At 64.2% G+C, this 57,671-nt stretch carries 50 protein-coding genes (1 of these 50 running past the window's edge); 30 read left to right on the top strand and 20 right to left on the bottom strand.

All coding sequences use genetic code 11. The annotated features are described in order from the left end of the window. Positions 1-3,840, bottom strand: the 5' portion of a protein-coding gene (rpoC, locus tag GRI47_RS13740; RefSeq protein WP_160661946.1) for a DNA-directed RNA polymerase subunit beta'. Its footprint begins 489 nt before the window's first position; 3,840 of the gene's 4,329 nt are visible here — the first part of the coding sequence; its start codon is at positions 3,838-3,840; its stop codon lies off the left edge, out of view. A gap of 77 nt (positions 3,841-3,917) precedes the next feature. After that, positions 3,918-8,102, bottom strand: coding sequence for a DNA-directed RNA polymerase subunit beta (rpoB, locus tag GRI47_RS13735; protein ID WP_160661945.1), 4,185 nt, complete (start codon positions 8,100-8,102; stop codon positions 3,918-3,920). A gap of 426 nt (positions 8,103-8,528) precedes the next feature. Here rpoB and GRI47_RS13730 point away from each other — a divergent pair, with 426 nt between their 5' ends. The 7 genes from GRI47_RS13730 (at position 8,529) to rplL (ending at position 12,155) form a co-directional block, all read left to right on the top strand. Then, the gene (locus GRI47_RS13730; RefSeq protein ID WP_160661944.1) at positions 8,529-9,035 is read left to right on the top strand and encodes a DUF2975 domain-containing protein; all 507 of its coding nucleotides are present in this window, start codon (positions 8,529-8,531) and stop codon (positions 9,033-9,035) included. Then, positions 9,035-9,247 (top strand): helix-turn-helix domain-containing protein, encoded by a 213-nt coding sequence (locus GRI47_RS13725; RefSeq protein WP_160661943.1) that lies wholly within the window; start codon positions 9,035-9,037, stop codon positions 9,245-9,247. The genes GRI47_RS13730 and GRI47_RS13725 overlap by 1 nt, the downstream gene beginning before the upstream one ends. Then, on the top strand, positions 9,222-10,046 hold the full coding sequence (locus GRI47_RS13720; RefSeq protein WP_160661942.1) for a hypothetical protein: 825 nt from the start codon (positions 9,222-9,224) through the stop codon (positions 10,044-10,046). The genes GRI47_RS13725 and GRI47_RS13720 overlap by 26 nt, the downstream gene beginning before the upstream one ends. Positions 10,047-10,117: 71 nt before the next feature. After that, positions 10,118-10,351 (top strand): hypothetical protein, encoded by a 234-nt coding sequence (locus GRI47_RS13715; RefSeq protein ID WP_160661941.1) that lies wholly within the window; start codon positions 10,118-10,120, stop codon positions 10,349-10,351. A 175-nt stretch (positions 10,352-10,526) separates the two neighbouring features. Next, positions 10,527-10,802 carry a hypothetical protein gene (locus tag GRI47_RS13710; protein WP_160661940.1) on the top strand — a complete coding sequence of 92 codons (276 nt, stop codon included), beginning with the start codon at positions 10,527-10,529 and terminating at the stop codon, positions 10,800-10,802. A 394-nt stretch (positions 10,803-11,196) separates the two neighbouring features. Beyond that, entirely contained in the window at positions 11,197-11,712 is a 516-nt protein-coding gene (gene rplJ / locus GRI47_RS13705) for a 50S ribosomal protein L10 (protein ID WP_160661939.1), read from the top strand. A 68-nt stretch (positions 11,713-11,780) separates the two neighbouring features. Continuing rightward, positions 11,781-12,155, top strand: coding sequence for a 50S ribosomal protein L7/L12 (rplL, locus tag GRI47_RS13700; RefSeq protein ID WP_067680291.1), 375 nt, complete (start codon positions 11,781-11,783; stop codon positions 12,153-12,155). A gap of 167 nt (positions 12,156-12,322) precedes the next feature. On the opposite strand, the gene GRI47_RS15215 is transcribed toward rplL, so the two are convergent. Together GRI47_RS15215 and GRI47_RS13695 are read right to left on the bottom strand one after the other, a co-directional pair. Beyond that, positions 12,323-12,457, bottom strand: a complete 135-nt coding sequence (locus GRI47_RS15215; RefSeq protein ID WP_272916530.1) for a hypothetical protein — start codon at positions 12,455-12,457, stop codon at positions 12,323-12,325. A gap of 122 nt (positions 12,458-12,579) precedes the next feature. Then, positions 12,580-13,116 (bottom strand): acyloxyacyl hydrolase, encoded by a 537-nt coding sequence (locus tag GRI47_RS13695; protein WP_160661938.1) that lies wholly within the window; start codon positions 13,114-13,116, stop codon positions 12,580-12,582. Between the two features lie 148 nt (positions 13,117-13,264). Between GRI47_RS13695 and GRI47_RS13690 the strand changes: the two genes are divergently transcribed. Beyond that, on the top strand, positions 13,265-14,677 hold the full coding sequence (locus tag GRI47_RS13690) for an MATE family efflux transporter (RefSeq protein ID WP_160661937.1): 1,413 nt from the start codon (positions 13,265-13,267) through the stop codon (positions 14,675-14,677). Positions 14,678-14,685: 8 nt separating this feature from the next. Here the strand turns inward: GRI47_RS13690 and GRI47_RS13685 are convergent, their stop codons facing one another. Then, positions 14,686-15,519, bottom strand: coding sequence for a mechanosensitive ion channel family protein (locus GRI47_RS13685; RefSeq protein WP_337190707.1), 834 nt, complete (start codon positions 15,517-15,519; stop codon positions 14,686-14,688). Between the two features lie 273 nt (positions 15,520-15,792). Between GRI47_RS13685 and groES the strand changes: the two genes are divergently transcribed. The 3 genes from groES to GRI47_RS15295 all read left to right on the top strand — a co-directional run bounded on the left by groES (position 15,793) and on the right by GRI47_RS15295 (position 19,266). Then, positions 15,793-16,080, top strand: coding sequence for a co-chaperone GroES (gene groES / locus GRI47_RS13680; protein ID WP_160661936.1), 288 nt, complete (start codon positions 15,793-15,795; stop codon positions 16,078-16,080). Between the two features lie 53 nt (positions 16,081-16,133). Continuing rightward, positions 16,134-17,786, top strand: coding sequence for a chaperonin GroEL (groL, locus tag GRI47_RS13675; protein ID WP_160661935.1), 1,653 nt, complete (start codon positions 16,134-16,136; stop codon positions 17,784-17,786). Between the two features lie 220 nt (positions 17,787-18,006). Then, complete coding sequence (locus tag GRI47_RS15295) at positions 18,007-19,266, top strand: diguanylate cyclase domain-containing protein (RefSeq protein ID WP_160661934.1); 1,260 nt, start codon at positions 18,007-18,009, stop codon at positions 19,264-19,266. 22 nt (positions 19,267-19,288) lie between these two features. Here the strand turns inward: GRI47_RS15295 and GRI47_RS13665 are convergent, their stop codons facing one another. After that, positions 19,289-21,529: a DUF305 domain-containing protein gene (locus tag GRI47_RS13665; RefSeq protein WP_337190706.1), complete on the bottom strand. Its 2,241-nt coding sequence runs from the start codon at positions 21,527-21,529 to the stop codon at positions 19,289-19,291. Between the two features lie 154 nt (positions 21,530-21,683). On the opposite strand from GRI47_RS13665, the gene GRI47_RS13660 reads away from it, so the two are divergent. Further along, entirely contained in the window at positions 21,684-22,094 is a 411-nt protein-coding gene (locus tag GRI47_RS13660; protein ID WP_160661933.1) for a baeRF12 domain-containing protein, read from the top strand. Positions 22,095-22,247: 153 nt separating this feature from the next. After that, on the top strand, positions 22,248-23,318 hold the full coding sequence (locus GRI47_RS13655) for a serine hydrolase (RefSeq protein WP_160661932.1): 1,071 nt from the start codon (positions 22,248-22,250) through the stop codon (positions 23,316-23,318). A 108-nt stretch (positions 23,319-23,426) separates the two neighbouring features. Here GRI47_RS13655 and GRI47_RS13650 read toward each other — a convergent pair whose 3' ends face one another. Next, positions 23,427-23,699, bottom strand: a complete 273-nt coding sequence (locus GRI47_RS13650) for a hypothetical protein (RefSeq protein WP_160661931.1) — start codon at positions 23,697-23,699, stop codon at positions 23,427-23,429. Between the two features lie 211 nt (positions 23,700-23,910). On the opposite strand from GRI47_RS13650, the gene polA reads away from it, so the two are divergent. The 3 genes from polA to GRI47_RS13635 are packed head-to-tail and all read left to right on the top strand — an operon-like array spanning position 23,911 to position 29,211. Continuing rightward, entirely contained in the window at positions 23,911-26,790 is a 2,880-nt protein-coding gene (polA, locus tag GRI47_RS13645; protein ID WP_160661930.1) for a DNA polymerase I, read from the top strand. Further along, complete coding sequence (locus GRI47_RS13640; protein ID WP_237452835.1) at positions 26,787-28,073, top strand: sensor histidine kinase; 1,287 nt, start codon at positions 26,787-26,789, stop codon at positions 28,071-28,073. The genes polA and GRI47_RS13640 overlap by 4 nt, the downstream gene beginning before the upstream one ends. 58 nt (positions 28,074-28,131) lie before the next feature. Further along, positions 28,132-29,211 (top strand): mechanosensitive ion channel family protein, encoded by a 1,080-nt coding sequence (locus tag GRI47_RS13635; RefSeq protein ID WP_160661929.1) that lies wholly within the window; start codon positions 28,132-28,134, stop codon positions 29,209-29,211. Positions 29,212-29,355: 144 nt separating this feature from the next. On the opposite strand, the gene GRI47_RS13630 is transcribed toward GRI47_RS13635, so the two are convergent. Beyond that, on the bottom strand, positions 29,356-31,665 hold the full coding sequence (locus GRI47_RS13630) for a CDC48 family AAA ATPase (protein ID WP_160661928.1): 2,310 nt from the start codon (positions 31,663-31,665) through the stop codon (positions 29,356-29,358). 366 nt (positions 31,666-32,031) lie between these two features. Here GRI47_RS13630 and GRI47_RS13625 point away from each other — a divergent pair, with 366 nt between their 5' ends. The 6 genes from GRI47_RS13625 (at position 32,032) to GRI47_RS13600 (ending at position 36,602) form a co-directional block, all read left to right on the top strand. Beyond that, positions 32,032-32,754: a CoA transferase subunit A gene (locus GRI47_RS13625; RefSeq protein ID WP_160661927.1), complete on the top strand. Its 723-nt coding sequence runs from the start codon at positions 32,032-32,034 to the stop codon at positions 32,752-32,754. After that, positions 32,751-33,635, top strand: a complete 885-nt coding sequence (locus GRI47_RS13620; protein ID WP_160661926.1) for a hypothetical protein — start codon at positions 32,751-32,753, stop codon at positions 33,633-33,635. Before GRI47_RS13625 ends, GRI47_RS13620 begins: the two co-directional genes overlap by 4 nt. A 68-nt stretch (positions 33,636-33,703) precedes the next feature. After that, positions 33,704-34,585, top strand: coding sequence for a 5'-nucleotidase, lipoprotein e(P4) family (locus tag GRI47_RS13615; protein ID WP_337190705.1), 882 nt, complete (start codon positions 33,704-33,706; stop codon positions 34,583-34,585). Position 34,586: 1 nt separating this feature from the next. Continuing rightward, positions 34,587-35,246: a CoA transferase subunit B gene (locus GRI47_RS13610; protein ID WP_160661924.1), complete on the top strand. Its 660-nt coding sequence runs from the start codon at positions 34,587-34,589 to the stop codon at positions 35,244-35,246. 13 nt (positions 35,247-35,259) lie between these two features. Beyond that, positions 35,260-36,408, top strand: a complete 1,149-nt coding sequence (locus GRI47_RS13605) for a CoA transferase (protein ID WP_160661923.1) — start codon at positions 35,260-35,262, stop codon at positions 36,406-36,408. Positions 36,409-36,416: 8 nt separating this feature from the next. Then, complete coding sequence (locus GRI47_RS13600; RefSeq protein ID WP_160661922.1) at positions 36,417-36,602, top strand: hypothetical protein; 186 nt, start codon at positions 36,417-36,419, stop codon at positions 36,600-36,602. Positions 36,603-36,671: 69 nt separating this feature from the next. Here the strand turns inward: GRI47_RS13600 and metK are convergent, their stop codons facing one another. The 6 genes from metK to hisS form a co-directional block, all read right to left on the bottom strand. Then, a complete protein-coding gene (metK, locus tag GRI47_RS13595) occupies positions 36,672-37,895 on the bottom strand; it encodes a methionine adenosyltransferase (RefSeq protein WP_160661921.1) in 1,224 nt (407 codons plus the stop codon). 57 nt (positions 37,896-37,952) lie between these two features. Next, the gene (lnt, locus tag GRI47_RS13590) at positions 37,953-39,542 is read right to left on the bottom strand and encodes an apolipoprotein N-acyltransferase (protein WP_160661920.1); all 1,590 of its coding nucleotides are present in this window, start codon (positions 39,540-39,542) and stop codon (positions 37,953-37,955) included. Between the two features lie 44 nt (positions 39,543-39,586). After that, the gene (locus GRI47_RS13585) at positions 39,587-40,393 is read right to left on the bottom strand and encodes a DUF4167 domain-containing protein (RefSeq protein ID WP_160661919.1); all 807 of its coding nucleotides are present in this window, start codon (positions 40,391-40,393) and stop codon (positions 39,587-39,589) included. A gap of 283 nt (positions 40,394-40,676) precedes the next feature. Next, positions 40,677-41,522, bottom strand: a complete 846-nt coding sequence (prmC, locus tag GRI47_RS13580; RefSeq protein WP_337190704.1) for a peptide chain release factor N(5)-glutamine methyltransferase — start codon at positions 41,520-41,522, stop codon at positions 40,677-40,679. Between the two features lie 5 nt (positions 41,523-41,527). Beyond that, positions 41,528-42,595, bottom strand: a complete 1,068-nt coding sequence (gene prfA / locus GRI47_RS13575) for a peptide chain release factor 1 (RefSeq protein WP_160661973.1) — start codon at positions 42,593-42,595, stop codon at positions 41,528-41,530. 84 nt (positions 42,596-42,679) lie between these two features. Continuing rightward, positions 42,680-43,969 (bottom strand): histidine--tRNA ligase, encoded by a 1,290-nt coding sequence (gene hisS, locus GRI47_RS13570; RefSeq protein ID WP_160661918.1) that lies wholly within the window; start codon positions 43,967-43,969, stop codon positions 42,680-42,682. A gap of 190 nt (positions 43,970-44,159) precedes the next feature. On the opposite strand from hisS, the gene ppa reads away from it, so the two are divergent. After that, entirely contained in the window at positions 44,160-44,696 is a 537-nt protein-coding gene (gene ppa, locus GRI47_RS13565) for an inorganic diphosphatase (protein ID WP_160661917.1), read from the top strand. Positions 44,697-44,706: 10 nt separating this feature from the next. Here the strand turns inward: ppa and GRI47_RS13560 are convergent, their stop codons facing one another. The 3 genes from GRI47_RS13560 to GRI47_RS13550 form a co-directional block, all read right to left on the bottom strand. Next, the gene (locus GRI47_RS13560; protein WP_160661916.1) at positions 44,707-46,113 is read right to left on the bottom strand and encodes a mechanosensitive ion channel domain-containing protein; all 1,407 of its coding nucleotides are present in this window, start codon (positions 46,111-46,113) and stop codon (positions 44,707-44,709) included. 11 nt (positions 46,114-46,124) lie between these two features. After that, positions 46,125-47,471: a TldD/PmbA family protein gene (locus tag GRI47_RS13555; RefSeq protein ID WP_160661915.1), complete on the bottom strand. Its 1,347-nt coding sequence runs from the start codon at positions 47,469-47,471 to the stop codon at positions 46,125-46,127. Between the two features lie 76 nt (positions 47,472-47,547). After that, positions 47,548-47,928, bottom strand: coding sequence for a hypothetical protein (locus GRI47_RS13550; RefSeq protein WP_160661914.1), 381 nt, complete (start codon positions 47,926-47,928; stop codon positions 47,548-47,550). A 207-nt stretch (positions 47,929-48,135) separates the two neighbouring features. Between GRI47_RS13550 and lptB the strand changes: the two genes are divergently transcribed. From lptB to GRI47_RS13520, 6 genes are all read left to right on the top strand, one after another. Further along, on the top strand, positions 48,136-48,939 hold the full coding sequence (lptB, locus tag GRI47_RS13545; protein ID WP_160661913.1) for an LPS export ABC transporter ATP-binding protein: 804 nt from the start codon (positions 48,136-48,138) through the stop codon (positions 48,937-48,939). Positions 48,940-48,960: 21 nt separating this feature from the next. Further along, positions 48,961-50,433 (top strand): RNA polymerase factor sigma-54, encoded by a 1,473-nt coding sequence (gene rpoN, locus GRI47_RS13540; RefSeq protein WP_160661912.1) that lies wholly within the window; start codon positions 48,961-48,963, stop codon positions 50,431-50,433. A 463-nt stretch (positions 50,434-50,896) separates the two neighbouring features. Further along, on the top strand, positions 50,897-51,592 hold the full coding sequence (gene ctrA / locus GRI47_RS13535) for a response regulator transcription factor CtrA (protein WP_067682610.1): 696 nt from the start codon (positions 50,897-50,899) through the stop codon (positions 51,590-51,592). A 185-nt stretch (positions 51,593-51,777) separates the two neighbouring features. Then, the gene (locus GRI47_RS13530) at positions 51,778-52,557 is read left to right on the top strand and encodes a sulfite exporter TauE/SafE family protein (RefSeq protein WP_160661911.1); all 780 of its coding nucleotides are present in this window, start codon (positions 51,778-51,780) and stop codon (positions 52,555-52,557) included. A 20-nt stretch (positions 52,558-52,577) separates the two neighbouring features. Further along, on the top strand, positions 52,578-53,279 hold the full coding sequence (trmB, locus tag GRI47_RS13525; protein ID WP_160661910.1) for a tRNA (guanine(46)-N(7))-methyltransferase TrmB: 702 nt from the start codon (positions 52,578-52,580) through the stop codon (positions 53,277-53,279). Positions 53,280-53,405: 126 nt separating this feature from the next. After that, complete coding sequence (locus GRI47_RS13520; RefSeq protein ID WP_160661909.1) at positions 53,406-54,620, top strand: tyrosine-type recombinase/integrase; 1,215 nt, start codon at positions 53,406-53,408, stop codon at positions 54,618-54,620. Between the two features lie 14 nt (positions 54,621-54,634). Here GRI47_RS13520 and GRI47_RS13515 read toward each other — a convergent pair whose 3' ends face one another. From GRI47_RS13515 to GRI47_RS13505, 3 genes are read right to left on the bottom strand one after another with little or no spacing between them, the layout of a single operon-like run. Further along, positions 54,635-55,201: a GntR family transcriptional regulator gene (locus tag GRI47_RS13515; protein WP_230279203.1), complete on the bottom strand. Its 567-nt coding sequence runs from the start codon at positions 55,199-55,201 to the stop codon at positions 54,635-54,637. A gap of 35 nt (positions 55,202-55,236) precedes the next feature. Next, positions 55,237-56,103, bottom strand: a complete 867-nt coding sequence (locus GRI47_RS13510) for a phytanoyl-CoA dioxygenase family protein (RefSeq protein WP_160661908.1) — start codon at positions 56,101-56,103, stop codon at positions 55,237-55,239. After that, complete coding sequence (locus GRI47_RS13505; protein WP_050775909.1) at positions 56,100-56,726, bottom strand: acyl-homoserine-lactone synthase; 627 nt, start codon at positions 56,724-56,726, stop codon at positions 56,100-56,102. Before GRI47_RS13505 ends, GRI47_RS13510 begins: the two co-directional genes overlap by 4 nt. Before the next feature lie 285 nt (positions 56,727-57,011). Here GRI47_RS13505 and GRI47_RS13500 point away from each other — a divergent pair. Next, the coding region (locus GRI47_RS13500; protein ID WP_237452834.1) for a PAS domain-containing protein at positions 57,012-57,671 on the top strand (660 nt) is incomplete at its 3' end.

The raw sequence follows: 57,671 nt of genomic DNA, 5'->3' as shown, positions 1-57,671 counted from the left end.
GACCTGTTCGCCCGGCAGCAGCGTGGTGTCGCCGCCATCGGTGATCTCGACCTTCTGCAGCATCTGACGAACGATCGTCTCGATGTGCTTGTCGTTGATCTTCACGCCCTGGAGTCGATAGACTTCCTGGATCTCGTTCACGAGATACTCGGCCAGCGCCTCGACGCCCATGACTTCGAGGATGTCGTGCGGGTTGGGCGAACCGGAAATCAGGGTGTCACCCTTCTTCACGAAGTCGCCTTCCTGAACGTCGATCACCTTGGTCTTGGGGATCAGGTATTCCACCGGATCACCCTCTTCCGGGATGATCGCGATCTTGCGCTTGGCCTTGTATTCGCGGACGAATTCGATCTTGCCCGAAATCTTGGCGATGACCGACATGTCCTTGGGCAGGCGTGCCTCGAACAGTTCGGCCACGCGCGGCAGACCGCCGGTGATGTCGCGGGTCTTGGCGGCTTCGCGGCTGGCACGGGCGAGGATGTCGCCCGCTTCGACCTGCTGGCCGTCCTCGACCGACATCGTGGTGCCCGGCGCCAGCATATAGCGCGCGGCTTCCGCTTCGTCCCCGGCTTCGTTGAAGAGAGTGATGCGCGGGCGCAGCTCTTCCTTCTTCTTGCGGCCGGTGGCGCGGTTTTCGGTGACGACGCGCTGGGCGATGCCGGTGGCATCGTCGACGCGTTCTTCCAGGGTCGAGCCTTCGACCAGATCCTGGAACTTCACCACACCCGACTGTTCGGTGATGATCGGGAGCGAGAACGGATCCCACTCGGCCAGACGGCCACCCTCTTCGACCTGCTCGCCATCCTTGTGCATCAGCATAGTGCCGTAGGGCACCTTGTGGATTTCACGCTCGCGGCCTTCGCTGTCGATCACCGCCAGCTCGCCATTGCGGGCGAGCGAGAGGATACGACCGCGCTTGTCGGTGATGGTCGGCATATCGCGATAGACGACCTTACCGGCCGACACCGCTTCGAGGTGGCTCGTTTCGTTGAGCTGCGCCGCACCGCCGATGTGGAAGGTCCGCATGGTCAGCTGCGTGCCCGGCTCGCCGATCGACTGCGCCGCGATGACGCCCACGGCCTCGCCGATATTGACCGGCGTACCGCGTGCAAGATCGCGTCCGTAGCAGGTCGCGCAAACGCCCTGTTCGGCTTCGCAGACCAGCGGCGAGCGGATCTTGGCGACCTGGACTTCGGCTTCCTCGATGGCCTTGACCATCGGTTCGTCGAGCAGCGTGCCGGCCTTGGCGATGACTTCGCCGGTGGCGGCGTTCACCGCATCCTCGGCCAGGGTACGGCCCAGAATACGCTCGCCGAGCGAAGCGATCACCGAACCGCCCTGGACGATGGCGCGCATGTCGAGCGCGTTCTCGGTCTTGCAGTCCTCCATCACGATCGTGCAGTCCTGCGACACGTCGACGAGGCGGCGGGTCAGATAGCCCGAGTTCGCGGTCTTCAACGCCGTGTCCGCGAGACCCTTGCGGGCGCCGTGGGTGGAGTTGAAGTATTCGAGGACGTTCAGGCCTTCCTTGAAGTTCGAGATGATCGGGTTCTCGATGATCTCGCCCGACGGCTTGGCCATGAGGCCGCGCATACCCGCCAGCTGCTTCATCTGCGCCGGGCTGCCACGCGCGCCGGAGTGCGACATCATGTAGATCGAGTTGATCTGGGCCTGCTTGCCGTCATCGTCGATCGGCTGCGACTTGATCTCGTCCATCATGGCGTCCGCCACCTGGTCGCCGCAACGGCTCCAGGCGTCGATCACCTTGTTGTACTTCTCCTGCTGCGTGATCAGGCCGTCCTGATACTGCTGCTCGTAATCGGCGACGAGCGACTTGGTCTCCTCGACCATCCCGACCTTGCTTTCGGGGATGATCATGTCGTCCTTGCCGAACGAGATGCCGGCCTTGAACGCGTGGCGGAAGCCCAGCGTCATGATCGCATCGGCGAACAGCACCGTGTCCTTCTGGCCGGTGTGACGATAGACCTCGTCGATCACGTCGGCGATGTCCTTCTTCGTCAGCAGTCGGTTGACGATGTCGAACGGAACCTTGTGGTTCTTGGGCAGGCATTCGCCGATCAGCATACGCCCGGCGGTCGTCTCGAAGCGCTGCATCGAAATGGCACCGCTCTCGTCGGCCTGCGGAACGCGGGCGAGGATCTTGGTGTGGAGCGAAACCTGCTTCGTCTCCAGCGCCTGGTGCACTTCGGCCATGTCCGAGAACATGGGCAGCTTCTCGACCTTCTCGCCCTTGTCGTTCTCGACGAATTCGGGCGTCTTTTCCTGCCGTTCCATCGACAGGTAATAAAGGCCGAGGACCATGTCCTGCGAGGGCACGATGATCGGCTTGCCGTTGGCGGGCGAGAGGATGTTGTTGGTCGACATCATCAGCACGCGCGCTTCCAGCTGCGCCTCGAGGCTCAGCGGGACGTGGACGGCCATCTGGTCGCCGTCGAAGTCGGCGTTGAAGGCGGCGCAGACCAGCGGGTGAAGCTGGATCGCCTTACCCTCGATCAGGACGGGCTCGAAGGCCTGGATGCCGAGGCGGTGGAGCGTCGGTGCGCGGTTCAGCAGCACCGGGTGTTCGCGGATCACCTCGTCAAGGATGTCCCAGACTTCCTTGCGCTCCTTCTCGACCCACTTCTTGGCCTGCTTCAGGGTCATCGAGAGACCCTTGGCGTCGAGGCGGGCGTAGATGAACGGCTTGAACAGTTCGAGCGCCATCTTCTTGGGCAGGCCGCACTGGTGCAGCTTGAGTTCCGGCCCGGTCACGATGACCGAACGGCCCGAATAGTCGACACGCTTACCCAGAAGGTTCTGGCGGAAGCGGCCCTGCTTGCCCTTGAGCATGTCGGAGAGCGACTTCAGCGGACGCTTGTTGGCGCCCGTGATGACGCGGCCGCGACGGCCATTGTCAAACAGCGCGTCGACGGCTTCCTGAAGCATACGCTTTTCGTTGCGGACGATGATGTCCGGCGCGCGCAGTTCGATCAGGCGCTTCAACCGATTGTTGCGGTTGATGACGCGGCGATAGAGATCGTTCAGATCCGAGGTCGCGAAGCGGCCACCATCCAGCGGAACCAGCGGGCGCAGTTCCGGCGGGATGACCGGGATCACTTCGAGGATCATCCATTCGGGGCGGTTGCCCGAATCGATGAAGCTTTCGACGACCTTCAGACGCTTGATGATCTTGGCGGGCTTCAGCTTCGACTTGGTGGTCGCGAGTTCCTCCATGAGGTCGTCGCGCTCCTGCTCCAGGTCGAGGTCCATGAGCATCAGCTTGACCGCTTCCGCGCCGATCCCGGCGGTGAAGGCGTCTTCGCCATATTCGTCCTGCGCTTCGAGGAGGTCGTCCTCGCTCAGCAGCTGGAACTTCTCGAGCGGGGTCAGGCCCGGCTCGGTGACGATGTAGCTTTCGAAATACAGCACGCGCTCGAGCTGCTTGAGCTGCATGTCGAGCAGCAGGCCGATGCGGCTGGGGAGCGATTTCAGGAACCAGATATGCGCGACCGGCGCGGCCAGTTCGATATGGCCCATGCGCTCGCGGCGCACCTTGGTAACGGTGACTTCGACGCCGCATTTCTCGCAGACGACGCCCTTGTACTTCATGCGCTTGTACTTGCCGCACAGGCACTCGTAATCCTTCACCGGACCGAAGATGCGCGCGCAGAACAGCCCGTCACGCTCGGGCTTGAACGTGCGGTAGTTGATCGTCTCGGGCTTCTTGATCTCGCCGAAGCTCCACGAGCGGATACGCTCGGGGCTGGCGATGCCGATCTGGATCTCGTCGAAGGTTTCGGGCTTCGCGAGCTGGTTGGTGAATTTGGTCAGTTCGTTCATGTCTCAATTCCCTTTGAGGGATAAATCAGGGGCGGTGGAGGCGGGCGATCGGCCATCAGGCGACCGCCCCACCCCGATCATTCGGCAGCGATCGCGAGGCCGTCATCGTCCTCGTCGTCGGCCAAGTTCTTCAGCTCGACATTGAGGCCCAGGCTGCGCATTTCCTTGACGAGAACGTTGAAGCTCTCCGGAATGCCTGCCTCGAAGGTGTCGTCGCCCTTGACGATCGCTTCGTAGACCTTGGTCCGCCCGATCACGTCGTCCGACTTGACCGTGAGGATTTCCTGCAAGGTATACGCCGCGCCGTAGGCCTGAAGCGCCCATACCTCCATCTCACCGAAGCGCTGGCCGCCGAACTGCGCCTTACCGCCCAGCGGCTGCTGGGTGACGAGCGAGTACGGACCAATCGAACGCGCGTGGATCTTGTCGTCCACGAGGTGGTGGAGCTTGAGCATGTAGATGATGCCCACAGTCACCTTGCGGTCGAACGCCTCGCCGGTGCGGCCGTCATAGAGGACCGACTGGCCCGAGCTGTGAAGCCCGGCCTTCTCCAGCTGCACGGTGACGTCTCCTTCGCGCGCGCCGTCGAACACCGGCGTACCCATCGGAACGCCCGCGCGCAGATTGCCCGCGAGTTCGACCACTTCTTCCACCGACCGGCTGTCGATGTCCTCGTGATACTGCTCGCCATAGACGTCCTTGAGGCGATCCACGACCGCTTCGGGCGGCTTGGCCTTGGCGTAATCCTCGGCCGCGTTCGGATTGGCGGCCTTCCAGTCTTCGAGCGCCGTCCCGATCTGCATCCCCAGATTGCGGGCCGCCATGCCGAGATGGGTTTCGAAGATCTGTCCGACATTCATGCGCGACGGCACGCCCAGCGGGTTGAGCACGATGTCGACCGGGGTCCCGTCCTCGAGGAACGGCATGTCCTCGATGGGCAGGATGCGACTGATGACACCCTTGTTCCCGTGGCGGCCGGCCATCTTGTCGCCCGGCTGCAGCTTGCGCTTCACCGCCACGAAGACCTTGACCATCTTCAGCACGCCCGGTGCCAGTTCGTCGCCGCGTTCGAGCTTTTCCTTACGGTCCTCGAACTTGTCGTCGATCAGCTTGACCGCGGAATCGTATTGCGACTTCACCGCTTCGATCTGGGCCTGGCGATTGTCGTCGGCCACCGCGAACTTGAACCATTCGTGGCGATCGATCCCTTCGAGCAGCTCCTCGTCGATCTCCGAGCCCTTCTTCACGCCCTTGGGCGCGGCCGAGGCCGTCTGGCCGAGCAGCATGTCCTTGAGGCGGTTATAGGTCGCGCGGTTGAGGATCGAGCGTTCGTCCGCCGCGTCCTTGCGGAGGCGTTCGATTTCCTCGTTCTGGATCGCGCGCGTACGGTCGTCGATCTCGATACCGTGGCGGTTGAAGACGCGCACCTCGACCACGGTCCCGGCCACGCCCGGCGGCAGGCGGAGCGAGGTGTCGCGCACGTCGCTGGCCTTTTCGCCGAAGATGGCGCGCAGGAGCTTTTCTTCCGGCGTCATCGGGCTTTCGCCCTTGGGCGTGATCTTGCCCGCCAGGATGTCGCCCGGATGCACTTCCGCGCCGATATAGACGATGCCCGCCTCGTCGAGGTTGCGCAAAGCTTCCTCGCCGACATTCGGGATGTCGCGGGTGATGTCTTCCGGGCCCAGCTTGGTGTCGCGGGCCATGACCTCGAATTCCTCGATATGGATCGAGGTGAACACGTCGTCCTTAACGATGCGTTCGCTGATCAGGATCGAGTCTTCGTAATTGTACCCGTTCCACGGCATGAAGGCGACGAGGCTGTTGCGGCCCAGCGCCAGCTCGCCGAGATCGGTCGAGGGACCGTCGGCGATGATGTCGCCGGGTTCGACCGCGTCGCCCACCTTCACCAGCGGACGCTGGTTGATGCAGGTGTCCTGGTTCGAGCGCTGGAACTTCTGCAGCGTGTAGATGTCGACGCCCGACTGGCCGGCCTCGACCTCGCCGATGGCGCGGATCACGATGCGGGTCGCGTCGACCTGGTCGACCACGCCGCCGCGCGTCGCGGTGATCGCGGCACCCGAATCGCGCGCCACGGTCTCTTCCATACCTGTGCCGACCCAGGGCGCTTCCGCCCGGACCAGCGGAACGGCCTGACGCTGCATGTTGGCGCCCATCAGCGCGCGGTTGGCGTCATCGTTTTCCAGGAACGGAATGAGCGAGGCACCGACCGAGACGAGCTGCTTGGGGCTGACATCCATCAGCGTGATCGTTTCGCGCGGAGCCATCAGGTTGTCGCCGCTCTGACGCGCCGAGACCAGCTCTTCCACGAAGCCGCCATTCTCGTCGAGCTCGGCGGAGGCCTGCGCGACGGTGTGCTTCTGCTCTTCCATCGCGGACAGGTAGATCACCTCGTCGGTGACCTTGTTGTCCTTCACCTTGCGATACGGCGTCTCGATGAAGCCGTACTTGTTGACGCGCGCAAAGGTCGAGAGCGAGTTGATCAGGCCGATATTCGGGCCTTCCGGCGTCTCGATCGGGCAGATGCGGCCGTAATGGGTCGGGTGAACGTCGCGGACTTCGAAGCCCGCGCGCTCACGCGTCAGACCGCCCGGCCCGAGCGCGGAGACGCGGCGCTTATGCGTCACTTCCGAGAGCGGATTGGTCTGGTCCATGAACTGCGAAAGCTGGCTGGAGCCGAAGAATTCGCGCACGGCCGCCACGGCGGGCTTTGCGTTGATGAGGTCGTTCGGCATCACCGTCGACACGTCGACGCTGCTCATGCGCTCCTTCACGGCGCGTTCCATGCGCAGCAGGCCGACGCGGTACTGGTTTTCCAGCAGCTCGCCCACCGAACGCACGCGGCGATTGCCGAGATTGTCGATATCGTCGACCTCGCCCTTGCCGTCCTTGAGGTTCACCAGCTCCTTGACCACCGCGAGGATGTCTTCCTTGCGCAGCGTGGTGACGGTGTCCTCGGCATCGAGGTCGAGGCGCATGTTGAGCTTCACGCGGCCGACCGCGCTCAGATCGTAGCGGTCGGCGTCGAAGAACAGGCCTTCGAACAGCGCTTCTGCGGTTTCCTTGGTCGGCGGTTCGCCCGGACGCATGACCTTGTAGATCGCTTCCAGACCTTCGTCGCGGTTCTCGGCCTTGTCGGCTTCGAGCGTGTTGCGCATCCAGGGGCCGGTGTTGACGTCGTCGATGTCTAGCAGGTCGATCCGGTCGATGCCCGCGGCGTCGAGCTTTTCGAGGTTCTCGGGCGAGACTTCCTCGCCCGCTTCGATATAGATGCGGCCCGTGCTCTCGTCGATCATGTCGCGCGCGGCGTAGCGGGCAAAGATTTCCTCGGTCGGCAGCAGCAGCGTCTCGAGCCCGTCCTTCGCCGCCTTGTTCGCGGCGCGCGGGCTGATCTTGTCACCCGCCTTGAAGACTTCCTCGCCAGTCTTAGCATCGATCAGCGGGAAGGCCGGCTTGTGGCCGCGCCATGCTTCGGGGACGAACGGGATCTGCCACCCGTCCTTGGCACGCTCCCAGGTCTTCTTTTCATAGAAGACGTCGAGGATGTCCTCGCTGTCGAGGCCGAGGGCGAACAGGAGCGAGGTGACCGGCAGCTTGCGCTTGCGGTCGATACGCACGTTGACGATGTCCTTGGCGTCGAATTCGAAATCGAGCCACGACCCACGATAGGGGATGATCCGCGCGGCGAACAGCAGCTTGCCCGAGGAATGGGTCTTGCCGCGATCGTGATCGAACAGGACACCCGGCGAACGGTGCATCTGCGAGACGATGACGCGCTCGGTCCCGTTGATGACGAAGGTGCCGTTGCTCGTCATGAGCGGCATGTCGCCCATGTAGACGTCCTGTTCCTTGATATCGAGGACGGAGCGGGTTTCGGTTTCCTGGTCCACCTCGAACACGATCAGGCGCAAGGTCACCTTCATCGGGGCGGCATAGGTGATGCCGCGCTGGCGGCATTCGACGATGTCGTATTTCGGCGGTTCGAGTTCGTAATGGACGAAATCGAGCTCGGCGGTGCCGGCGAAGTCGCGGATCGGGAAAACGCTACGCAGGGTCTTTTCCAGGCCGGAGACGTAATCGATCTCCTTGTTCGAACGCAGGAACTGCTCGTAGCTCTCGCGCTGGACCTCGATCAGGTTCGGCATATCGACGACTTCGTGGATGTCGCCGAAGATCTTGCGGATGCGCCGCTTCGCGGTGCCGGACGCCTTGGACTTGGTCGGGATTTTCGCCTTGGTAGCCATACAGGACTTTCGCCTTTTTCTAGCAGTGCCGGACCTGCCCGCGATGGGAGGCCGCAAATTCAACTCTCGCGCTGAAGATCCATGCCGACGCGAACAGGCCGCAGCGGATCGCCGACCGGCCCTTCGATGAGGGTATCCGTCGGCAGCTGCAGCTCTTTTATCAAGCGTCGCGATATGGAAACGCCGCTTCCATCCTGGTGCCGATTCCCGCGCATGAATCGGAACTCGCTCGAAGCGTGCGGTCGCGGCGGCATATAGGGTGGCAAACGGCGGGGGTCAACAGGTGCAGCCCTAGGCAAGGGAATGGTCAGATTGACGATTGGGCCCCTACACAATTCTCGAAAAGCGATAAGCAATTTATCGATTGACGATAAGGACGGACAAGGCCATATCGAATTTCGATAAGTGATCCTGGAGATTCGACCAATGCTGAGAACGGCGATCTGGATGCTGCGGGCAGCGAATTGGCTGAATTGGATAGCGGGGGCGCTGTTCGCCTTGCTGCTGGCGATGATGGTGACCGATCCCGACCAGTTCCGTACGATGTTCGATCGGGCCTTCGAAGGTCCTCGCTCTGTCGAAGCTTTATTCTTCTGGCTCAAGTTCGCCTGCGTCTGCGTGTTCGTAGTCGTTGGAGCCGCCCATCTTATCTTCACGCGGCTGATCGCCATGCTTCGTGATACGCAGGCAGGCGCGGCTTTTACCGAAACAAATGCAAAGCGCCTCGCCACCATCGCCTGGGCGCTGCTTGCGATCAATCTGGTCGATCTGGCCTTTGGACAGGTTTCGGTCTGGGCGAGCGCGACGAGCGGCGAATATCTCGGCTGGTCGCTGTCCCTGACCGGCTGGTTCGCCGTGCCGCTGCTGCTGGTGCTGGCGCGCATCTTCAAGGAAGGCGCGATCATGCGCGACGATCTTGAGGGCACAGTCTGATGCCGGTCCGGGTCAAACTCGACGATCTGCTCCACGCGCGGCGAATGACGCTGACCGACCTCGCCGACCGCGTTGGCCTCACGCTTGCCAACCTGTCGATCCTCAAGACCGGCAAGGCCAAGGCGATCCGTTTCTCGACGCTCGAGGCGATCTGTCGCGAGCTCGACTGCCAACCGGGCGATTTGCTTGGATATGAAGAAGAGGGGAATTGACGCGATGTGGACCGACGTAAAGACCATCTATCGAGAATCATGGAGGTTCGCTCTCTCCTTTCCACTGTTGTTCCTGATCCCGGTTCTGGTGGAGATGGCGCAGCACGTCGTCGAGCTGCAGGCGAGCATGTATTTCGATCTGGCGGGTGCGAAAGCGGCGGAAGGCGATCCGCTACGGCTTTGGTTCGGCTTTGCGAAGACACTGGCGATCGGACTGCCCGGCTATTGGTTCGTCCGCTATCTTCTGCTGGGCGATCCGGCCCGTGCGGTGCGGATCGAGTGGCCAGCGATCGGCTTGTTCGCTCTTGTCTTCGCCTTCGCCGGCGCGCAGTCTTGGTGGGCTCTTTTCGGCCCCAACCTCCTCGCGCCACTGGGGCTTGAAGGTTTGGCTGTCGATATCACGAGCGGCGTGGCCCAGCAGGTAATGATGATCTACCTCACCGCTTGGGCCGTGGCTTGGGCGTTGGGGAATGCGCGGATCGGCCCGTTACGCTCGGTGGCCATCATGCGCGGTTCGTTCTGGTATGCGATCGCTTTGCTCGTGGCGGGTTTCCTGCCACTGATGGTCCCTCATTACGGACTGGCCATAGCGGCGATGAAATGGGCGCCCGTCTGGCTAGACTGGGTCTTGATGATAATCGATTCTCTAGTGGTCGGCTTCCTTGCACTGACCATGGCCGGGTCCGCCGCTCTCGCGGCCGGGCACGCGGCCCGGCGCACAGATATCGACCTCGCACCTCCTACGGAAAACCAATTCTTTCGCGATGCAAAAATTCCGCTTGGCAGCGCTTCCAAATAAGGCGATAATGTGACGGCCAAATCGCGGCGCGCCAATCTCGACGCGCTCTAACCGGCAAAGGACATTTACCCATGAAGAAGCTCGCTCTTATCGCTCTCCCGCTCGCTTTCGGCCTCGTCGCTTGCGACAACGCCGCCGAAGATACCGTTGCGGAGCCCGTCGCCACCGAAACCGAAGTCATGACCACCGAGCCGATGGCCGCTGAAACCCCGATGGCCGGCGAAACCCCGATGGAAGAAACCGTGACCGAAGACACCATGGTCACCGAAACCCCGGCTCCGGAAGCCACCGAAACCCCGATGTAATAGGCTTTCGGGTGGGGCCTGGCTCCACCCGGACCTTTCGGATGAAGGGCCCCGCCGCCTATTGGCCGGGGCCCTTTTTCGTGTCCGCCCCGGACCGAAGCGACAGATTTTTCGGAACTTTCACCGATTGTGGCGATTTCATGGCCGTAATCTTCCCCACCATCAGGAGACCGTCATGAACAAGCTTGCTCTTATCGCCGCCCTTCCCGTCGCCCTCTCGCTCGCCGCCTGTGGCGAATCGGCGGACGAAGTCGACGGCACCGATACCACCTCGATGGAGCCCGCCGCGGTCGAGCCTATGGACCAGGGCATGACCGAGACGCCGATGGCCGATGACGCCATGAGCGAAGACGGGACCATGAACGATGACGGGACTATGAACGAAGACGGCATGGCCGCCGACCCGATGATGGAAACGCCGGTTCCCGACGCCACCGAAACGCCGATGTAAGCGGCACACCCTCTTTTCGCGGCATCCGTGCTTCAGGCTTTCACTTGACTCGGACGCACCCGACGCTAAAGGCCCGCCCACGAATGGCGGGCCTTTTCGTTTTCGCGAACAGGTATCCGGCATTCAGCCGTCCGAGACAGTTGGTGACCGGGATCTGCCGGTCTTAATTTCCAGCCTAGACGGGGAAACGAGATTTATTCGGCCCTGCCGCGTGCAAGGCCGTCCGGCGTGTATCGCTCCTGAAGTCGATGCGCCCTCCTTCCCCATCACTGGACAGGTTCGTGCCGATCAGCGGCATGGATCGATTTGAGCCGGCCGTGCGGGAGCCATCCCGAGCGGCCATAGTGCCAACCGCATGGCCAGCCATGCGGCGCACATTGTGAAGGAGTATGGCATGGATCGTTCGCAGAAAGCCGATTCGGTCGCCGAGCTCAACGCAGTCTTCGCCGAGGCGGGCGTGGTGGTCGTCACCCGCAACCTCGGCCTCACGGTGGCCCAGTCCACCGAACTGAGGCAGAAGATGCGCGACGCTGGCGCGACCTACAAGGTTGCGAAGAATCGCCTCGCCAAGCTCGCCCTGAAGGACACCGATTACACCGGTATCGACGAATATCTGAGCGGGCCTACCGCGCTCGCCTATTCGACCGATCCGGTTGCGGCCGCGAAGGTCGCGGTGGACTTCGCCAAGACCAACGACAAGCTTGAAATCGTCGGTGGTTCCATGGGGGCGAGCGTGCTCGACGAAGCCGGGATCAAGGCACTCGCCTCGATGCCCTCGCTCGACGAGCTGCGCGGCACGATCGTGGGTCTTGTCAATGCGCCGGCCACCAAGGTCGTCCGCACGATCAAGGAACCCGTATCGATGCTCGCACGCGTCTTCGGTGCCTATGGCGCCAAGGAAGCGGCGTAAGCGATTTACCGCAGAAGCAAACATTCTCGGGACGCCTCTGTCCCAGCTGAAATTTGGAGTGAAATATCATGGCCGATATCGCCAAGCTTGTCGAAGAACTGAGCAAACTGACCGTCATGGAAGCCGCCGAGCTTGCCAAGGCGCTGGAAGAAGAGTGGGGCGTTAGCGCCGCCGCTGCCGTTGCCGTCGCGGGTCCCGCCGCCGGTGGCGATGCCCCCGCAGCCGAAGAAAAGGACGAATTCGACGTCGTCCTGACCGGCGACGGTGGCAAGAAGATCCAGGTCATCAAGGAAGTCCGCGCCATCACCGGTCTGGGCCTGGGCGAAGCCAAGGCGCTCGTCGAAGGCGCGCCGAAGCCCATCAAGGAAGGCGTCAACAAGGCGGAAGCCGAAGAAATCAAGGGCAAGATCGAAGCCGCTGGCGGCACGGTCGAACTCAAGTAATCTTCGGATCGCTTTTGCGAGACACAGGAAAGGGCGGTGCCGCGAGGCGCCGCCCTTTTCGTTTGTCCGCTTTCGGGCGACGGCGCCCGCACCCGTGTCGGACCCAACAAAAAAGGCGCCGCCCCAGGGGCAGCGCCTCTTTTACGAAGCGTAAGCTTCGCGTCGGCTCAGCAATTGCCTTCGACGCCGTCGACGCAATCGCCAACCGATTCCACGTCGGCCGCTGCACCGCGTACCGTGTTACAGGCGGACAGCAGAACGATCGAGCTGCCCAGCGCCAGCATGGTTACGAACTTCTTCATGGCGTCTCTCCGAGTTATTTCCGGCATGCGACCTTCCGCGCGCCGACGCGGATACAACCGCGAACCGTCGGACCGGTTCCTTCGATCGCGCGGCACCCTCCTGTTTCCGCGTCGAAACTCTCTCAGATTTTCCAGTTCAGCCGCACGCCCATCATGTCGATGCCGGGGTTCTGCTCGCGATTGAACAGGCGGGCATTGCTGATGTGGACCCAGCTCGCCTCCACCGAGACGCGCTCCGACAGATCCGTCCCGATCGCGATCTCGGGTTCGAAGAGCACGCGACTGCCCAGATCGGTGCGAATGCGGGTGGCGGGGTCGACGCGCAATTCGGGCGCGTTGTGGAGCGCGAGGCCAACGCCGGGGCGGATATAGACCGGGCCCGCGTCCACCTTCCACGACAGACCGGCGGCCACGAAATCGGTGCCGCCCTCTTCGCTGTTGAGCGATCCGAAGACATGCGCGGACGGCTTGCCGATGACGCGCAAGGCCTCGATCGGATCGCTGCGCACGCCGATCTGGACGTCCGCTCCGCCTTCCCCGGTATCGAATGTGAACGGCGTGTCGACCGCGTGGGCGTAGACACCGCCGAACAGCTCGCCTGCCTGCGCGGGAACGGCGAGACCGGTTGCGAGGGCGGCGGCAAGGATGGAAAGGCGCATGGTGCGAAGGACCCCTCTGCTTGAGACGGGTGTGCCTCTGCTGCATCGCATCTTTCTTGAAGCTGAAGCGCCTGACCGCTGGCGATTGCCTTGATCGCGCCCTGTCCCTATCCGGTGCGGCTGTCCTGACCGGGCGGCACGCACTGTCATGGATACCAATCCGACCTCCTCGCCCCTGCCTCCCGAAGTCCTCGGCGGCAGAGATGGCTGGCGCGGCGAATTCGCCGCCACGCTGCGGCTGAGCTGGCCGCTGGCGGCGGCGAACCTGTTGCAGATGCTGACCTATGCGGTCGACGTGATCTTCATCGCGCGGCTGGGCGAGGCACAACTGGCCGCCTCCGCGCTCGCCGTGGCGCTGTTCGGCCTCGTCCTGTGGGCGATGAGCGGGCTGACCGGCGCGGTCGCGCCCGTGATCGCCGCCGATCTCGGCGCGCGCGCTCCGGCGCTGCGGCCGGTCCGGCGCGGTATCCGCATGGCGCTGTGGCTGGCGGTGATGAGCGGCGCTCTCGGTATGGCGCTGTGCCTTCTGCTCGTCCCCCTGATGCGCGCGACGGGGCAGGACGCGGCGATCATCGGCCTCGCGAGCGAGTACAACATCGTCATCATCTGGTCGCTGGTGCCGATGCTGTTCAACAACGTGTTGCGCAGCTTCGTCTCCGCGCTCGACCGCCCGATCGTCGCGACCCTGATCACAGCTGCGGGCATCGGAGTGAACGCGCTCGCCAATTACGCTTTCATCTTCGGCAATTTCGGGATGCCCGAACTGGGCCTCAAAGGGGCTGGCGTCGCCACGATCATCACCGCGCTGGTGACGCTGGCGGCCTATATCATCGTCATCCGCCTCGACCCGCGCCTCCACCGCTATCGCATCTTCGGACGCTGGTGGGCGCCGGACTGGGCGCGGTTCGGCCAGATCGTTCGGATCGGGACGCCAATCGCGCTGACGATCACGGCGGAGGCGGGCATTTTCGGGGCCGCCGCCTTCCTGATGGGCAATATCGGCACTGCGCAACTGGCCGCGCACACGGTCGCCCTGCAGATCGCGGCGCTCGCCTTCCAGGTGCCTTTCGGCGTCGGTCAGGCGGCGACGATCCGGGTCGGCTATTTCTATGGCGCGCGCGACACTGAGGGGATGAAGCGCGCCGGTTGGGCCGCGATCGCGATCGGGACGGGTTTCATGGGGGCGACCGCGCTCGCGATGATCGTCGCGCCGCGCTATCTGCTCGCGATCTATGTCGATCCCTGGGACCCGGCCAATGCCGTGCTGATCGGCTATGCGCTGACCTATATCGTCATCGCAGCCGCCTTCCAGCTGTTCGACGGGATGCAGGCCGTGGCGGCGGGCGCGCTGCGCGGGCTTCAGGATACGCGCGTGCCGATGTGGATCGCCGCCTTCGCCTATTGGGTGCCGGGGATCGGCACGGCGCTGGTGCTCGGCTTCCTGACGCCTTTAGAGGGCGTGGGCGTGTGGATCGGCCTCGCCACCGGGCTGACCGTGGCCGCCGCGCTGCTAATCTGGCGCTGGGCGGCGCGGGACCGGCTGGGACTTACGAACGCGTAAGCCAGCCCCTAGGCTGCTTTCGTCGTGATCTCGCGCTGCGGGAAGGGGATCGAGATGCCGACCGCGTCGAAGCGCGCCTTGGCCTTCTCCGTCAGGTCCCAGGTCAGCCCCAGATAATCGCCCGTCGCGCACCAGACGCGCAGACCGATCCCAACCGAACTGTCGTCCAGCGAAGCGACGAAGGCGGCGGGCGCCGGTTCGGGCAGCACGCGTTCGTCCGCCTCGGCCAGCTTCAGCAATTCCTCGCGCGCCTGCTGCATATCGTCGCCATAGCCGATCCCCACGGTCAGCTCGAACCGGCGGGTCGGGTGGCGGTTGAAATTGACGATCGGCTGGTTCCACAATTCGGAATTCGGGATCATCACGAACAATCCGTCGAACTGCTTCAGTTCGGTCGTGAACAGGCCGATATCCTGGACCACGGCGGTGATATTGCCGACCGAGATCCCTTCGCCGACGCGGAAGGGTTTCTGAACCAGGATCATCACGCCCGACGCGACATTGGACAGCGTTCCCTGCAAGGCCAGCCCGACCGCCAGCGCCATGCCGCCGAGCGCGGCGAGAATGCTGGTGGTCTGCACTCCGAACTGCGCCAGCACGGTGACGATGACGAGCGCCCAGAGCGCATATTTGATGATGTTGGCGAGGAACTGGCTGACCGTGGCATCGAGCCGGGACGAGCGCGCGAGGGCCATGCGCGCCCAGCGCGACAGCAGCCCTGCCACCAGCAGGCCGATCACCAGCACCGCGAAGGCGCCGACGATCTCCATCATGTTGACTCTGAGCCACATGAAAAGCTGTTCGGGGATGGTGAGAGCGGCGATGTCCTTTTCGGTCGTCACGATGGCGGCCTCTTGTCTTTGAATCTAAGGTTTGCGTCCCGTTTGCGCGGCCCGATAGCGAAACGGGCGCTCTCTGGCCAGCCGCGCGCCCCAGCGGGGTTCGGCGCACCGTCCGGCCAGCGCCCGCAACGCCCTGCCGGACATGACGCGATTTTTGCGGCTGCGATCGTTGACACCGCATCACCCCATCCACATATGCGCGCCGCTGGCACTCTCCATAAGCGAGTGCCAACTCGCAATTCATCACCTTTCGAACAGGTAAAGAGGTACATCATGGCATTTCGTCCACTGCATGACCGCGTTCTGGTCCGTCGCATCGAAGCCGACGAAAAGACCGCAGGCGGCATCATCATTCCCGACAGCGCCAAGGAAAAGCCCAGCGAAGGCGAGATCGTCGCCGTCGGTTCGGGCGCCCGTGCCGATGACGGCACCGTCACCCCGCTCGATGTCAAGGCAGGCGACCGCGTCCTGTTCGGCAAGTGGTCGGGCACCGAGGTCAAGCTCGACGGCGAAGACCTGCTGATCATGAAGGAAAGCGACATCATGGGGATCCTCGGCTGATTGCCGATCTCTGACGCTTTCTTTCCAATCCATTCAATTCAGGAGAAACCAACATGGCAGCCAAGGACGTAAAGTTCAGCCGCGACGCGCGCGAAGGCATTCAGCGCGGCGTCGACACCCTCGCCAACGCCGTCAAGGTCACGCTCGGCCCCAAGGGTCGCAACGTCGTCATCGACAAGAGCTTCGGCGCCCCGCGCATCACCAAGGACGGCGTCACCGTCGCCAAGGAAATCGAACTCAAGGACAAGTTCGAGAACATGGGCGCGCAGATGCTCAAGGAAGTCGCTTCCAAGTCGAACGACGCGGCGGGTGACGGCACCACCACCGCCACCGTGCTCGCCCAGTCGATCGTGACCGAGGGCATGAAGTCGGTCGCCGCGGGCATGAACCCGATGGACCTGAAGCGCGGCATCGACCTCGCGGTCGAAAAGGTCGTCGAGAATCTGAAGAGCCGTTCGAAGGACGTCTCGGGTTCCAGCGAGATCGCCCAGGTCGGCATCATTTCCGCCAATGGCGACCGTGAAGTCGGCGAGAAGATCGCCGAAGCCATGGATAAGGTCGGCAAGGAAGGCGTCATCACCGTCGACGAATCGAAGGGCCTCGAATTCGAGCTCGAGACCGTCGAAGGGATGCAGTTCGATCGCGGCTACCTGTCGCCGTACTTCATCACCAACCCGGACAAGATGACGGTCGAACTCGACAACCCGTACATCCTGATCCATGAAAAGAAGCTGTCGAACCTCCAGTCGATGCTTCCGGTGCTCGAAGCCGCGGTCCAGTCGGGCCGTCCGCTGCTGATCATCGCGGAAGACATCGAAGGCGAAGCGCTCGCCACTCTCGTCGTGAACAAGCTGCGCGGCGGCCTGAAGGTCGCGGCGGTCAAGGCCCCCGGCTTCGGCGATCGTCGCAAGGCGATGCTGCAGGACATCGCGATCCTGACCAAGGGCGAGATGATCAGCGAAGATCTCGGCATCAAGCTCGAAAACGTCACGCTCGGAATGCTCGGCGAAGCCAAGCGCGTCACCATCGACAAGGACAACACCACCATCGTCGACGGTGCCGGTGACGAGGCCGACATCAAGGCCCGCGTCGGCGAGATCCGCACCCAGATCGACAACACCTCCAGCGATTACGACCGCGAGAAGCTGCAAGAGCGTCTCGCCAAGCTCGCCGGCGGCGTGGCCGTGATCAAGGTCGGCGGTGCCACCGAAGTCGAGGTGAAGGAGCGCAAGGATCGCGTCGACGACGCGCTGCACGCGACCCGTGCTGCCGTCGAAGAAGGCATCGTCCCCGGTGGCGGCACCGCGTTGCTCTACGCCTCGAAGTCGCTGGACGGCCTTTCGGGCGCGAACGACGACCAGACCCGCGGGATCGACATCGTGCGCCGCGCGCTGACCGCGCCGGTTCGCCAGATTGCGACCAATGCGGGCCATGACGGCGCGGTTGTGTCGGGCAAGCTGTTCGACGGCAACGACGAATCGCTCGGCTTCAACGCCGCGACCGACACCTACGAGAACCTGGTGTCGGCTGGCGTCATCGACCCGACCAAGGTCGTGCGCACGGCGCTTCAGAACGCGGCCTCGGTCGCCGGTCTGCTGATCACCACCGAAGCGGCCATCGTCGAAAAGCCGGAAGACAAGAATTCCGGCGGCGGCATGCCCGACATGGGTGGCATGGGCGGCGGTATGGGCGGCATGGGCTTCTAAGCCCACAACCTCCCGTCCGTTACCGGACCTTTCGAGGGGCCCGGCAGGAGCGATCCTGCCGGGCCCCTTTCGATTCGCAGCTTGGTCTCGATTACGTAATTCTTACGTAAAATTACGCAAAGCCCGTGGTGAGACGATCTTCATCATTCGCCGGTACGACCAGGGCTGCTCCTCCCGGGGCACCGCATGTGCGAACCAACGAAGATTGGACTTTTGCGAAGTGAACCATTCCGGCGCCATCCGCCGAAAATCGGCGGTCACGGTCCATGACTTCCTGTCTTCGCGGGACGGGGAGGAAGGTGTCGCTTCGGATTCGGCCGGCGAGGAGTGCGAGGCGGTTGCCAGCAAGGTATCGCGCCGATCCGAGAAAGAACCGCCAGTAACCGAGCTGGTCGATCCCGAGCCCGCCCCCAAGCGCGAGCAGGCGCGCGAGCGCAGTGCAGGGGAAGAGCTGATGGACAATATCGGCACGTTCCTCCTCGGTAACGACCTCGAGATCACCCCGGCCAATCTGGTTCGCGCGCATGGGATCTTTTCCGGCCAGCACCCCGATTTCGCGTCCCTGACAGCGGAGATGGAAGCGCGCGGCGAGCCGATCACCCAGCAATGGCTCGACACGCTCGCCTGCGAGACCGACAGCACCGAACAGGACCGCGCCGATATCGACCGGCTGGCCGCCAGCCTTCAGAATTCGATCGAGGCCTTCAGCAGCACCGCCCGCGATGCACGCACCGCCGCCGCCGATTATCGCGAGGCGATGGACGATCATGCGCAGCAGGCGGAGCGGATCGATTCCGGCGAGACGGCGGAAGAGCTGCTCTCCCGCGTGTCCGATCTGACGCGGGCGATCCGCGACCAGGCCCAACAGGCCGAGGAAAAGATGCAACGCAGCGAGCGCGAGGCCATCTCGCTGCGCCGCGATCTCGAGGAGGCGCAGCGCGTCGCCAATATCGACCACCTGACCGGGCTTCCCAATCGCCGCGCCCTCGACGAAATGCTGGAACGCCTCTGGGGCGAGGCGCGCGACGTCGATTGGGACGGCTCGGATGCCAGCGACCGCGAACCGGTCGCGGTCGCCTTCTGCGACATCGACAATTTCAAGCCAGTCAACGACATTCACGGCCACGACACGGGCGACAGGGTTCTCCAGATGGTCGCGCGCACCCTTGCCCAGGGCGCGGGCGAGGAGTGTCAGGTGGTTCGCTACGGGGGCGAGGAATTCGTCATCATCTATCGCGGCTTCTCACTGGAAGATGCACGCGACAATCTGGATGCGATCCGCGAAACCCTGTCTAAGCGCCCCTTCATCAACCGCACGACCCGCGAATCGCTAGGGATGATCACCTTCTCCGGCGGAATCGCCGACCTGTTCGCCTTTCCCGACCGCGACAGCGCCCTGCGCGCGGCGGACGAAGCGCTCTATCGGGCCAAGAACGAAGGGCGGGACCGGATCGAACTTGCGATCCCGCCGATCAGCTGACCGGCTTTAGTCAGCTATCCAATCAGCCACCAAGGCGACTGCTTTCCGCCGCGCGGATCTGGTCCTCACTCCAGTTAACCTCGGTCTGGGTCTGCGGATTGAAGACGTCGCCCGGATAGCGGGCCGCGCTCGCCGCCGCGATTTCCTCGGCGGTCAGATATTCGCTCGGCTCCAGCGCCAGCACGTCGAGCCCGCGCGCGATCTCGGTCGCGTAGATGCGGCCCTTGTACCAATAGGCCGACCAGTATCCGGCGGTGACCAGCTGATCCTCGTCCACCGGCCCGCGGTCGAAATAGGCAATCTCGAACGGCTTGGTCGCATCGGTGAAGTCGATCACGCTGATCCCGCCCTGATACCACGCCTGGACGAAGATATCGCGGCCCGGAACGGGGACGATCGATCCGTTATGGGCGACGCAATTCTCCTTGTCGCCCTGCGGCGCGGGCAGCTTGTAGGTGCCGCGATAGACCAGCTTTCCGTCCTCGATCGCGTAGAAGGCATCGGCGCCCCAATTCGTCGGATCGCCCGCCTGGCAACGCGGGCGTGTGCCCCCGCCCCATTCGTCGGTGAAGACCACCTTGCTGCCGTCATTGTTGAAGGTGGCGGAATGCCAATAGGCGAAGCCTTCGTCGGTCACGTCGCTGAGGCGCTTGGGGTTCAGCGGATCGCTGATATCCATGACGATCCCGTTGCCTGAACACGCGCCCGCGGCGATGTTCTTGGACGGGAAGACGGTGATGTCGTGGCACTGGTCGGTGACGCGCGTTTCCTGCGTGCCGTCCCCGTGATCGCCACCGCGCCAGAGCCCGGCGATATTATTCCCTTCCGCGAAGACACGCGGGCTGCCGACGAGGCGGGCCTTGCCGGGATCGGCCACCGGAATCTCGATCACGTCGATACTGAACAGGGCCGTCGCATCGCCCCCATCCTCGAAACAGCCCGCCAGCTCCTGGTCGGGCCGGACGTAGGACGTGCCCGAATTGTAGACCACGATGCGGCGATCGTCCGCCGAAACGACCGAGTGGGTATGGCTGCCACGGCAGGTCTGCACCGCCCCCACCTGGCGCGGCGCGGTCAGATCCGAGATGTCGAAGATGCGCAGACCGCGCATGCGCTCGTCGCTGACACGGCCCTGGACGCCACCGAGGCCGCAATCGAGCCGCGCCCGGCTGTCCTGCACGCTCATCAACAGGAGATCGCCCACGACCGAGACGTCGCCCTGCCCGCCCGGACAGACGGTGGAGCTGACGAGGTTCGGCACGCCGTCCGTGCCGAGGCGGTAGATATTGAAGCCGTGATAGCTGCCGGTGATCAGCAGATCGTCCTTGAACGCCATATCGGTGGACCAGAAGGTCAGCAGCGATCCGCGCTCTCCGAAGCGCGGTTCCTTCTCCTCGCCTTCGAGGATTTCCTCGCGATCCTCGCCATCGGCGCTGGCTTCGGCGTCGGCCTCGCTCTTGTCCTCGATCAGCGGCTGGAGCTGGGCGGGATTGCCGGGATCGAAGAAACCGGCCGCCTTGGGCATGGCAGCGAGGAGGCGCATGTTCGAAATCGCCTCGCCCGCGTCGCGGAAGCCCGCCGCCAGCGTGGCGCGCGGATCGTCCGACAGGCGCGCGAGCAGGGCGTTCATGCGGCCGATCTCGGCGTTCTGATCGTTCACCACCTCATTGGTGAATTCGAACACGGTCGGCTCGTAGGCGGTGCCCGGCGAACGGTGCAGCGTCTCCACCATCGCCACCGCACCCTGGTGGTGCTTCACCATCAGATCGAGGAACATCCGGTCGAAGGCAGTGCCCGACAGCGTCGCGAGTTCGGCCATCTCCTCGGCGCTGGCCATGCCCTGCATCAGCTCGTGCCCCATGTGGGGATCGTGGCCTTCATGGCCCGCAGCGCCCGTCATCGTGGGGCCGGTCACGCTTTCGCCGCGTGCCTCCAGCCATTCGCGCATGAAGTCGATTTCGTCGGCCTGGCTGGCGAGGATGCGATCAGCGGTGTTCTTCACGCGCTCGTCGCTGGCGCGGGTCTTGGCGAGTTCCGCCATCGTGACCGCCTGTCGGTGGTGGAGGATCATGTCCTGCATGAAGCGGACATCGCCGGGCGCATAGCTGACTCCGGTGATCGCGATCGCTTCCTTCGCATCGATCGTGCGCGACGCCTCGCCCGGCGCGCCGGGCAGGACGATGGGGGCATCCTGCGCCGCCAGAGGAGCAGTGGCGGCAGTCGCGAGCAGCGCCGCGGTCAGCGAAAGGCGAAGGGTCATCATAGTTCTCCGAAGGGGAAAATCCGTCTTTGGCCGACTTGCTATCATGCGGGGAGGATTACGCAAATGCCGGGCACTCTTTCCCCTCGCGCAGCGGAGCAAATCGCTCGCTCACCCGTTACCGGAACACACAGGACGAACCGCATAAGGAGATTTCATGCGTATCCCCAGCAACGCCCATGTCGCCATCGTTGACGGCAAGAATTTCACCGTCATGCGCAATGGCGGCGCACCGCTCGAACCCAAGCTCGACCGGGCGGAACAGCCCGATCTCTCGGCAACGAATTACAGCGCGGGCGTGCGCCATCAGGACAATATCGGGCGTGAGAAGGGCACGAGCACCCAGCTCGACGAACTGGCCCACGCCGCCGCTGTGTCCGAATGGCTCAATTCGCAATGTGTTTCCGGCGATATCGCCGATCTGCTGGTGATCGCCGACCCCAAGACGCTGGGCGAAATGCGCCACCATTACCATTCCGAACTGGAAAAGCGTCTGGTCGGCGAGATCGCCAAGACCATGACCGGCCAGCCGACCGACAAGATCGAACAGGCGATCGCGTCCGCCTGAATTGACGGGGCGGATCGCCACCAGCGAACCGTCTGAATACGCCCATTAAATGACTGATCGGCTCCGCGGCACATTTCGTCGCGGAGCTGTTGTCGCTCGGGAACCTTCCCCGCATTAAGCAAACGCAAAGCTTGGTTGGGGTAACGGGGTCTCATGGGACTTGGAAAAATCGGAAGCGTGCTGACGGCGGGGCTCATGGCCCTCGCCCTTCCGGCACAGGCGCAACACCTGCAGGCCGTTCCGCCCTCGGCCGGTCAGCAGGCCAGTGCGGGGGCTGCCGCGACCGAATACGAATCGCTGTTCGATTCGATGCTCGGGACCGAGGTTCGGCCTCTCCAGACCATGGAGGCCAGCTATGACAGCGACCTCACCCGCCGGATCGCGCGCCTTGCCGATGCGTCACAGGGCAGGATCGGCGTCTATGCCATCGACCTGTCCTCGGGCGAGGAAGTCGGCGTCATGGCCGATCAGTGGTTTCCTTTGGCGAGCACCAGCAAGGTTGCCATCGCCGCGACCTATCTGGCGGGGGTCGACGAGGGGAAGTGGACCCTGTCGAGCGAGTGGCGCCTGCCCGGACGCGGCGGGGCGACCATGCCCGCGCGCCGCCATCTCGAATTGATGATCTCGAAAAGCTGCAATGACTGCACCGACGCGCTGCTGAACGCGGTGGGCGGTCCGGCGGCGGTCAATCGCTGGATGCGCGGCGCGGGCCTCACCGAGTTCATGCTGACGCGCGATATCGCGACGCTGATCCGCGAAGACGGTCGCTCCGACCCCGCGACCTCGATCGACGTCAACGACAGCGCGACGCCGCGCGCCATGGGCCAGCTTCTGGCGGGCATCTACCAGGGCAAATGGCTCAGCTCCTCCTCGCGCAGCGTTCTGATGAGTGCGATGTTCGCGACCACCACGGGCAAGAACCGGATGTCCGCCGCCCTGCCCGGCAGCGCCAATCTGGCCCACAAGACGGGCACGCTCAGCCGCACGGCCAGCGATATCGGCCTGTTCCAGACCGCCGATGGCCGCACCATCGCCGCCGCGATCTATGTGACCGGGCAGAGCCCCTCGATGGCGTATGAGAACGGCGATCGCGGCGCCAAGCTGGAAGCGCGCCGCAAGCGCGACCTGCGCATCAACAGCATCACCGGCGCGCTGTATGAAGGATTCCAGCGCCGCGGTGGCGATGGGCGGGTCTGGGCCAATGCCACCTATGGCGGCGAGTAACGCCTGATTTCATTTTGACAGGATAGATCGGATACGAAACCGGACACGAAAAAGGGCGGCGCCGCGAGGCACCGCCCTTTATTGTTTGCGGCCTGAACCGCCGACCGATTAGTCCTTCGCGGCTTCGGCGGTCGTTTCGTCCTGCACGTCAGCTTCCACTTCGTTGGTGGTCGCTTCGGCGTCGGCAGCGGCTTCTTCAGCGGCGGCGTCGATGTTTTCACCGGCCTGCTCCAGCTCGTTGCCAGCGGCTTCGAGATTGGCTTCGGTGTCGGCAGCGGCGTTTTCGGCGGTCTGCGACGCGGCATCTTCGGTGGCTTCCGAGCAAGCGGCGAGCGACAGGGCGGCAGCCGAAGCGGCGGCGATAAGAGCGATCTTGCGCATGATATGAAATCCTTGATCAGCGAGTAGAACTGGAAGGCCCGACCGGGCTTCCGCGAGCCCGTTCGTGGCCTCACAATGGCTAAATAATGGCGAGAATATGACGATGCAAGCGAATTATGGGCGCCCCGCCGCATTTTGCCTTTTTTCTGCCGCATTGTCCGATCCGAAAGCCCTCCCCTTCGGTCCATCGCGCTGCTAGACCGCGCGCGACATGGCGGACAAACAGCATCTCTATCTCGTCGACGGCTCGGCCTATATCTTCCGCGCCTATCACCGCCTGCCGCCCCTGACCAACCCGGAAGGCACGCCGGTGGGCGCTGTCTATGGCTATACCACCATGCTGTGGAAGCTGGCGGACGACCTCCACAAGGCCGACGGGCCGACCCATCTCGCGGTCATCCTCGACAAGTCGAGCCATTCCTTCCGCAACGACCTCTACGACCAGTACAAGGCCAACCGCCCCGATCCGCCCGAGGATCTGGTGCCCCAATTCCCCCTGATCCGCGATGCGACACGCGCCTTCTCCCTGCCCGTGATCGAGGAGCCCGATGTCGAGGCGGACGACATGATCGCCAGCTATGCCCGCGCGGCCACGCGCCGGGGCTGGGACGTCACGATCGTGAGCTCGGACAAGGATCTGATGCAATTGATCGGCCAGTGCGCCGATGGCGAGCTGGAAGATGGCATCGAAACCGGCGGCTGCATCGACATGCTCGATACGATGAAATCGCAGCGCATCGGGCGCGACGAGGTGATCGAGAAATTCGGCGTCCCGCCCGAGCAATTGGGCGACGTCCTGGCGCTGATGGGCGATTCGGTCGATAACATCCCCGGCATCTTCGGCGTCGGCCCCAAGACCGCGAGCAAGCTGATCGCCGATCACGGCACGCTGACCGCCGCGCTCGATTCGGCGGCGGACATGAAGAAGTCCAAGCTCAAGGAGCGATTGATCGAGCATCGCGCGGATGCCGAATTGAGCCGCGTGCTGGTGACCCTGAAGGAGGATTGTCCGCTTCCCGTCGCGCTCGATGACATGAAGCTGGACGAGGTGCCGACCGAACCGCTCGCCGCCTTCCTCGAAACGCACGGCTTCACCAGCCTCTTGCGCCGCCTTGATGCGGGCAGCGGCAGCCCTGACCGGCCCAACAATCTCAATCCCGCGAAAGCCGAGAACAAGGGCACGGAAGCCGCCGCAGCAGGTAACAGCCAGCCCCTTCCCGACATGCCCGCCGTGGACCGGTCCGCCTACGAGGCGGTCACGACGATGGAGCGGCTCGAACACTGGATCCTGCGCGCCCACGAAGCGCGCCTCGTGGCGGTCGACACCGAGACCAGCGCGCTCGACGCCATGCGGGCGGATCTGGTCGGGATCAGCCTCGCGCTCGGGCCGAACGATGCCTGCTATATCCCGCTCGGCCATGGCGGCAGCGACATGTTCTCCGACCGGCCCGAACAGATCGATCGCGACCGGGCGCTCGCCGCGCTGAAGCCGCTGCTGGAAAGCGATGCGGTCCTGAAGGTGCTGCACAACGCGAAATACGATCTCACCGTCCTCGCCCGGCACGATATCGCGGTCGCGCCGATCGACGATACGATGATCATCAGCTTCGCGCTCGATGCCGGGCGCAGCCTCGACGGGATCGGGGGCGGGCACGGGATGGACGAACTGGCCAGCCGCCATCTCGACCACGCCTGCCTCACCTTCAAGGAAGTCTGCGGCACGGGCAAGAAGGCGATTCCCTTCGGCGAAGTGCCGATCGACCGGGCGACCGAATATGCGGCCGAGGATGCCGACGTCACGCTCCGCCTGCACGCGCTCCTGAAACCGCGCCTCGCGATCGAGGGAGGCACGCGCGTCTATGAGCGGGTGGATCGCTCGCTCGTGCCCGTGGTCGCGCAGATGGAGCGCCATGGGATCAAGGTCGACCGGGCGCGGCTGGCGAAGCTCAGCGAGGAATTCGCCGCCGAGACCACGCGCCTCGAAGGCGAAATCCACACGCTCGCGGGGCAGGAATTCACGGTCGGCAGCCCCAAGCAATTGGGCGACATCCTGTTCGACAAGCTCGGCCACAAGGGCGGGCGCAAGGGCAAGAGCGGCCAGTATTCGACCGATCAGACGGTGCTGGAGCGGTTGTCGGGCGATGGGGTGGAAATCGCCGACAAGGTGCTCGAATGGCGCCAGCTGGCCAAGCTCAAATCGACCTATACCGACGCGCTCCAGGCCGCGATCAACCCCGATACGGGGCGCGTGCATACGAGCTATTCGCTGGTCGGGGCGCAGACCGGCCGCCTGTCCTCGACCGATCCCAATCTCCAGAACATTCCGATCCGCACCGCGATCGGTCGCCAGATCCGCGAAGCCTTCGTGCCGGAAGACGGCAATGTCCTCCTCGCCGCCGACTATTCGCAGATCGAGCTGCGCCTCGCCGCGCACATGGCCGGGGTCGATGCGCTGAAGGAGGCCTTCGAACAGGGCGAGGACATCCACAACCGCACCGCGCGCGAGATGTTCGGCGAGGTCGACCGCGATACGCGCGGGCGCGCCAAGACGATCAATTTCGCCATCCTCTACGGGATTTCGCGCTGGGGCCTCGCCGGGCGCCTCCAGGTCGAGCCCGACGAGGCGCAGGCGATGATCGACACCTATTTCCAGCGCTTCCCCGGCATCCAGCGCTATATCATGGAAACGCTGGAGCGCGTGCGCGAGCGCGGCTATTCCGAAACCCTGTTCGGTCGCAAGACCTGGTTCCCGCGCATCCGCTCGAAGAACCAGGCGGAACGCCAGGGGAGCGAGCGCGCGGCGATAAACGCGCCGATCCAGGGGACCAGCGCGGACATCATCAAACGCGCCATGGTGCGGATGATGCCCGCTCTGGAGACTGAGGGACTGGCCTATGATGGGGAGCGAGGGGTGCGGATGCTGTTGCAGGTCCATGACGAACTCGTCTTCGAGCTGCCAAAGGACATGGTCGACGCCGCCAAGCCGGTCATCGAGCGGGTGATGGCCGAAGCCGCCTTGCCGTCCGTCGATCTCACCGTTCCGCTGGGTGTCGAGATCGGCACCGGCCCAAGCTGGGATGCCGCGCATTGACGCCGAAATTCGATCTTCTCGGGCGCAAGAAGCGCTTCAAATGGGGCAATGTCACGCTGCTCGCCCTGATCGCGCTGGCGATGCTCGGGCTGATCGTCGTCGCCTTCCAGACCATCGAGAGCGAGCGGGCCGAGCGCGAGCAGGTCGAACGCACCAACGACATCCTGCTGGAACTGCGCAACGTGTCGAGCGCGGCGGTCAATGCCGAGACCGGCCAGCGCGGCTATCTCATCACGCTCGACCGGCGCTATCTCGAATCCTACCTGATCGGGCGCGAACAGATCGAACCCTCGCTACGCCGCCTGCGGACCGCGATGGAGGACGACGAGACGACGCGCCGCCAGACCGAACTGGTCGATCAGATCGAAACGCTCGCCACGTCCAAATTCGCCGAAATGGACGAATCCGTCCGGCTGCTCGAAGATGGGCGCCTGATCGATGCGCGCCGCGAGATGCTGTCGGATCAGGGCCAGGAAACGATGGAGCGCCTGCGCCGCGCGATCGGCGAGATGGAGCGTATCGAATTTCAGCTACTGTCCGATGCGACCGAGGAGACGGCCCGCGCCGAAGGCCGGGTGCTGCCGCTTTTGGGCGCGCTGATGCTGCTGATGATCGGCGCGATCATCGCGGGCATCCGATTGGTGGCGCGCACCGCCCGCGCCGAGGTGGAGGCCGCGCAGGCCGTGGCGCTGGGCGAGGCGCGCGATCGGGCCGATCTTCTCGCGCGCGAACTCAATCACCGGGTCAAGAACCTGTTCGCCGTCGTGCTCGCGATCATCCAGCTGAGCGGTCGCGACAAGCCGGAATCGAAGGAGGTCACCGATGGAATCGCCGACCGCGTCCGCGCGCTGCTGACGGCGCATGAGGTGTCGCAGGGCGAACTCGAACGCCCGGTCGCCTCCTTGCGCGCCCTCGTCGAGACGACGCTCGCCCCCTATCGCTCCAGCAAGCTGACGGCGGAGATCGAAGGCGAGGAAATGCTGTTGCCCGCCAAACAGGTCACGCCGCTCGGCTTGGTCCTCCACGAGTTGACCACCAATGCGGTCAAATACGGGGCCTGGTCGAATGGCGGGACGATCGCGGTCGAATGGCATCGCCATGGCGAGGCGATCACGCTGGTGTGGGCGGAAAGCGGCGCCGCGATCGAGATCGAGCCCGAACGGCGCGGGTTCGGCAGCATGTTGATGACCAGCGCCTCGCGCCAATTCGGCGGCTCGATCGAACGCGAATTCCTGCCTGAAGGCGTTCGCGTCACGATCGAGATGCCGATCCAGGACCAATAGGCGCCAGCGGCCTTCAGGCCGGTTGAACCGCCCTTTTTCTCCGCATAGGGCTTCACGGATGTTCGACCGCTTCGATCCGCGCAATTACGAATTCGATACCGAGACGCTGGTCCAGATCGCGATCGCCTTGGGCGGCGCGATTCTGATTGCGCTGGCGCTGCACTGGCTGGCCATGACCGTGCTGCGCCGGATCGCTCGCCTGTCGGTCAATGTGGTGGACGATGCGGTGGTCGCGCGAGTGCGCAATCCGCTGCGCTGGGTGATGCTCGGCATCGCCATCTCCGCGGCCGCGAATGGCGATGCGCTGGTGGGCGACGAATGGGATGCCGCCGCCCGCTTCGTCATGCCCGCGCTGATCGGCTGGCTGCTTTATGCCGCGGTCAAGGGCGTGGCCCAAGGATTGCAGCACGAGTTCGATGCTGCCGACGATCCCGTCGCCCTGCGCGCGCAGCGGACCCGGCTCGAAATCCTCGCCCGGACGGTCAATGTCGCGGTCGTCATCATCACCGTGTCGCTCATCATGCTGAACATTCCCGGCGTGCGCGATGTCGGGACCGCGATGCTGGCCTCGGCCGGCCTTGCGGCGCTGGCTGTCGGCGCGGCGGCCCAGCCTGCGCTCAAATCGCTGATCGGCGGCTTGCAGATGGCGCTGACCCAGCCGCTGCGGATCGGCGATCTCGTGAAGCTGGAAGGCGAAGTCGGCAGGGTCGAGGAAATCCGCATGAGCTTCGTCACCGTCCGCACCTGGGACGAGCGGGTGCTGGTGGTGCCCACGGTGCGCTTCCTAGAGGATACGTTCGAGAACTGGTCGCGCGTGAGCGAGAAGCTGACCGGTCCGGTCTTTCTCCACCTTGACCCGGCGAGCGATGTCGCGCCGATCCGCGAAGAGTTCGAGCGCTTCGTCAAGGCGCACGAGCTGTTCGACGGGCGCAATCTGGCGCTGCTGATGACCGAGGCCTATCCCGAGAGCATCGAATTGCGCCTGGCGATGAGCGCGGCCACCATCAGCGATCTTTTCACCCTGCGCTGCGACGTGCGCGAACATATGCTGCGATGGCTGCGCGAGACCATGCCCGACGCGCTGATCCGCCACCGGCTCGAAGTCGAGGCGGCGAACGCGCGGGCCAAAGCGGGATAGCTGCTGGACTTCGCGGGTCGGACGCTGGATTGCCGCGCGAGCTACGCTCGCTCGCAATGACGGTGGGAAGGGCCTTTTCCGACCACCGTCATTGCGAGAAGCCGAAGGCGACGAAGCAATCCAGTCCGCCCCGGCCCGCTGGCGCTAGTCTCCGTGCTTTCTCTCGCGCGTGCTTTCGACCATCCCTTCATAGAGGAAGCCGATCGGCACCGCTTCGGCAGCACGCTTCTTCAGCTCGCCGCGCATCTTCTTGTATTCCTCTTCCATCTTGAGCGTCACCGTGGCGCGCGAATCCTCCAGCGCCGCGACGAAGTCCTGATTGCCCACCTCGGTGACCTCGCGGCCCACGCGGTGCAGCGCGTTGAGACCCGCGCGGCGGACCACGTCCTCGAGATCCGCTCCGGTGAAGCGCTCGGTCTTGGCCGCCACATCGGCGAGGTCGACATCGTCGGCCAGCGGCATGTCGCGGGTGTGAATCTTCAGGATATGCTCGCGCCCGCCCTGATCGGGCGTGCCGACATAGACCAGCTCGTCGAACCGGCCCGGCCTCAGCAGCGCGGGATCGACCAGAGTCGGGCGGTTGGTCGCGCCGATCACGACGACCGACTGCAATTCCTCCAGCCCGTCCATTTCAGCGAGGATGGTGTTGACCACCCGGCCCGTCACCTGAGGTTCGCCCGCACCCGATCCGCGCGCAGGCACCAGGCTGTCGATCTCGTCGATGAAGACGACACACGGGGCCACGGCGCGGGCACGCTGGAACATGCGCGCGATCTGCTGCTCGCTCTCACCATACCACTTCGACAGGAGGTCCGAGCTCTTCATCGAGATGAAGTTCGCCTCCGCCTCCTTGGCGACCGCCTTGGCCAGCAGGGTCTTGCCCGTGCCTGGCGGCCCGTAAAGCAAGAAGCCCTTGGCCGGACGGATGCCGAGCCGGTGGAAGGCCTCGGGATTGCGCATCGGCAGTTCGATGCCTTCCTTCAGCTTGTCGACCGCATCGCCGACCCCGCCGACATCGCTCCATTCGACATTAGGGACCTGCACCATAACCTCGCGCATGGCGGAAGGCTGGATGCGCTTCAGCGCGCTGATGAAATCCTCGCGGCTGACATAGAGATCGTCGAGCACTTCGGGCGGAACCATCCGCTCGTCGAGGTCGAGGCGCGGCATGATCCGGCGCACCGCGTCTATGGCCGCCTCGCGTGCCAGCGCAGCAATGTCCGCGCCGACGAAGCCATGGGTGGTGCGCGCCAGTTCCTTGAGGTCGACCTTGTCGCCCAAGGGCATACCGCGCGTATGGATGCCGAGGATTTCGCGCCGTCCGTTCTCGTCGGGAACGCCGATCACGATCTCGCGGTCGAACCGGCCCGGACGCCGCAGCGCCTCGTCGATCGCGTCGGGACGGTTGGTGGCGGCGATAACGACCACGTTGGCGCGCGATTCCAGCCCGTCCATCAGCGTCAGCAATTGCGCGACGAGGCGTTTTTCCGCCTCGCCGGGAACGCGGTCGCGCTTGGGCGCGATCGAATCGATCTCGTCGATGAAGATGATCGCGGGCGCGTTGCGGCTCGCTTCCTCGAACACTTCGCGCAGGCGCTTCTCGCTCTCGCCATAGCCCGAGCCCATGATTTCCGGGCCGTTGATGATCGAGAAATTGGCATCGCTCTCATTCGCGACCGCCTGGGCCAGCCGGGTCTTGCCGGTTCCGGGCGGACCGTGGAGCAACACGCCCTTGGGCGGATCGACGCCGAGGCGGGTGAACAGTTCGGGATAGCGCAGCGGCAGTTCGACCATCTCGCGCAATTGCTGGATCGTCTCCTCGATCCCGCCGACATCATCGTAATTGACGACTGCGCGGCCTGCCTTGGCCTCCTCGTATTCGGCGCGCAGCTCGACCTCGGTGTTCTCGTCGATATGGACGATGCCCTTGGGCGCGGTCGAAAGGACGGTCAGGCGGATCTGGGTCAGGGCGTAGGCGGGCGAATTGACCATGCGGCGCAATTCCTGCGGCATGTTCTGAACCGGCTGCTGCCCCGTCGTCGCGACGAGATCGCCCGCGACCAGCGGTTTCCTAAAGAAATTGCGTTTCAAGGCCTGGGCCGGCCCCTGGAGGCGCATTTCGCGGCTCGCGGGCGCGAAGACGACGCGAGTCGCGGGCCGCGATTCGGCGGAGACGATCGTGACGTGCTCGCCCGATCCTGTTTCGGCATTGCCCCGCTGCAACCCGTCGAGACGCACCACGTCGAGCGCCTGGTCCTCGTCATAGGCGGCCATCGCGACGGCGGCGGTCGAGCGCTTGCCCGTGATTTCGACCACGTCGCCTTCGGTGATGCCCAGCTTCTGAAAGGCGGTACGGGGCAGGCGCGCGATGCCCTGGCCGCTTTCCTCCTGCCGTGCCGCCGCAACTTGCAGCCTTACCGTATTGCTTTCGATCGCAGCTTGCGCATCGGCCATCCGCTTTACCCGTCCTCAATTCGTGTCACAGGCAGCGGAAGTAGGAACCGCCCCTCCCTGATGCAAATGAGCGAAGCGGGCGTGGGGTCCTCGAAAAGCTGTCGGGCCGCTGCGATCCATACGAAACGGGCAAGAAAAAAGCCCGGCTGGCGAACCAACCGGGCTATGAAGTCTTGGGAGAGGATGCCTGAAAAGGCATGAGTGATATGCGGTCGCAGCAATTTTTGTGCAAGTGCGAAAAGGACATTGTTACTTGCAAGAAGCGCAACACCTTCGTGCTATATCGTGCAATCGAGCCGGTGCGCGGGTGGGGGTGACAGCGCCGCGCCGAGGTCCTAACACCCGCCTGCCGTAACGGAGGTCCGATTGAACAAACTCTACCCCGACGCCGCCGCCGCCCTCGATGGCGTGCTGAAAGACGGTATGCTGATCGCCAGCGGAGGCTTCGGCCTGTGCGGCATTCCCGAACGCCTGCTGGTCGCGATCCGCGATTCGGGCGTGAAGGACCTGACCTTCGCCAGCAACAATGCCGGAATCGACAATGAAGGCATCGGAATGCTGCTGCGCACCAAACAGGTGAGAAAGATGATCAGCTCCTATGTCGGGGAGAACAAGGAGTTCGAACGGCAATTCCTCTCGGGCGAGCTCGAGGTCGAATTCTGTCCCCAGGGCACGCTGGCCGAGCGTATGCGCGCAGGGGGCGCGGGCATTCCCGGCTTCTACACCAAGACCGGCGTCGGCACGCAGGTCGCCGAAGGCAAGGAAGTGAAGCGCTTCGAAGGGCCCGACGGCGTCAGCGAGGACTATATCCTCGAACGCGGCATCTTCGCCGATCTGTCGATCATAAAGGCCTGGAAGGCGGACGAAACGGGCAATGTCGTGTTCCGCAAGACCGCGCGCAATTTCAACCTTCCCGCCGCGACCTGCGGCAAGGTCTGCGTCGCCGAGGTCGAGGAAATCGTGCCCGTTGGCGAGCTCGATCCCGATGCGATCCATCTGCCCGGCGTGTTCGTCAATCGCCTGATTTTGGGCGCGCCCTACGACAAGAAGATCGAATTCGTGACGGTGAGGGAACGCGAAGCGGCGTGAGCTCCAGGCGCGCCCTCTCCGGTGTCGCGCTGGCCGGTGCGGCACTGGCCCTGCAAGGCTGCGTCGTGGCGGCCGCAGCGCCGCTTGCGGCGGCTGGCGTCGCCATCGCCAAGGGCAAGCGCGAGACGCCACGCACACCGCTGGCGGCGACGACACCACCTGTGGTCCAGACCACGTCTCGGTCCTCAGAACTTGCCAGCCCGCCCTTCGCGCCCTCCGCCCCGGCCCAGCCCGCCCAAGCTGCTACTGCAAGCGACCGCGCAATCGTCCTGACCGGCCTTACCGCCATGCCCGCCCCGACAGCGCGCGATATCGGGGCCAGCGACGGCGCGATCCTGTCCTTCGCGCGGCACGCGCTCGACCGGGCAGAGGCGAGCCCGGCCAATGCTGCCACGCGCAGCGCGCTATTGGCTTCGCCCGGCGCGCTCGAAACCGATCGCGCGGCCTGCCGCGAACGTCCGGCGATGGTCCTGATCGATCTCGATCCCGGACGTGACGCCTTCGACCCGCTCGCCGCCAGCCAGGCCGACCCCGCTCTGGTGGAGGCGCTGGCGACCCTGCGCGACAGGGACGTCATGATCGCCTGGCAGACGCGGCTGGGCGAGAATTTCGCCGACGTGGTCCGCAGCGCGCTCGCCCGGACCGGCCTCGACCCCACGGGCGAGGATCGCCTCGAAGTGCTCGGCTCGCTCGACGAGCGCAAGCAGACCCGGCGCGACGCTCTGGCGAAGACCCATTGCATCGTCGCCATCCTGGGCGACGAGCGCGCCGATTTCGACGAACTCTATCTCTATCTGAAGGACCGGGACGCGGTCGTGCCGCCCGATGCGATCATCGGCAACGGGTGGTTCCTGGCGTCCCCGATCACGAACGAAGGATGACGATGCGGCCTCTCCTCACAGTGTGTCTTGGCGCCATGGCGCTCGCCGCGTCCGCTTGCGCGCCGAGCGTGGCGACCACCGCGCCCCCAGTCGGCGCGGCGCCCGTCTCCGGCCTCGACAGCGACGCGCCGGATTCGATGCGCTGGCTCTATGCATCGGGCGAAGCGGCGGGCGTCTCGATCCAGACCTGGCGGATGCTGGCCGATTACGCCGAGAAAATGGCTCGAGGCCCCGCGCCCGCCCGTTCGGTGATGATGGGCCTCGCCGGGGAAGGATCGGCGGACCCGATCGGCACCGCGTCCTGCCGCCGCCCGGATGGAAGCGTGAAGCCGCTCGCCGTGGTCTTCGATGTCGACGAGACGGTGATCCTCAACGAAGGCTACGAATATTTCCTCGCCACCGGCCACAGCTACAGCCGCGAGACGTGGGAAGCATGGGAGCGTAGCGGCGCGGCCGCGGTCTCCCCCGTGCCCGGCGCCGTCACCGGCCTGCGCCGCCTGCGCGCCGCAGGCGTCACCCCGGTCTTCAACACCAATCGCCAATACAGCCCCGAAGGCGCCGCGCGCGCGATCGCCATGGCGGGCCTCGGCGAGGCGGTGCATCGCGACACCCTGTTCCTGCGCGGTGACGATGGCGCCAACAGCAGCGGCAAGGATGGCCGCCGCGCCCTGATCGCCGAACGCTATTGCGTGATCGCGCTGGCGGGCGACAATCTCGGCGATTTCGCGGATGTCTTCAATGACGATGCACGCGGCATCCAGGCGCGCCGCACGCTCGCCGCACGCGGCGATTTCGCGCAATTATGGGGGCAAGGCTGGTTCGCCTTCCCCAACCCAGTTTACGGCGATTCCATCAAGGGCACGATCGGCGAGGTCTTTTCCGAAAACCGCCGCTGGACACCCGGCACGCCGCGCTCCGACGCGCCCGCAATCATGAACGAAGGCCAATGAGATGACCGATACGACTGCCAAGGGCTGGGACCGCAACCAGATGGCCGCCCGCGCCGCCAGGGAGCTGGAAGACGGATATTACGTCAATCTGGGCATCGGCATCCCGACGCTGGTGGCCAACCACATCCCCGAAGGGATGCACGTCACGCTCCAGAGCGAGAACGGGATGCTCGGCATCGGCCCCTTCCCCTATGAGGGCGAAGAGGACGCGGACCTCATCAATGCGGGCAAGCAGACGATCAGCGAACTGCCCCACAGCGCCTATTTCGACAGCGCGACCAGCTTCGCCATGATCCGCGGCGGCCATATCGACCTGACCGTATTGGGCGCGATGGAGGTGGCCGAGAATGGCGACATCGCGAACTGGATGATCCCGGGCAAGATGATCAAGGGGATGGGCGGCGCGATGGACCTGGTCGCAGGCGTCAAGAAGATCATCGTCGTCATGGATCACACCGCGAAGGACGGATCGCCCAAGTTCCTGCCCGAATGCTCGCTGCCGCTGACGGGGACGGGCGTGGTCGACATGGTCATCACCAATCTTGGCGTGTTCCAGCGACCCGATCACGACAGCTCCTTCCGGCTGACCGAACTCGCGCCGGGCGTAAGCGAGGCGGATATCGCGGCCAGCACGACGGCGCATTACGAAACCGCGCTTTGATCCGACCCGGATCGTGACCGGCTGGCTCGACAATCCCCGCAATCCGAACGCGCCGCTGGCGGGCCTCAAGGTGCTCGAACTGGCGCGCGTTCTCGCCGGGCCGTTCGCGGGACAGATCCTCGCCGATCTGGGCGCGGACGTTATTAAGGTCGAAAGCCCGGAAGGGGACAATACGAGGATCTGGGGTCCGCCCTGGATCGAGCATGATGGCGAGCGGACCGCCGCCTATTACCATGCCTGCAATCGCGGCAAACGCTCGCTGGTGGCCGATTTTCGCGGCGCGGAGGATCTTGCCCGCGTGAAGGGGCTTGCCGCCAGGGCCGATGTCGTTCTCGAGAATTTCAAGCCCGGTGCACTCGCGAAGTTCGGCCTCGATTACGAGAGCCTGTCCGCCGCCAATCCGGCGCTCGTCTATTGCTCCATCACCGGCTTCGGCCAGACCGGCCCGCGCCGCAACGAGCCGGGCTATGATTTCGTGATCCAGGCGATGAGCGGGATGATGGCGCTGACCGGCGAGCCGGACGGCGACCCGATGAAGCATGGCCTGTCGATCAGCGATCTGTCCTGCGGATTGTGGTCCGCCAATGCGGTGCAGGCGGCGCTCCTGATGCGGCAGCGGACCGGGAGCGGCCAGTGGATCGACATGAGCCTGCTGGATTGCTCGGTGGGCCTGCTCGCCAATCAGGCGATGACCTATTTCGCGACGCAGGCGAACCCGCCGCGCATGGGCAATGCCCACGCCCAGGTCAGCGCCTATGGCGTCTTCCCTACGCAGGGCGGCCCGGTCGTGCTGGCGCCCGCCAATGACGGGTTGTTCCGCAAGCTGCTTACTTTGCTCGGGCGGGACGATCTGCTGGGCGATCAGCGCTTCGCCAGCAATGAAGGCCGCATCGCGCACCGCTCTGAAATCGACGGGATCATCGCGGGCGAGACGGCGAAGTGGGCTCGCGAAGCCCTGCTCGCGGCCTGCGCCAAGGCGGGCGTACCTGCCGGACCGATCAACGATCTCGAAACCGTCTTCGCCGACCCGCAGGTCGCGGCGCGCGGCATGGCGATCGAGGCGGACGGCGTACCCGGCCTCCGCAGTCCCTTCCGGTTTTCCGATGCCGAACTGGCCCTCGACCGTCCAAGCCCGCGCCAGGGTAATCTCAACCTCGATTGAGTTCTCTTGTGCGGCAAACCATTCTCGACGGCACCGCGCCGGAGACGCTCGCGCAGACGATCACCTTCCTGTCGAGCAAGATCGGTCTCGTCGTGGTGGTGCTTGGCGCCATGCACTTCTTCAACATGAACGCGATCGCCAAATTCGGTCGGAAGGTCGGCCAATGGCTGCGCGAGGACGGCGCCTACGCCTGAAGACCCATCCTCCAAACGAAAAAGGGCGGCTCCTTGGGGGCCGCCCTTCTCATATCCGGGTTCGCGCGATCAGCCCACAGCCGCCTTCAGGTCATCGACCAGATCGGTGCGTTCCCAAGGAAAGTAATCCCCGGTGACATCGCGGCCGAAATGACCGTAGGCGGCGCTCTTGCGGTAGATCGGCTTGTTGAGGCCGAGATGGGTGCGGATGCCGCGCGGGGTCAGACCGCCGAGCTTGCCAATCCCGCGGATCGCGCTTTCCAGCCCCTCGTCGGTCACCCCGTCCTTCGCGGTGCCGTGCGTGTCGACATACAGCGACAGCGGCTCGCTGACACCGATGGCGTAGGCGAGCTGGATCGTGCAGCGCCGCGCGAGGCCCGCGGCGACGATGTTCTTGGCGAGATAGCGCGTTATATAGGCCGCCGAGCGGTCGACCTTGGTCGGGTCCTTCCCGCTGAAGGCCCCGCCACCGTGGGGCGCCGCGCCGCCATATGTGTCGACGATGATCTTGCGGCCCGTCAGACCCGCATCGCCGTCCGGCCCGCCGATCTCGAAGGCGCCGGTGGGATTGATGTGCCAGACGGTCTTGTCGGTCAGCCAGCCCTCGGGGAGGATGTCGGCGACGGTCTTCTTGACATAGGCCTTGAGCTCCGCCTCCTTGTCGCCCTTGTCATAGCCGCGCGCGTGCTGGGTCGAGACGACCAGCGCGGTGCATTCGACCGGCTTGTTCTTCTCGTAACGCAGCGTGACCTGGCTTTTCGCATCGGGTTCGAGGAAGGGCGCCGCGCCGCTCTTGCGGTCTTCCGCCATGCGGGCGAGGATCTTGTGGCTGTAATCGAGCGTCGCGGGCATCAGATCGGGCGTTTCGTCGCAGGCAAAGCCGAACATGATCCCCTGATCGCCCGCGCCTTCGTCCTTGTTGGACCCGTCGGCCCCGGCATCGACGCCCTGCGCGATCTCGACCGACTGGCCGTGGAGATGGTTTTCGAGGGTCAGCGTTTCCCAGTGGAAGCCGTCCTGCTCGTATCCGATCTCGCGCACCGTCCGGCGCACGACATTCTCGATTTCCTCTTCCGCGCCTTCGGCCCAGTCACCATTCTCGAACACGCCCTTGCAGCGGATTTCCCCGGACAGGATCACGCGCTGCGTGGTGGTCATGGTTTCGCAAGCGACGCGCGCTTCCGGGTCCTTCGACAGGAACAGATCGACGATGGCGTCGGAGATCTGGTCGGAGACCTTGTCGGGATGGCCTTCCGAGACGCTTTCGGAGGTGAAAAGGTAGTCGCTGCGCATTGGATCTCCGATGGGTCGGGATATTCCGATATAAAGAAAGCTTTATGTCTCGTTTCCTTAGCGCCTGAAACGCCGTGCCGCAACCAGCGAAAACAGAACAAATCCAAGTGCCCAGATGGCCGTCAGCCAATGGCCCAGCCGCGCGAACAGGGTCGGCGGCAGAGCCTGCGGCACGTAGCCGTCGATGCGGGCCGCCCGATGCATCCCGATATGGTCGCGGACCACGCCCTTCGCGTCGATCACCGCGCTGATCCCGGTGGTGGTGGAGCGCAGCACCGGCAGCCCCTCCTCGATCGCACGCATCCGCGCCTGGCCGAGATGCTGGGGCGGCCCCCACGCGCCGAACCAGCCATCGTTGGAAGGATTGAAGATGTAATCGGGCCGGTCGCTGCGATCCACGACCTCGCCCGAAAACACGATCTCGTAACAGATCTGCATCCCGGCCTTGCCCCAGCGCCCCAGATCGAGCGTGCGCGGACCGGGGCCGGGGATGAAATCGATCGACCCGGCGACGAGCCGCGTCATGCCGAGCGGTTCGAGGAGCGAACGCATCGGCAGATATTCGCCGTAAGGGACCAGATGGGCCTTCGAATACCGCTCGCCGATCGTGCCGTCCGCCGCGATCGGGGCGATGGCGTTATAAGCGCCGACTGCCTTTTCGTATCCGTCGACCTCGCCGATTTCGAGATCGACCATGCCGGTCAAAAGCAGGCTGTCCGCGCCGATGGCATATCCGATCCGGCGACGGGCGAAGAGGGGATCGCCCGCGACGGTCATGCGGTCATAATAGCGCTGGGGATAGCCGGGGCGCAGATAGTCGGGCACCGCCGATTCGGGCCAGAGCACCAACCGCCGGTCGAACTCGCGGTTGGGCTGCGACAGGCGGTGCAGGGTGAGGAATTGCTGTTCGAAATTGCTCGGATCGTCGAGCACTTCCTGGCGCAGATCGGGCTGGACCAGCGTCATCGCGAGATCGGAGGATCGTTCGGCGGGCTGGGGAAGATACATGCCGAGCGCCATTAGCGCCGTCGCCCCGCCCAGCACCGCATAGCGGCGCTCCTGCACCAGCCACAGCGCCAGCCCGCTTGCCAGCGCCACCACGCCCGACAGCGCATAGGTCCCGAACCAGGGCAGCAGCAGCGCAAGGCCCGGCCGCGCGAACGGGCCGACCCACATCAGCGAAAGCGGCCCCCAGACATAGCCGGTGAAGACCCAGCTTCGCAGCCATTCGGTGATGATCCATGCGCCTGCGAAGGCGAGCGACCAGACCGGAATCGACCTGTTCCGCGCGAGCAGATGCGCGCCCATCACGGCGAGCGCCGGATAGAATGCGAGATAGACCGAAAGAAGAGGCACCGCCGCCCAACCCAATATAGCGGGCATTTCGGCCTGATAGGTAAAGGCCGTGGCGATCCAGTTATTGGTGAGCGTGAAATGGGCGAACCCGAACAGCCACCCGCGCAGCAGCGCTTCGCGCCAGCTAGCGGCGCCCATGCCCAGCCAGACCAAACCGGCCAGCCCCGCCATGGCGAGCGGCCATATTTGCAAGGGCTGGAACCCGGTCGCGGCGACAAGGCCGAAACCGAGGGCGGCGAGCCGGGGATGAGCCACCAGCACGCTGCCCGCGCGGTTCGCTAGAGCCTGCATCGCGATCGCAATCCGCCGCCAGTCCGCCGGTTCAGCCCGCCTAGTCAGCCTGCGACGCTTACCTTGTCGTCATCCTGCGGCTGCGGCTTGCGAGCGCGCGGTGCACGCTTGGCCTTCGGCTTGGCGCTCCCCTCGTCGCTGTCGGAGCTTCCGATCGACGGCGGCAAGGCGGCCACGTCGATTTCGGCCGAAGCTTCCGCATCCACCTTGCGCTTGCGCGGCGCGCGCTTTTTCGGCGCCTCGTCCGCATCGGCGTCTGCACGGTTATCGGCTCGGGCGTCGCGCAGGAAGGGATTGTCTTCCTGTTCGAAGCGATCCTCGCCCGTCGGCGCATCGCGATCGGTCTTGCGCGGACGGCCGCGAGCGGCGCGCTTCGGCGCGTCTTCGCCACTAGAATCGGAACGCGCATCGGAGCGGTCATCCGCACGTTCGGCCTGGCGATCGCCGCCGCGCTCGTTCTGGCGCCCGCCGCGTTCGCGCCGCGAGGGTTTGCGCCCGTCGTTACGCCCGTCATTGCGATCATCGGCGTGAGTGTCGCCGCGCGTATCCTCGTCGACGTCAGAATCGCGATCGTCGCGATCCTGGCGATTATTGCCGCGCGCCTCGTCCTGGCGCGCCTTGTTGTCGGCGATCACGCGGAAATAATGATCGGCGAACTGGAGATAATATTCCGCCTGCACCCGGTCGCCATTATGCTGCGCGTCCTGGGCAAGCTTCTTGTACTTGTCCAGAAGCTGCGGCGCATTGCCCCGCGCGCGGCTGTCGATCCGGTTGCCCGAATTCGCGCCGCCCTGATTGCGATTACCGCGACCGCGACGGCGGTTATTGTTGTTGTTGCGATTGTTGTTCAAGGAATAACGTCCTCATTCATGGCGCGGCGCGGACTGTGTCCACTCTAAGCCGCGTGACCCCTCATGCGCCGAAACCGCGATCGCAGGACTTGCCAGATTGCAAACCTGGCAGTCGCGAGACCTGGGCGCGGGCCGCATTTTCCGATCTTTCTGCACGGTCCGCGAAGCAAAGCGCTTCACACCAGAACTGCATATGTCGGAGCCGGGCCAGCGGGACGAGCGCGTCGCACTCCGTTGGCCTGTGCCCCAAGGGGTAGTGCCTCCCGCCCGGTTTGCCAAGCCCTTATCGGTTTAATCCCCGCGTCATCACCAGCGCCCGCGCGCGCCCGGCGAGATCGCGGCGGAGCGTGGCCGAATAGCCCTCCGCCTCCGCCAGCGCAGTGACCGCATCGGCCTGTCTAGTCCCGATCTCGAATACCGCCGCTCCGCCATCTTCCAGCAGCGCATCGATCTGCGGCAGCAGAATGCGGTAATCGTCTAACCCCTCCGGTCCCGAAAAGAGGGCAGAATGGGGCTCGTGATCGCGCACCGAGGGATCGAGCGGTGCGCCCTCCTCGACATAAGGCGGATTGGCGAGAATCAGGTCGAACGTGCCCAGATCGTCCGCCCACCCCGCCTGGGTCCAGTCGCGCCGCAAGAGGTGCGCGCGCTCCGCCACTCCCAGCGCCTGCGCATTTTCCTGCGCGACGAGAAGTGCGGCCTTGCTAGCGTCCACCCCCACCCCCTCGGCCTCCCCTTCCGCCAGCACGGTCAGAAGCAACGCGCCCGTGCCGGTCCCGCAATCGAGCACGCGCCGCGCATCGGGCCTGATAGCGAGCGCGGCCTCGATCAGCGTCTCGCTGTCACCGCGCGGGATCAGCGTGTCGGGGGTGACGCGGAACCGCCGCCCGTAAAATTCCGCCTCGCCGAGGATGTAGGCGACCGGCTCGTGTGCCAGACGGCGTTGCAGCAGCGGCGCGAAGGCGGTGGGGACCGGATCACGCAAATGGCGCAGCAACAGGTCCGACCGCGAAACACCCAAGGCATGGGCCATCAGCAGCTCGGCGTCGAAGCGGCCCCACTCGACCGCCAGCCTTTCGGCCGCTTCGCGCAGTGCCCCGCCCACGGTCACGCCCCCGGTTGCACTCACGGGTCCTATTCCGCCAGTGCCGCCAGCCGCTTCGCCTCGTCTTCCGCGATCAGCGCGTCGATCAATTCAGCGAGACCCGGCCCGGCGACGATTTCGGGAAGCTTGTGCAGCGTCAGCCCGATGCGATGGTCGGTCACGCGGCCTTGGGGGTAGTTGTAGGTGCGGATGCGCTCCGATCGGTCGCCCGATCCGACCATGGCCTTGCGCGCTTCGGCTTCCGCGCCCTGCGTCGCCTCGCGCTGCGCTTCGTAGAGGCGGGCGCGCAGAACCTGCATGGCCTTTTCGCGGTTCTTGTGCTGGCTGCGCCCGTCCTGGCAGGTGACGACCGTTCCGGTCGGCAGATGCGTGATGCGGATCGCGCTGTCCGTGGTGTTGACGTGCTGCCCGCCCGCGCCGGACGCGCGATAGGTGTCGATCTTCAGCTCGGTCGGATCGATCTGGACGTCGACCGCGTCGGGTTCGGGCAGGACGGCGACCGTCGCGGCGCTGGTATGGATGCGCCCGCCGCTCTCGGTTTCGGGAACGCGCTGGACACGGTGGACGCCGCTTTCGAATTTCAGCTTGGCGAAGACGCCCGTGCCGGTCACGTTGGCGACGATTTCCTTGAAGCCGCCTACTTCCGATGCGCTCATGCTGACCGGCTCGACTTTCCAGCCGCGCTCGGCGGCGTAGCGCTCGTACATCCGATAGAGATCGCCCGCGAACAGCGCCGCCTCGTCGCCCCCGGTCCCGGCGCGGATTTCTAGCATTGCGGGCTTCGCATCGGCGCTGTCGCGCGGCAGCATGGCTACGGCGAGCTGGCGTTCGGCCTCGGGCAGCTTCGCGCGGATCGCGGCAAGCTCCTCTTCTGCCATCGCCTTCATCTCGGGATCGGCGAGCATGGCCTCCAGTTCAGGCATTTCGGCGCGCATCGCCTTCACTTGCGCCGCGATCTTGGCCACCGGCTCCAGCTCGGCATAGTCGCGGCTCGCCTGGACGAAGGCGTCGCCCTCGAGCGTCCCCGACGCCATGCGCGCCTCGAGCTCGGCGAAGCGATGGGTAATCTGGTCGAGGCGTTCGGCGGGGATGGTCACGATGGTCTCTTCATTCGTCATCCCGGCCTTGAGCCGGGATCGGGCTTACGCGCGGTGCAGCGGGAAAGGAAGCTGGACCCCGGATCAAGTCCGGGGTGACGCCTCATTTATGTTCTTCAAGAGACTGTCTCTTATCTCACCGAGAATTCGATCTCCGGTCTCATCTACAGCTTTCATACCAACGTCTTCGACACCATCGACGATATTGAGCGTAACCACCAGGCTGGGAGACAGCTTCATTGCCTTGTCATAACGCTTGCGCGGCGACCCGCTCGCAAAAATCTCCGACGCAAACCCATCGGCTCTGAAAGATGCTAGGAGGGACTGGGCAGTCGAGATCATGCGATCGTCTTCGACTACGAAACTTACCAGCGCCTCTTTCCTATCTCTCTCGCCAACCAACATCGCCAGCCGCTCGATCCCCGCCGCCCATCCGACCGCCGGAGTCTCGGCGCCGCCGAGCGATTCCATCAACCCGTCATAGCGCCCGCCGCCCAGCACCGTGCTCTGGCTGCCCAGTTTCGAGGCGGCGTCCGATCCCTCGTCAGGGATGAATTCGAAGGCGGTGTGGCGGTAATAATCGAGGCCACGCACGAGGCTTTCGGCGCGCTGCCATTTGACGCCCGCCGCATCGAGGCCGCTGGTCACCGCGTCGAAGAAGGCGCGCGCCTCGTCGGACAGAAACGCATCGATCTTCGGCGCATCGGCGACGAATTTCTGGTCCCTGCGATCTTTACTGTCGAGGATACGCAGCGGGTTCTTCCCCAACCGCTCCTGCGATTCCTCGCTGAGTTCGTCCCTAACGCTGCGGAAATGCTCGACCAGCGCATTCCGCCAGGCCTCGCGCGTGTCGGCATCGCCGAGCGTGTTCAAATGCAGCGTGACGCCCTTGATCCCGAGTTCCTTCAGCAGCTGGTCCGCCATCGCGAGCAGCTCGACATCAGCCTGAGGCTCTGCGGCCCCGACGATCTCCGCGTCGATCTGGTGGAACTGGCGATAGCGGCCCTTTTGCGGGCGTTCGTAGCGGAAGATCGGCCCGTGGGTCGTCAGCTTGACCGGCGCGTGCTGCTGCCAGCCATTCGTCAGGAAGGCGCGCGCGATCCCGGCGGTGAATTCGGGGCGCAGCGTCAGCGAATCGCCGCCGCGATCCTCGAACGTGTACATCTCCTTCGAGACGATATCGGTCGTCTCGCCGATGGAGCGGGCGAACACTTCGGTCTTTTCGAACACCGGCATCTCGACCCGGCGGAAGCGATAGAGCTTGCGCACGCGCTCGAAGGTTTCGACCACGAAGGCGAAAGCGTCGGCATCGGGGCCGAAAATGTCCTGCGTCCCGCGGATGGCCTGCGGGGTTTTCTGGGAAGATTTGCTCATGCCCGCGCCCCTAGCGCGTTCGCGACACGCGGAAAAGGCGCAGCGCGAGGACAGAGGGCAGGCCTTTGACGAGGACCCGCAAAGGGTCCGGGTGGCTTGCAGCCGCACGGGTCACGCCGTATGGGCGCGCGCGACCTCTCGCGCGAACCGGCCCGGCAAGCGCCCCCATTCAAAAGGTATCGGCAAACCCATGCGCATCGACCTGATCCCGACCGGCGACAATCCGCCCGAAAGCCTCAACGTCATCATCGAAGTCCCCACCGGGGGCGAGCCGGTGAAGTATGAATTCGACAAGGAAAGCGGCGCGCTGTTCGTCGACCGCATCCTCCACACGCCGATGCGCTATCCGGCCAATTACGGCTTCGTGCCGCATACCCTGTCGCCCGATGGCGACCCGCTCGACGCTCTGGTTATCAGCCGCAGCCCCTTCATTCCGGGCTGCGTGGTGCGCGCCCGCCCGATCGGCGTGCTCAATCTCGAAGACGAGCATGGCGGCGATGAAAAGCTGGTCTGCGTGCCGATCGACACGACCTTCCCCTATTATTCGGATGTCGCCGAAACCAAGGATCTGCCGAGCATCATCTTCGCGCAGATCGAACACTTCTTCACCCACTACAAGGATCTCGAGAAGGAGAAGTGGGTGCGGATCGGCAATTGGGGCGATGCGGCGGAAGCCAAGCGCATCATCCTCGAATCGATCGAGCGCGAGAAGCAGGCGAAGGGCTAGGCCCCGAGGGTCATTCCACCGGGCGCGAGTGGTCGAGCAGGTCCTTTTCCTGCCCGCTGCCGCCCGCCCGGCGTTCCTCTTCAACCATTTCCGAAATCTCGCTCACCGGGCGCACATCCTCGTCCGCTTCGGTGACGGTGATCTGGCGCACGCGCCTGGGTTCGGGAGCGGACGCCTCGGCTGGCGCTTCACCTTCTCGTTCGGCGATATTCTCGAAGGGTAGCGAGGCGCTGCGCGGGTCGAAGCGCAGGCGGTAGATCGGTTCGGGGAGGCCGAAGCCCGCCTCTTCCAGCGCCGTCTTCACCGCGGGAATCGCTCGGCTCTGCGCCTTCCACCAATCCGCCTCGCGCTGGTCGATCCAGGCGAGGAAGCGGATCACGACATTGGAATCGCCGACCTCGATGATGCGCGCCTCGGCGGGCGGATCGTCGAGCACGAAGTCGAGGGCACCCAGAGTCTCCCGCCCCAATTTGCGCGCCGCCTGCGCATCGTCGTCCGCATCGACGCCGAGGTCGAATTGGAAGCGGCGCTGGGGATTGGTGGTGAAATTGGTGATCACCGCCTTGAACACCTGCGCATTGGGAATGCGCAAGTGATTGCCTTCCAAAGTCATCAGGATCGTCGCGCGGCTGGTGAGGCGGATAACCCTCCCCTCGAGATCGTCGATCAAGACCAGATCATTGGCGCGAAACGGCTGGCGCAGGCTCAACATCAGCGAGGCGACGTAGTTCTCGATCGTGTCGCGCATCGCGAAGCCCAGCGCGATGCCGATCACGCCCGCCCCGCCCAGCACCGCGCCCAACAGGGCGCTCGCCCCGATCATGTCGAGTGCCACGACCACGCCGCCCACCACGAAGGCGAAGCGGATGGCCGAAGCGATCAGTTCGGCAAGGAAGGAATTGGGCGCGAGCCGGTGCCAGACCCCGGTCAGCCCGGCGATGAGATAGCCGATCCCGCCGATGACCAGCGCGACGACGATCGCAAGCCCCATTAGCGGCAGCAGGGCCAGAAAATCGTCGATCTGGCTCTGAAGATTGCCGAGCCCGCCCGCGCTGCCGACCGACACGTCGCGCTCGATCGCATTCTCGACAGTGACCACGCCCGCGATCCGTCCGACAATGGTCTCGGCGCGCGCGACGTCGTCCTGCGTGGGAACCGTGCCCTGAAGCGAGACCACGCCCTGCTGCACCTCGACCGTGACATTCGCGAAGGCGGGCAGTTCGCCGAAAATGCCGCGAATGCGATCGGCGATGCGCGCGTCCGAACCCGCTTCCTGGGTATCGTCGATGGTCTGCTGGGGCGTCGGGCTCGCGGTCTCTTGCGGGGTCTCGGGCGCAGCGGGCAGCATGGCGGCCACGGGAGCGCAGGCGAGAGCGGCAGATATCGCCGCCAGCAGAGTGAATATGCCGCGCTTCATCGCCATTCTCCTCACGATCCGGCCACGGTCATGCCGTCGACCCTGACCGTGGGTACGTCCAGCGCCCGGAAACGCTCCAGATCATCCGCCGGGACGAGCGCGCGGATCATGTCGAGCAGATTGCCCGCGACGGTGATTTCGGCCACCGGCCCGGCGATTTCGCCGTTCACGATGCGAAAGCCCGACGCGCCGCGGCTGTAATCGCCGGTGACGAGATTGACGCCCTGTCCGAACAGATGGGTGACGTAGAGCCCTTCCGAAATATCGGCCATCAGATCGGCGGGGCTCACGGCGCCCGCTTCCATATAGACATTGCTCGGCGAGACGCCGGGAGCGCCGCCGCCGCCACGCGCGGCATGGCCGGTCATGGGGCGATCGAGCTGCCGGGCGGACGCGCGGTTCGTCATCCAGCCGAAGATGCGCCCGTTCTCGACCAGCGCGCGCGGGGTGCATTCCAGCCCCTCCCCATCGAAGGGGCGAGAGCGTGGTCCGCGTACAAGCAGCGGATCTTCTAGGATGCGAATTGCGGGCGCGAACAGCTCCTCGTCTTCATGGCCGATCAGGAAGCTCGCCTTGCGCGCCACTGCGGACCCGCTCATCGCGGAGAGGATGTGGCCGACCAGGCTGCCACCGACGCGCGGGTCGAAGACGACCGGTATCCTGCCGCTCCTGACCGTGCCCGGATCGAGCCGCGCCACCGCGCGTCGGCCCGCTTCGGCTCCGATCTCGGTGGGATCGGGCAGGTCCGCCGCATGGCGCGCGCTTCTGAAATGGCTGTCGGTCTGCATCCGTCCGCCCTCGCCCGCGACGACACTGGCCGAGATCGCATGGCCGCTCCCCTCGTACCCCCGCGCGAACCCAGTCGATGTCGCGAGAGCGACGACGCTGTGCGAACGGCTCGCACCGCCGCCATTGGAATTGGTGACGCCGGGGACGGAACGCGCCGCATCCTCCGCCTCCAGCGCGCGCTCGCGCAGCTGTTCGGGAGGACATTCGCGCGCGTCGAAAAGGTCGAGATCGGGCATTTCGCCGGAGAACAGACGGTCCTGCGGCGCGAGACCGGCATAGGGGTCCTCCGGTGCGATCCTCGCCATTGCGAGGGCACGTTCCGCCAGGGCCTCGAAGGCCTCGGGGCTGAAATCGCTGGTATGGATAGAGGCGGATCGCTGGCCCATAAAAACCCGCAACCCGATCGATTCGCTTTCCGACCGATCGACCGATTCCAGCTTGCCCAGCCGTATCTCGACCCCTTCGGACGCATCGGCGCGCATGACGGCATCGGCTGCGTCGGCGCCCATCCGGCGCGCCATCGCGATCAGGTCCTCGCAGCGGCTCAGCGCCGTATCGCTATCGATCATGCACGCTCAACTCCGGACCACGCCAATAGGGTCCGGTTAGGGTGGTGGAACCGACGGCGCAACCGCGCCCCTGTGGTCAGACGATCGCCTTGAACCCGTATGTTATCGCGAAGGGAAGGCCGATCGCGAGCGACCACAGCATCGCCTGATCGCGGCGGAAATCGCCTGTCAGGGCCGGATCGGCGGCGTGAGCGTCGTCGAGATCCTTCCAGCGCTTCTCGAACCAGCGGCAGGCGGGAATGATCGCCCCCACCAGCAGCACCAGCAGGAGGTAGGGCAGGATCGAGGGCATTCCCTCGCTCAACGCCTTGGTGGTCACGAAAATCTGCAGCGCGGTGTAGACGATCAGCGCGAGCGCGACATTGTCGCTCATGCTCTTGCGCCAGTCCTTCGCCCTCGGCCGATGCGCCACCGCATTCGCGTGGCGATAGGCCCTGTCGTCGATCGCCTTACCCATAGCGCTCTCCCCTTCATCCTCTGTCCCGACTCGAAATATTTCAGAAACAAAGGGGAATGGCAAGTTTACGCCCTTTTCGCCGTATTCGCCGGACAGGAAATTGCCCGCTCATTCTTCCGAAACACCCATGCAGGTTTCCTGCCAAATGCCCTTCAGATCGGACCGGCGGGGTTTTCAGTCGTGCCCTGTGCATCTAAGGCGAAACGCATGAGCGACAGTGCAGCAAGCGATTTGCAACGCGAGGAACTGGCCGAAGAGGCCGTGGCCGATGCCGCCCCGCCGATCCCGCAAGGCGGGCTAGAGGTCATCTCGATCGCCAAGAGCTACGACAAGCGCAGCGTGCTGAGCGACATTTCGCTCACCGTCGGCAAGGGCGAGGTGCTCGGCCTGCTCGGCCCCAACGGCGCGGGCAAGACCACCTGCTTCTATTCGATCATGGGCCTCGTCCGCCCCGATGCGGGCCGCATCCTGATGGATGGGGAGGATGTGACCAAGCTGCCCATGTATCGCCGCGCGATCCTGGGTCTCGGCTATCTGCCGCAGGAAACCAGTATCTTTCGCGGGATGACAGTGGAACAGAACATCCGCTGCGTCCTCGAAATGGTCGAGCCCGATCCGGCGACGCGCGCGGCGGAACTGGACCGGCTGCTCGACGAATTCGGCCTCACGCGCCTCAGGACCAGCCCCGCCATGGCGCTGTCGGGCGGGGAACGGCGGCGCGCGGAAATCGCTCGCGCGCTGGCGGCCAAACCGTCGATCATGCTGCTCGACGAACCCTTCGCCGGGATCGACCCGCTGTCGATCAGCGACATCCGCGACCTCGTGAAGGATCTGAAGACGCGCGGTATCGGCGTCCTCATCACCGATCACAATGTGCGCGAGACGCTGGAGATCGTGGATCGCGCCTGCATCATCTATGGCGGCCAGGTCCTGTTCGCGGGCACGCCGCAGGACCTGGTCGCGGATGAGAACGTCAAGCGGCTCTATCTGGGCGAGAATTTCACGCTGTGATCCCGCCGACCGGATAATCCCATGGCGTTGAGCCCCCGCCTCGATCTCAGGCAGACCCAGTCGCTGGTGATGACGCCGCAATTGCAGCAGGCGATCAAGCTGCTGGCGCTGTCCAATCTCGAAATAGAAGCCTTTGTCGGCGAGGCGCTGGAATCGAACCCGCTGCTCGATATCGGCGAGGTTCGCCACGAGAAGGGTGCCGACCAGAGTGGGGGGGATGAAGGGGCCGCACCCTCCGAGCATGAGAGCGATCCCGGCCCCGACGGGTCCGAAGCGCTCGATATCGAGAGCCATGCGGTCGATCCCGAAGCCGGTCCCGCCGATATCGGCGACTGGGGCAAGGCCGGGTCCGGCGGGGGAGCGCTGGGCGAGGACGGCGTGCCCGATCTCGAAAACCGCTCGTCCGACGGGCCGAGCCTGACCGAACATCTCGAAGCGCAGATCGGCGGCGAAGCGCGCGACGCCCGCGAAGCGCTGATCGCCCTCAGGCTGGTCGGCGAGTTGGACGAGGCGGGCTATCTCGTCACCGATCTGCGCGAGATCGCGGAGGATCTCGGCGTGCCGCTGGCGGAGGTGGAGCGCGGGCTGGATCTCGTCCAGCGGCTCGACCCGACGGGCGTCGGCGCGCGCGATCTCGCCGAATGTCTCGCCCTCCAGGCGCGCGAGGCGGACCGCTACGATCCGTGCATGGCGCGCCTGATCGACAATCTCGAACTGGTCGCACAGGGCGAGGTCGCGCGGCTGAAACGGCTCTGCCAGGTCGATGACGAGGATTTCGCCGACATGCTCGGCGAGTTGCGCGAATACGATCCCAAGCCGGGCCTGCGCTTCGGCGGCACCACCGAAACCGGGATCGTGCCGGACGTGCTGGTCGCGCCGGACGGCACGGGCGGCTGGACGATCCGCATCAACGAAGCGAGCCTGCCCCGCCTCGTCGTGAACCGCGAATACTATGTCGAACTGAAGGGCGGCGCGCGCGACAAGAAGGCACTGTCCTGGCTCAACGAGCAGCTGAGCGAGGCCGACTGGCTGATCCGCGCACTCGACCAGCGGCAGAAGACCATCCTCAAGACCGCCGCCGATATCGTCAAACGCCAGGACGGATTCTTCCGTCAGGGCGTTTCCGCGATGAAGCCGCTGACCTTGCGCGAGGTGGCCGAAAGCATCGCCATGCACGAAAGCACCGTCAGCCGGGTGACGAGCAACAAATACCTGTCCTGTCCGCGCGGTACGTTCGAGCTGAAATATTTCTTTTCGAGCGGCGTCGGCGCGGCCGACGGGGAAGGCGCGAGTTCCGAAGCGATCAAGGCCCGCATCAAGGCGCTCATCGATTCGGAAGATTCGAAGAAGGTCCATTCGGACCAGAAACTGGTCGATCTGCTGAACGCCGAAGGCTTCGATCTCGCGCGGCGGACGGTCGCCAAATATCGCGAGGCGATCGGCATCGGATCCAGCGCCCAACGCCGCCGGGCCAAGAAACTGCAAGGTTTGTGAAGGAGTTTTTGTTGTCCGCACGCCTCCGGCGCGCGATATCCTCGCGCCTTCGGCGCTGCGGGCGGGCGGTCGCCCTTGCGGACCGTTCCGGTCCGAGCTCCGCCACCAAGCCTTAAGGCCGGGAATGGTCCGGTCCGCGACCAGCGGACCGCAAGGCCACGCGGCCGCCCCGCAGGTGCCCCGTAGCGCAGCGAAAGGAACAGCGCCGAGGACGAGCCCGCGGAGGCGGGCTCGAAACACAAGGACTCAAACCCGCGCCGTCATGCCCAAACTTCTCCGACCAAAACATCACACTCAAAAAGGTTAACGCCCTTTACCCGCCGTTAACCTTTTCCGTTCAGAAGATGCGTGGTTAATAAGGCAGGATCCGGTGCGGCGCATCGCCACGCACTTGATCCATTCGGGGCACACGGCTTTCGGTCTGGCTGAAAGCATGTCATCCTCGGGCTAGAGGGGAACACCCATGCGCGTTTTGCTGATCGAAGATGAACCGACCACCGCCAAGGCGATCGAGCTCATGCTCACCACCGAAGGCTTCAACGTCTATTCGACCGATCTGGGCGAAGAGGGCCTCGATCTGGGCAAGCTGTATGATTACGACATCATCCTGCTCGATCTGAACCTGCCCGACATGCATGGGTATGACGTGCTCAAGAAGCTGCGCGTCGCCAAGGTGCAGACGCCGGTGCTGATCCTGTCGGGCATTTCGGAAATGGATTCCAAGATCCGCAGCTTCGGCTTCGGCGCCGACGATTACGTGACCAAGCCCTTCCACCGCGAAGAGCTGGTGGCGCGCATCCACGCCGTCGTCCGCCGGTCCAAGGGCCATTCGCAATCGGTCATCCGCACCGGCAAGCTTGCCGTCAATCTCGACGCCAAGACGGTCGAGGTCGATGGCGCCCGCGTGCATCTGACCGGCAAGGAATATGCGATGCTGGAGCTGCTCTCGCTTCGCAAGGGCACCACGCTGACCAAGGAAATGTTCCTCAACCACCTTTATGGCGGCATGGACGAACCCGAACTCAAGATCATCGACGTCTTCATCTGCAAGCTGCGCAAGAAGCTCAGCCACGCCTGCGGGGGCGAAAACTATATCGAAACCGTCTGGGGCCGCGGCTACGTGCTGCGCGATCCCGACGAGGCGCAGGAAGCCGCCTGATCGTCTTCCCGGTTCCGGCCACGCTTGCGGTCGGCCAGACCACCAGATTCCTTCGCTTGGACGCGAGAGACGCCCGGTGCCTGTCACCGGGCGTTTTTCTTTAGCGGCTCCCAAGTTTTTCCCCGTAGTCCGATCTCGCGGCGCGGCGTATCTGGCGGCTTCCCCTCGCCGAAAGATACGCGCGCATGGAAGTGTTCGGTTTCGACCTGTTCAGTTACGACTGGGCCGGCCTCCTCCCCTTCATCCTGATCGGTTTCGCAGCGCAGATGATCGACGGCGCGCTGGGCATGGCGTTCGGGGTCATCACCAACACGCTGCTGGTTGGCGTGATGGGCGTACCGCCCGCCATGGCCTCCCAGAGGGTTCACGTGGTCGAATGCTTCACCACCGCCACCTCGGGGATCAGCCATCTGCTGAACGGGAATATCGACAAGAAATTGTTCTTCCGCCTGCTGATCCCGGGCGTGATCGGCGGCGTCACGGGTGCCTATCTCCTCAGTTCGATCGACGCGGCGACGATCAAGCCCTTCGTACTGCTCTATCTGGCGGGGATCGGGATTTATCTGCTGGTGCGCGGCATCGTCTATCCGCCCACCAAGCGCGAGGCGAAGCATGTCGCGCCCCTCGGCCTTGTCGGCGGCTTCCTCGATGCGGCGGGCGGCGGCGGCTGGGGGCCGGTGGTCACCAGCAATCTGCTGATCCAGGGGGCGGAACCGCGCAAGGTGGTCGGCACGGTCAATTCAGTCGAATTCTTCCTGACGATCGCGATCTCGGCGACCTTCATCTTCCATCTCGGCATTGCCGATCTGGCCGGCGCGACCGCAGGCCTGCTGATCGGCGGCGTGATCGCCGCGCCGTTCGGGGCGCTGGCGGCCAAGCATTTCAGCCCGAAACTGATGCTGGTCCTGGTCGGTTTCGTGTTGACCGCGACGAGCCTCTATGGGGTGTGGACCGCGCTGACCTGAACAGGCTAGGGCGCGCGGCCATGACGGCACACAAAGAAGGCGATCCCACCACGCTGAACCGGCTTTACGGCCGATCCATCGGCAAGCCGCTGCGCGCCCACCAACAGGGGCTGGTTGACAATCTGCTGCCACAGATCGCGGTGCCGGACGAAGGCCCGGTGACGGCGGAGCGCCTGTTCGGCGATTCGCGTCCCCTTCATTTCGAGATCGGCTTCGGCGGCGGCGAGCATCTCGCCTATCGCGCCGACCTGCTGCCCGATCACGGTTTCATCGGGGCCGAGCCCTATGTGAACGGTGTCGCGCAGTGCCTCGCGCAGATCGAGGAAGAGCGGCTCGGCAATATCCGCCTGGTGCATGGCGATGCGCTTCAGGCGCTGGCGCGCGTGCCCGATGGGGCACTGACCATGGCCTATCTCCTCCACCCCGATCCCTGGCCCAAGGCCAAGCACGCCAAGCGCCGGATGATGAATGATGGCCCGGTGCGGATGATCGCGGACAAGCTGAAGCCCGGCGGGGAATTCCGCTTCGGGACGGATCATCCGATCTATCTACGCCACGCGCTGATGGTGATGCGCCGCTTTACCGATGCGTTCGAATGGCTGGTCGAGGATCGTGCGAGCTGGGAAAACCGCCCCTCGGGCTGGTGCCAGACACGCTACGAGAAAAAGGCCCGCGAACAGATGGGCCACGAAGTCTGGTACTTTCGATTCAGGCGACGCTAGACTACGCTGATGTTGTAAAAACAACGACTTAGCGCAAAACACTTACGCCAGAATTGCCTCCAATTCGCCCCTTTTTCCGCTTGCGTGATTACCCGGTGATTGCCAGAAAAGGCCACGAGGTATCGCATGGCAACAGGAAAAATCAGCAAGCGCGCGGTCGATTCGCTCCCGGTTGGACCAAAGGAAAACTATCTTTGGGACACCGATCTCAAGGGCTTTGGCGTCAAGATTACAACTGCTGGATCAATCAGTTACATAATCCAGTTCCGAATGGGCGGACGAGAAGCGAAGACCCGTCGTTTCACGATCGGATCACATGGATCGCCTTGGACACCGACTACTGCACGCTTGGAAGCTGAGCGATTGTTGGTGATTGTTGCGCAGGGCATTGATCCGGTTGATGCGGAAAAGCAGCGCCGCCGGGAAGCTGTCGACCTCGCCTTCTCGAATTACGCTGACCTCTTCACTCGCTCCTGCAAACGCGAGGGATGGCGTCGCCTCGTGGAGCGATCCATTCGCCTCTACCTCAAGCCCACATTCGGAATGAAGGCGCTGCCAGCGATTACGAAGATCGACGTCGTTTCGGTTCTCGATCAGATGCCGCCCAAGCAGGTGGCAAACCGGCGAAATGTCTTTGCCGTTATGCGCCGCCTGTTTCGCTGGGCCGTCAGTCGCGGAGATATCGATCGCAATCCGATGGAGGGCATGGAAACGCCGCCTCCGGTCAAGCCACGAGAGCGCTGGCTCAAGGATGGCGAACTCCGCCATATCTGGAATGCGGCGCCGGAATGTCATCGCTGCTTTGGTCCAATTGTCAGGCTTCTGATCGTAACCGGACAGCGCCGTGAAGAAGTCTCCGGGATGCACTGGCAGGAGCTCAGTCGCAGCGAAAGATTATGGACCCTGCCCGGATCTCGAACCAAGAACGGAGAACCTAACTCCATTCCCCTCAACGATCTTGCAATCGCCGAGCTCGACCGGGAGGCTCGCGGCGAGAGGTGGCCGCGTAAGGGCCGTGTTTTCGCGACAGCTAGCGGGGCGGGCTTTACGGGATACGCCAAAGGGAAGGTGAAGCTCGACAGCCTGATCGAGGAACGTTGCGAAGAGCCGCTCGAAGCCTGGCGCCTTCATGATCTACGACGAACCCTCGCAACGAACTTCCAGCGGCTTGGCGTTCGGTTTGAAGTCACCGAAGCCGTTCTCAACCATGTGGGCGGATCTCGCGCCGGAGTCGCCGGCATCTACCAGCGCCACGACTGGAAGGACGAAAAGCGCCAGGCGCTCGATGCCTGGAATGACCACCTCGCGACGGTTCTGTCCGAGAGTGGGGAGACGACCTAAAATATTGGCGAGGGCTAGGGCGTCTGCTGGTTCAAACGTCCGACAAGAGCGGGTACCAGATCCTCAATGTGTTGATGATATGCGCGTACCGCTCGGTTTGAGCCATCGAACCCTTGCTGCGCTTTTCGCTCAATTTGCTCAAGGGCATGCGGCGCGCCAGGCCAAATCACCGGCTCGAGTTCACGTAGCGGATGGAGTCTGTCGCTAATGCGTTCGACCAAATGTACGCGAAACCGATTGCCTGAGCTTGCCGCGATGTCTCTGAAGGCGCGCGCCAATCGGTCGGCATAAGCACCTCGCGTGTCGTTTGATCCTTCGTTGATTGTCAGTGATTTGTGATCGTTGTCGGGAGCCTGCTCCAAAAGCAGGGCGTTGACTTGCAGAATGTCGCGCAAGGCCTGTTCGGTAAGCAGCGGTACGCGAAATCCTTCGCCGGGCGTGAGGTCGACCAGCCCTTCACCGACAAGCTGGTTCAGGCTGTCTCTTACCGGCGTCATGCTCACTCCGAAATCGTCAGCGAGTCGCATCGCCTCAAGCTTCGTACCGGCCCGGAAGCGCCCTTCCAGCAATGCATCTTTCAACCGCCTGTACGTAGGCTCGAGGACGTGAGCGGGACTCATCGTCCGCCGCGGCGCGTCTTGGCGAACTCACGAACCGCTTCTTTCTGGTCGGGGCGCAGACTATCGGTTGCCTGAGGGAATTCGGGCACCTTGTCGCTCAGCAAAACCGACGGGCATTGCCCTTCGAAATTACCCAGGTTCGGACGGTGCTGCACATATCCGGCGAGCTCGGCGAGTTCGGGAGAGAACTCTTTTGCTACTGCTGGTGGATAGGCCAGCCAGAGATTCTCGTAGGGTTTGAGCCAGCCGAGACTGTAGCCGATTACGACACCGCGGCGGACATCCTCGGTCTGGTTTGGTCCCGCTCCATGGACGGTGGAGCCGAGAAAGCAGATCGCATCGCCGGGCTTGCAAACAGCTACTATGGGATCGTCGAGACTTTCGAGATTGTCGACAGGCTTCCTGTGCGTCCCGGGGTAGATGCGTGTCGCGCCATTGAGGCGAGTAAATTCGGTCAGCGGCCAGATGACGTTGAGAAGATATTCGTGATCGCCCTTGCGGCCTGTCCACATATCCTGATCGCAATGCGGAAACTGTTCTATCTCGCCGGGATGGATCGCGATCGCCTGGGCGACATTGAGCTGTATCCGGTCGCAGGCGCTGCCGAGAATTGCGCGGGCGAGCGATAGGACTAGCGGCTGCAGGACTAGATCGCCTGCGACCTGCGACCGGCGAAGCAGGCTTCCAAACCGTTTGGTCCGATGGCCATAGAAGTCTCCCTTGCCGAGGGGCGCCTGCGCAAATGCACCTTCCAGGTCGGCATCGAGTGCGGCGATCTGTTGCTCGGCGACAAGCTGCGGAATGATGCAATAGCCATCCTCTTGCAGCTGATCGAGCCAATGCGCCTCCCTCGGCCCAGTCATGCTGCCAGCTCCATGCCGCCATAGGCTTCCGGCTTAGGATTGCGGCAGTAGATCCCTGCGTTGGCGAGTTGCGCGCGTGTATCTTGGTCGATGTCGATCCGAAGAGCGACAAGCTGCTGCCCATCGATAGAAACGCACGGTCCAAGCTGCTGGCAGCGCCAGCCGAACTGGGCGATCTGACGGAACCAGGGCACTGGGGCGACCGCCGAATAACCAGAGATCCCTTCCGATATTGCAAAATCGGCGAGTGCGGAGACGAGCTGGTTGCGGACACTCCGGCGATCAGCGCGCGGCAACGTGGGATCGATACAGAATCGGGTAATCTCGCGAAATGCCTCATCCTGCGGAACAGGTCCGGTGCACAGCTGCGGAAAGAGATCGCGTAAGATATGAGGTCCATCAGAACGCAGGAGCCGGGCCGATGCGCGATGCTCGCACTTTTCGCCGGTGAGGACGAGATAGGCGGCCGAGGGCGTATCGAACTGGTCGATTTCAAAGGTCCCGTCGAGCACCGGAACGTCCCACCCAAGAAGATCCACGAACACGCGCTTGCGCGCCTCGAACATGGCGCGAAGTGCCGGATCGACCAAGTTTGCACCATTTATACCGCTGCTTTGCTGCATGAAGATTACCTGTGAACTTGATGACTGCTCGCATCTCATCAAATCCGGATAGGCAGCGACATACCAAGAACTGGGGAGGGCCACATCTGGCGCTCTACAGGGGAGAGTTTACTGGCCATCCCACCTTTGCGATGAGCGTCAGCGTTTGAAAATCATCAAGATACGACAGGTATCTTATCGGTCCGATTCTGTTCATCCCGGGAAGGTCACAAGCTGGCTATGAATGCAAAAGTCATCACGAATTTCCAGCTTGGCAGCCGCGAATCCTCTTCGGCGCCGGATGTCTTGCCCCTGGCTAAAGAGCATGCGCTGCAATCCGCCGGAGCCGCTTTCCATGCGCTCGCCGACACCATGCCGCAGATGGTATGGTCGACTCTTCCCGACGGCTCCCACGATTATTACAATGCGCGCTGGTATGAATTCACGGGTGTCCCTGTCGGATCAACCGACGGCGAAGGATGGGCCGGGATGTTCCATGAGGATGACCAGGCCGACTCATGGAAGAAATGGAATCACAGCCTCGCTACCGGCGAACCGTACGAGGTTGAATATCGCCTGCGGCATCACAGCGGTGATTATCGCTGGATGATCGGTCGTGCGCTGCCGATCCTCAACGAGCAGGGTGATATCCAGCGCTGGATCGGCACTTGCACGGATATCGACGAGCAGAAGCGCACCGCCCTCCAAAACGAAATCCTGAGCCAGGAGCTCAGCCATCGCATCAAGAACATCTTCGCGATTGTTTCCGGTTTGATCAGCCTGACTGCGCGCGCAAATGAAGCGTTCGGCGAAGCGTCGCGCGACTTGCTAGGCCGGATTTCCGCGCTGGGGCGCGCGCACGAATTCGTCCGGCCGCACAGTGAAAAGTCCCAGCCCGAGGGCAAAGAAGTGACCCTCGCCACGCTGCTTGCGACGATCTTCGAGACCTATCCTGCCTTTTCCGAA

The sequence above is a fragment of the Qipengyuania pelagi genome, assembly GCF_009827295.1.
In the GTDB taxonomy this organism is placed as follows: domain Bacteria; phylum Pseudomonadota; class Alphaproteobacteria; order Sphingomonadales; family Sphingomonadaceae; genus Qipengyuania; species Qipengyuania pelagi.
Note: the sequence above shows the minus strand (reverse complement) of the source record. Positions and strands in the feature narration are given on the sequence as shown.

Bases quoted from the DNA above. Each gene is read 5' to 3' on its own strand.
- rpoB (WP_160661945.1), bottom strand. From the start codon at position 8,102: ATGGCTACCAAGGCGAAAATCCCGACCAAGTCCAAGGCGTCCGGCACC.
- GRI47_RS13730 (WP_160661944.1), top strand. From the start codon at position 8,529: ATGCTGAGAACGGCGATCTGGATGCTGCGGGCAGCGAATTGGCTGAAT.
- GRI47_RS13725 (WP_160661943.1), top strand. From the start codon at position 9,035: ATGCCGGTCCGGGTCAAACTCGACGATCTGCTCCACGCGCGGCGAATG.
- GRI47_RS13715 (WP_160661941.1), top strand. From the start codon at position 10,118: ATGAAGAAGCTCGCTCTTATCGCTCTCCCGCTCGCTTTCGGCCTCGTC.
- GRI47_RS13710 (WP_160661940.1), top strand. From the start codon at position 10,527: ATGAACAAGCTTGCTCTTATCGCCGCCCTTCCCGTCGCCCTCTCGCTC.
- rplJ (WP_160661939.1), top strand. From the start codon at position 11,197: ATGGATCGTTCGCAGAAAGCCGATTCGGTCGCCGAGCTCAACGCAGTC.
- rplL (WP_067680291.1), top strand. From the start codon at position 11,781: ATGGCCGATATCGCCAAGCTTGTCGAAGAACTGAGCAAACTGACCGTC.
- GRI47_RS15215 (WP_272916530.1), bottom strand. From the start codon at position 12,457: ATGAAGAAGTTCGTAACCATGCTGGCGCTGGGCAGCTCGATCGTTCTG.
- GRI47_RS13695 (WP_160661938.1), bottom strand. From the start codon at position 13,116: ATGCGCCTTTCCATCCTTGCCGCCGCCCTCGCAACCGGTCTCGCCGTT.
- GRI47_RS13690 (WP_160661937.1), top strand. From the start codon at position 13,265: ATGGATACCAATCCGACCTCCTCGCCCCTGCCTCCCGAAGTCCTCGGC.
- groES (WP_160661936.1), top strand. From the start codon at position 15,793: ATGGCATTTCGTCCACTGCATGACCGCGTTCTGGTCCGTCGCATCGAA.
- groL (WP_160661935.1), top strand. From the start codon at position 16,134: ATGGCAGCCAAGGACGTAAAGTTCAGCCGCGACGCGCGCGAAGGCATT.
- GRI47_RS13665 (WP_337190706.1), bottom strand. From the start codon at position 21,529: ATGATGACCCTTCGCCTTTCGCTGACCGCGGCGCTGCTCGCGACTGCC.
- GRI47_RS13660 (WP_160661933.1), top strand. From the start codon at position 21,684: ATGCGTATCCCCAGCAACGCCCATGTCGCCATCGTTGACGGCAAGAAT.
- GRI47_RS13655 (WP_160661932.1), top strand. From the start codon at position 22,248: ATGGGACTTGGAAAAATCGGAAGCGTGCTGACGGCGGGGCTCATGGCC.
- GRI47_RS13650 (WP_160661931.1), bottom strand. From the start codon at position 23,699: ATGCGCAAGATCGCTCTTATCGCCGCCGCTTCGGCTGCCGCCCTGTCG.
- polA (WP_160661930.1), top strand. From the start codon at position 23,911: ATGGCGGACAAACAGCATCTCTATCTCGTCGACGGCTCGGCCTATATC.
- GRI47_RS13635 (WP_160661929.1), top strand. From the start codon at position 28,132: ATGTTCGACCGCTTCGATCCGCGCAATTACGAATTCGATACCGAGACG.
- GRI47_RS13630 (WP_160661928.1), bottom strand. From the start codon at position 31,665: ATGGCCGATGCGCAAGCTGCGATCGAAAGCAATACGGTAAGGCTGCAA.
- GRI47_RS13610 (WP_160661924.1), top strand. From the start codon at position 34,587: ATGACCGATACGACTGCCAAGGGCTGGGACCGCAACCAGATGGCCGCC.
- metK (WP_160661921.1), bottom strand. From the start codon at position 37,895: ATGCGCAGCGACTACCTTTTCACCTCCGAAAGCGTCTCGGAAGGCCAT.
- lnt (WP_160661920.1), bottom strand. From the start codon at position 39,542: ATGCAGGCTCTAGCGAACCGCGCGGGCAGCGTGCTGGTGGCTCATCCC.
- hisS (WP_160661918.1), bottom strand. From the start codon at position 43,969: ATGAGCAAATCTTCCCAGAAAACCCCGCAGGCCATCCGCGGGACGCAG.
- ppa (WP_160661917.1), top strand. From the start codon at position 44,160: ATGCGCATCGACCTGATCCCGACCGGCGACAATCCGCCCGAAAGCCTC.
- GRI47_RS13560 (WP_160661916.1), bottom strand. From the start codon at position 46,113: ATGAAGCGCGGCATATTCACTCTGCTGGCGGCGATATCTGCCGCTCTC.
- GRI47_RS13555 (WP_160661915.1), bottom strand. From the start codon at position 47,471: ATGATCGATAGCGATACGGCGCTGAGCCGCTGCGAGGACCTGATCGCG.
- GRI47_RS13550 (WP_160661914.1), bottom strand. From the start codon at position 47,928: ATGGGTAAGGCGATCGACGACAGGGCCTATCGCCACGCGAATGCGGTG.
- lptB (WP_160661913.1), top strand. From the start codon at position 48,136: ATGAGCGACAGTGCAGCAAGCGATTTGCAACGCGAGGAACTGGCCGAA.
- rpoN (WP_160661912.1), top strand. From the start codon at position 48,961: ATGGCGTTGAGCCCCCGCCTCGATCTCAGGCAGACCCAGTCGCTGGTG.
- ctrA (WP_067682610.1), top strand. From the start codon at position 50,897: ATGCGCGTTTTGCTGATCGAAGATGAACCGACCACCGCCAAGGCGATC.
- GRI47_RS13530 (WP_160661911.1), top strand. From the start codon at position 51,778: ATGGAAGTGTTCGGTTTCGACCTGTTCAGTTACGACTGGGCCGGCCTC.
- trmB (WP_160661910.1), top strand. From the start codon at position 52,578: ATGACGGCACACAAAGAAGGCGATCCCACCACGCTGAACCGGCTTTAC.
- GRI47_RS13520 (WP_160661909.1), top strand. From the start codon at position 53,406: ATGGCAACAGGAAAAATCAGCAAGCGCGCGGTCGATTCGCTCCCGGTT.
- GRI47_RS13510 (WP_160661908.1), bottom strand. From the start codon at position 56,103: ATGACTGGGCCGAGGGAGGCGCATTGGCTCGATCAGCTGCAAGAGGAT.
- GRI47_RS13505 (WP_050775909.1), bottom strand. From the start codon at position 56,726: ATGCAGCAAAGCAGCGGTATAAATGGTGCAAACTTGGTCGATCCGGCA.